The 55,728-nt window shown below is 71.4% G+C and carries 54 protein-coding genes (1 of these 54 only partly in view); 27 read left to right on the forward strand and 27 right to left on the reverse strand.

What is annotated here, in order from left to right; genetic code table 11:
• Window positions 1–209: 209 nt before the first annotated feature.
• Genes ACGFIO_RS41630 through ACGFIO_RS41640 form a run of 3 tightly spaced genes read right to left on the reverse strand, consistent with a single transcriptional unit; the run spans window position 210 to window position 3,345 of the window.
• Window positions 210–1,661 (reverse strand): flavin-containing monooxygenase, encoded by a 1,452-nt coding sequence (locus ACGFIO_RS41630; protein WP_392836138.1) that lies wholly within the window; start codon window positions 1,659–1,661, stop codon window positions 210–212.
• Window positions 1,658–2,554 carry a hypothetical protein gene (locus ACGFIO_RS41635; RefSeq protein ID WP_392836141.1) on the reverse strand — a complete coding sequence of 299 codons (897 nt, stop codon included), beginning with the start codon at window positions 2,552–2,554 and terminating at the stop codon, window positions 1,658–1,660. The genes ACGFIO_RS41630 and ACGFIO_RS41635 overlap by 4 nt, the downstream gene beginning before the upstream one ends.
• Window positions 2,555–2,565: 11 nt before the next feature.
• Window positions 2,566–3,345: an HpcH/HpaI aldolase/citrate lyase family protein gene (locus ACGFIO_RS41640; protein ID WP_392836144.1), complete on the reverse strand. Its 780-nt coding sequence runs from the start codon at window positions 3,343–3,345 to the stop codon at window positions 2,566–2,568.
• A gap of 131 nt (window positions 3,346–3,476) precedes the next feature.
• On the opposite strand from ACGFIO_RS41640, the gene ACGFIO_RS41645 reads away from it, so the two are divergent.
• The 4 genes from ACGFIO_RS41645 (at window position 3,477) to ACGFIO_RS41660 (ending at window position 7,544) form a co-directional block, all read left to right on the forward strand.
• Window positions 3,477–4,151: a GntR family transcriptional regulator gene (locus ACGFIO_RS41645; RefSeq protein WP_392836147.1), complete on the forward strand. Its 675-nt coding sequence runs from the start codon at window positions 3,477–3,479 to the stop codon at window positions 4,149–4,151.
• A 68-nt stretch (window positions 4,152–4,219) separates the two neighbouring features.
• Window positions 4,220–4,630, forward strand: a complete 411-nt coding sequence (locus ACGFIO_RS41650; protein ID WP_392836149.1) for a carboxymuconolactone decarboxylase family protein — start codon at window positions 4,220–4,222, stop codon at window positions 4,628–4,630.
• Window positions 4,627–6,297 (forward strand): thiamine pyrophosphate-binding protein, encoded by a 1,671-nt coding sequence (locus tag ACGFIO_RS41655; RefSeq protein ID WP_392836151.1) that lies wholly within the window; start codon window positions 4,627–4,629, stop codon window positions 6,295–6,297. Before ACGFIO_RS41650 ends, ACGFIO_RS41655 begins: the two co-directional genes overlap by 4 nt.
• Window positions 6,298–6,443: 146 nt before the next feature.
• Entirely contained in the window at window positions 6,444–7,544 is a 1,101-nt protein-coding gene (locus ACGFIO_RS41660; RefSeq protein ID WP_392836153.1) for a sugar ABC transporter substrate-binding protein, read from the forward strand.
• Window positions 7,545–7,694: 150 nt separating this feature from the next.
• On the opposite strand, the gene ACGFIO_RS41665 is transcribed toward ACGFIO_RS41660, so the two are convergent.
• Window positions 7,695–8,546 (reverse strand): SDR family NAD(P)-dependent oxidoreductase, encoded by an 852-nt coding sequence (locus ACGFIO_RS41665; protein ID WP_392836156.1) that lies wholly within the window; start codon window positions 8,544–8,546, stop codon window positions 7,695–7,697.
• Between the two features lie 202 nt (window positions 8,547–8,748).
• On the opposite strand from ACGFIO_RS41665, the gene ACGFIO_RS41670 reads away from it, so the two are divergent.
• The 5 genes from ACGFIO_RS41670 to ACGFIO_RS41690 are packed head-to-tail and all read left to right on the forward strand — an operon-like array spanning window position 8,749 to window position 14,319.
• Window positions 8,749–9,480: an IclR family transcriptional regulator gene (locus ACGFIO_RS41670; RefSeq protein ID WP_392836158.1), complete on the forward strand. Its 732-nt coding sequence runs from the start codon at window positions 8,749–8,751 to the stop codon at window positions 9,478–9,480.
• Between the two features lie 47 nt (window positions 9,481–9,527).
• A complete protein-coding gene (locus ACGFIO_RS41675; RefSeq protein WP_392836160.1) occupies window positions 9,528–10,583 on the forward strand; it encodes an extracellular solute-binding protein in 1,056 nt (351 codons plus the stop codon).
• A gap of 3 nt (window positions 10,584–10,586) precedes the next feature.
• Entirely contained in the window at window positions 10,587–12,266 is a 1,680-nt protein-coding gene (locus tag ACGFIO_RS41680; protein WP_392836162.1) for an ABC transporter permease subunit, read from the forward strand.
• Window positions 12,263–13,330, forward strand: a complete 1,068-nt coding sequence (locus tag ACGFIO_RS41685; protein ID WP_392836164.1) for an ABC transporter ATP-binding protein — start codon at window positions 12,263–12,265, stop codon at window positions 13,328–13,330. The genes ACGFIO_RS41680 and ACGFIO_RS41685 overlap by 4 nt, the downstream gene beginning before the upstream one ends.
• Window positions 13,331–13,377: 47 nt before the next feature.
• Window positions 13,378–14,319, forward strand: coding sequence for a DUF6282 family protein (locus ACGFIO_RS41690; protein WP_392836167.1), 942 nt, complete (start codon window positions 13,378–13,380; stop codon window positions 14,317–14,319).
• Here ACGFIO_RS41690 and ACGFIO_RS41695 read toward each other — a convergent pair whose 3' ends face one another.
• Entirely contained in the window at window positions 14,320–14,493 is a 174-nt protein-coding gene (locus tag ACGFIO_RS41695; RefSeq protein ID WP_392836169.1) for a hypothetical protein, read from the reverse strand. It lies immediately after the preceding gene.
• Between the two features lie 87 nt (window positions 14,494–14,580).
• Between ACGFIO_RS41695 and ACGFIO_RS41700 the strand changes: the two genes are divergently transcribed.
• Window positions 14,581–15,093 (forward strand): MarR family winged helix-turn-helix transcriptional regulator, encoded by a 513-nt coding sequence (locus ACGFIO_RS41700; protein ID WP_392836171.1) that lies wholly within the window; start codon window positions 14,581–14,583, stop codon window positions 15,091–15,093.
• 75 nt (window positions 15,094–15,168) lie between these two features.
• On the opposite strand, the gene ACGFIO_RS41705 is transcribed toward ACGFIO_RS41700, so the two are convergent.
• The gene (locus ACGFIO_RS41705; protein WP_392836173.1) at window positions 15,169–16,467 is read right to left on the reverse strand and encodes an FAD-dependent monooxygenase; all 1,299 of its coding nucleotides are present in this window, start codon (window positions 16,465–16,467) and stop codon (window positions 15,169–15,171) included.
• Between the two features lie 84 nt (window positions 16,468–16,551).
• Between ACGFIO_RS41705 and ACGFIO_RS41710 the strand changes: the two genes are divergently transcribed.
• A complete protein-coding gene (locus tag ACGFIO_RS41710) occupies window positions 16,552–17,172 on the forward strand; it encodes a helix-turn-helix transcriptional regulator (RefSeq protein WP_392836175.1) in 621 nt (206 codons plus the stop codon).
• On the opposite strand, the gene ACGFIO_RS41715 is transcribed toward ACGFIO_RS41710, so the two are convergent.
• Genes ACGFIO_RS41715 through ACGFIO_RS41735 form a run of 5 tightly spaced genes read right to left on the reverse strand, consistent with a single transcriptional unit; the run spans window position 17,114 to window position 20,784 of the window.
• Window positions 17,114–17,911 carry a carboxymuconolactone decarboxylase family protein gene (locus tag ACGFIO_RS41715; protein WP_392836178.1) on the reverse strand — a complete coding sequence of 266 codons (798 nt, stop codon included), beginning with the start codon at window positions 17,909–17,911 and terminating at the stop codon, window positions 17,114–17,116. The genes ACGFIO_RS41710 and ACGFIO_RS41715 overlap by 59 nt on opposite strands.
• A complete protein-coding gene (locus tag ACGFIO_RS41720; protein ID WP_392836180.1) occupies window positions 17,908–18,744 on the reverse strand; it encodes an NAD(P)-dependent oxidoreductase in 837 nt (278 codons plus the stop codon). The genes ACGFIO_RS41715 and ACGFIO_RS41720 overlap by 4 nt, the downstream gene beginning before the upstream one ends.
• Window positions 18,741–19,100 (reverse strand): cupin domain-containing protein, encoded by a 360-nt coding sequence (locus ACGFIO_RS41725; protein WP_392836182.1) that lies wholly within the window; start codon window positions 19,098–19,100, stop codon window positions 18,741–18,743. Before ACGFIO_RS41725 ends, ACGFIO_RS41720 begins: the two co-directional genes overlap by 4 nt.
• Window positions 19,097–19,996: an NAD(P)-dependent oxidoreductase gene (locus ACGFIO_RS41730; RefSeq protein WP_392836185.1), complete on the reverse strand. Its 900-nt coding sequence runs from the start codon at window positions 19,994–19,996 to the stop codon at window positions 19,097–19,099. The genes ACGFIO_RS41725 and ACGFIO_RS41730 overlap by 4 nt, the downstream gene beginning before the upstream one ends.
• A complete protein-coding gene (locus ACGFIO_RS41735; protein ID WP_392836188.1) occupies window positions 19,993–20,784 on the reverse strand; it encodes an N-acyl homoserine lactonase family protein in 792 nt (263 codons plus the stop codon). The genes ACGFIO_RS41730 and ACGFIO_RS41735 overlap by 4 nt, the downstream gene beginning before the upstream one ends.
• A 73-nt stretch (window positions 20,785–20,857) precedes the next feature.
• Between ACGFIO_RS41735 and ACGFIO_RS41740 the strand changes: the two genes are divergently transcribed.
• Complete coding sequence (locus ACGFIO_RS41740; RefSeq protein WP_392836190.1) at window positions 20,858–22,297, forward strand: GGDEF domain-containing protein; 1,440 nt, start codon at window positions 20,858–20,860, stop codon at window positions 22,295–22,297.
• Here the strand turns inward: ACGFIO_RS41740 and mshB are convergent.
• Complete coding sequence (gene mshB, locus ACGFIO_RS41745) at window positions 22,287–23,123, reverse strand: N-acetyl-1-D-myo-inositol-2-amino-2-deoxy-alpha-D-glucopyranoside deacetylase (protein WP_392836193.1); 837 nt, start codon at window positions 23,121–23,123, stop codon at window positions 22,287–22,289. The two genes, ACGFIO_RS41740 and mshB, sit on opposite strands and share 11 nt — an antisense overlap.
• A 265-nt stretch (window positions 23,124–23,388) precedes the next feature.
• Here mshB and ACGFIO_RS41750 point away from each other — a divergent pair, with 265 nt between their 5' ends.
• On the forward strand, window positions 23,389–24,327 hold the full coding sequence (locus tag ACGFIO_RS41750) for a helix-turn-helix domain-containing protein (RefSeq protein WP_392836196.1): 939 nt from the start codon (window positions 23,389–23,391) through the stop codon (window positions 24,325–24,327).
• An 8-nt stretch (window positions 24,328–24,335) separates the two neighbouring features.
• Here the strand turns inward: ACGFIO_RS41750 and ACGFIO_RS41755 are convergent, their stop codons facing one another.
• The 6 genes from ACGFIO_RS41755 to ACGFIO_RS41780 all read right to left on the reverse strand — a co-directional run bounded on the left by ACGFIO_RS41755 (window position 24,336) and on the right by ACGFIO_RS41780 (window position 29,456).
• Window positions 24,336–25,079 (reverse strand): SDR family NAD(P)-dependent oxidoreductase, encoded by a 744-nt coding sequence (locus tag ACGFIO_RS41755; RefSeq protein ID WP_392836199.1) that lies wholly within the window; start codon window positions 25,077–25,079, stop codon window positions 24,336–24,338.
• A 140-nt stretch (window positions 25,080–25,219) separates the two neighbouring features.
• On the reverse strand, window positions 25,220–26,371 hold the full coding sequence (locus tag ACGFIO_RS41760; RefSeq protein WP_392836201.1) for an NAD(P)/FAD-dependent oxidoreductase: 1,152 nt from the start codon (window positions 26,369–26,371) through the stop codon (window positions 25,220–25,222).
• A gap of 3 nt (window positions 26,372–26,374) precedes the next feature.
• Entirely contained in the window at window positions 26,375–26,572 is a 198-nt protein-coding gene (locus ACGFIO_RS41765; RefSeq protein ID WP_392836204.1) for a ferredoxin, read from the reverse strand.
• 17 nt (window positions 26,573–26,589) lie between these two features.
• On the reverse strand, window positions 26,590–27,777 hold the full coding sequence (locus tag ACGFIO_RS41770; RefSeq protein WP_392836207.1) for a cytochrome P450: 1,188 nt from the start codon (window positions 27,775–27,777) through the stop codon (window positions 26,590–26,592).
• A gap of 57 nt (window positions 27,778–27,834) precedes the next feature.
• Window positions 27,835–28,593 carry an ABC transporter permease gene (locus ACGFIO_RS41775; RefSeq protein ID WP_392836210.1) on the reverse strand — a complete coding sequence of 253 codons (759 nt, stop codon included), beginning with the start codon at window positions 28,591–28,593 and terminating at the stop codon, window positions 27,835–27,837.
• Window positions 28,590–29,456 (reverse strand): ATP-binding cassette domain-containing protein, encoded by an 867-nt coding sequence (locus ACGFIO_RS41780; RefSeq protein ID WP_392836212.1) that lies wholly within the window; start codon window positions 29,454–29,456, stop codon window positions 28,590–28,592. Before ACGFIO_RS41780 ends, ACGFIO_RS41775 begins: the two co-directional genes overlap by 4 nt.
• A 142-nt stretch (window positions 29,457–29,598) precedes the next feature.
• On the opposite strand from ACGFIO_RS41780, the gene ACGFIO_RS41785 reads away from it, so the two are divergent.
• A complete protein-coding gene (locus tag ACGFIO_RS41785; RefSeq protein WP_392836214.1) occupies window positions 29,599–30,231 on the forward strand; it encodes a TetR/AcrR family transcriptional regulator in 633 nt (210 codons plus the stop codon).
• A gap of 119 nt (window positions 30,232–30,350) precedes the next feature.
• Here the strand turns inward: ACGFIO_RS41785 and ACGFIO_RS41790 are convergent, their stop codons facing one another.
• On the reverse strand, window positions 30,351–33,317 hold the full coding sequence (locus ACGFIO_RS41790) for an EAL domain-containing protein (RefSeq protein WP_392836217.1): 2,967 nt from the start codon (window positions 33,315–33,317) through the stop codon (window positions 30,351–30,353).
• A 177-nt stretch (window positions 33,318–33,494) separates the two neighbouring features.
• Here ACGFIO_RS41790 and ACGFIO_RS41795 point away from each other — a divergent pair, with 177 nt between their 5' ends.
• Together ACGFIO_RS41795 and ACGFIO_RS41800 are read left to right on the forward strand one after the other, a co-directional pair.
• Entirely contained in the window at window positions 33,495–35,084 is a 1,590-nt protein-coding gene (locus ACGFIO_RS41795; RefSeq protein ID WP_392836220.1) for a chitinase, read from the forward strand.
• A gap of 23 nt (window positions 35,085–35,107) precedes the next feature.
• On the forward strand, window positions 35,108–36,208 hold the full coding sequence (locus ACGFIO_RS41800; RefSeq protein ID WP_392836223.1) for an acyl-CoA dehydrogenase family protein: 1,101 nt from the start codon (window positions 35,108–35,110) through the stop codon (window positions 36,206–36,208).
• A 63-nt stretch (window positions 36,209–36,271) separates the two neighbouring features.
• Here ACGFIO_RS41800 and ACGFIO_RS41805 read toward each other — a convergent pair whose 3' ends face one another.
• Window positions 36,272–37,060, reverse strand: coding sequence for an SDR family NAD(P)-dependent oxidoreductase (locus ACGFIO_RS41805; RefSeq protein WP_392836226.1), 789 nt, complete (start codon window positions 37,058–37,060; stop codon window positions 36,272–36,274).
• A 38-nt stretch (window positions 37,061–37,098) separates the two neighbouring features.
• Here ACGFIO_RS41805 and ACGFIO_RS41810 point away from each other — a divergent pair, with 38 nt between their 5' ends.
• From ACGFIO_RS41810 to ACGFIO_RS41825, 4 genes are all read left to right on the forward strand, one after another.
• Window positions 37,099–37,542: an SRPBCC family protein gene (locus tag ACGFIO_RS41810; RefSeq protein ID WP_392836228.1), complete on the forward strand. Its 444-nt coding sequence runs from the start codon at window positions 37,099–37,101 to the stop codon at window positions 37,540–37,542.
• A 110-nt stretch (window positions 37,543–37,652) separates the two neighbouring features.
• A complete protein-coding gene (locus tag ACGFIO_RS41815) occupies window positions 37,653–39,434 on the forward strand; it encodes a GDSL-type esterase/lipase family protein (protein ID WP_392836230.1) in 1,782 nt (593 codons plus the stop codon).
• On the forward strand, window positions 39,431–40,939 hold the full coding sequence (locus ACGFIO_RS41820; RefSeq protein ID WP_392836233.1) for a right-handed parallel beta-helix repeat-containing protein: 1,509 nt from the start codon (window positions 39,431–39,433) through the stop codon (window positions 40,937–40,939). Before ACGFIO_RS41815 ends, ACGFIO_RS41820 begins: the two co-directional genes overlap by 4 nt.
• Window positions 40,936–41,343, forward strand: a complete 408-nt coding sequence (locus ACGFIO_RS41825; protein WP_392836236.1) for a DUF3592 domain-containing protein — start codon at window positions 40,936–40,938, stop codon at window positions 41,341–41,343. The genes ACGFIO_RS41820 and ACGFIO_RS41825 overlap by 4 nt, the downstream gene beginning before the upstream one ends.
• A 95-nt stretch (window positions 41,344–41,438) precedes the next feature.
• Here ACGFIO_RS41825 and ACGFIO_RS41830 read toward each other — a convergent pair whose 3' ends face one another.
• Together ACGFIO_RS41830 and ACGFIO_RS41835 are read right to left on the reverse strand one after the other, a co-directional pair.
• On the reverse strand, window positions 41,439–42,518 hold the full coding sequence (locus tag ACGFIO_RS41830; RefSeq protein ID WP_392836239.1) for a hypothetical protein: 1,080 nt from the start codon (window positions 42,516–42,518) through the stop codon (window positions 41,439–41,441).
• A gap of 349 nt (window positions 42,519–42,867) precedes the next feature.
• Window positions 42,868–43,527 carry an ElyC/SanA/YdcF family protein gene (locus ACGFIO_RS41835; protein ID WP_392836241.1) on the reverse strand — a complete coding sequence of 220 codons (660 nt, stop codon included), beginning with the start codon at window positions 43,525–43,527 and terminating at the stop codon, window positions 42,868–42,870.
• On the opposite strand from ACGFIO_RS41835, the gene ACGFIO_RS41840 reads away from it, so the two are divergent.
• Window positions 43,509–43,664 (forward strand): hypothetical protein, encoded by a 156-nt coding sequence (locus tag ACGFIO_RS41840; RefSeq protein WP_392836244.1) that lies wholly within the window; start codon window positions 43,509–43,511, stop codon window positions 43,662–43,664. The genes ACGFIO_RS41835 and ACGFIO_RS41840 overlap by 19 nt on opposite strands.
• Here the strand turns inward: ACGFIO_RS41840 and ACGFIO_RS41845 are convergent.
• The 3 genes from ACGFIO_RS41845 to ACGFIO_RS41855 form a co-directional block, all read right to left on the reverse strand.
• On the reverse strand, window positions 43,661–44,368 hold the full coding sequence (locus ACGFIO_RS41845) for an ANTAR domain-containing protein (protein WP_392836246.1): 708 nt from the start codon (window positions 44,366–44,368) through the stop codon (window positions 43,661–43,663). The genes ACGFIO_RS41840 and ACGFIO_RS41845 overlap by 4 nt on opposite strands.
• A gap of 56 nt (window positions 44,369–44,424) precedes the next feature.
• Window positions 44,425–45,213 (reverse strand): SigB/SigF/SigG family RNA polymerase sigma factor, encoded by a 789-nt coding sequence (locus ACGFIO_RS41850; RefSeq protein WP_392836248.1) that lies wholly within the window; start codon window positions 45,211–45,213, stop codon window positions 44,425–44,427.
• Window positions 45,214–45,353: 140 nt separating this feature from the next.
• Window positions 45,354–46,067: a GAF and ANTAR domain-containing protein gene (locus ACGFIO_RS41855; protein ID WP_392836250.1), complete on the reverse strand. Its 714-nt coding sequence runs from the start codon at window positions 46,065–46,067 to the stop codon at window positions 45,354–45,356.
• A 327-nt stretch (window positions 46,068–46,394) separates the two neighbouring features.
• Here ACGFIO_RS41855 and ACGFIO_RS41860 point away from each other — a divergent pair, with 327 nt between their 5' ends.
• The 5 genes from ACGFIO_RS41860 (at window position 46,395) to ACGFIO_RS41880 (ending at window position 54,399) form a co-directional block, all read left to right on the forward strand.
• A complete protein-coding gene (locus tag ACGFIO_RS41860) occupies window positions 46,395–47,213 on the forward strand; it encodes a CPBP family intramembrane glutamic endopeptidase (protein WP_392836251.1) in 819 nt (272 codons plus the stop codon).
• Window positions 47,214–47,248: 35 nt separating this feature from the next.
• Entirely contained in the window at window positions 47,249–48,343 is a 1,095-nt protein-coding gene (locus ACGFIO_RS41865; RefSeq protein WP_392836303.1) for a sensor histidine kinase, read from the forward strand.
• The gene (locus tag ACGFIO_RS41870; RefSeq protein ID WP_392836253.1) at window positions 48,340–48,999 is read left to right on the forward strand and encodes a response regulator; all 660 of its coding nucleotides are present in this window, start codon (window positions 48,340–48,342) and stop codon (window positions 48,997–48,999) included. Before ACGFIO_RS41865 ends, ACGFIO_RS41870 begins: the two co-directional genes overlap by 4 nt.
• 178 nt (window positions 49,000–49,177) lie before the next feature.
• The gene (locus ACGFIO_RS41875) at window positions 49,178–53,086 is read left to right on the forward strand and encodes a Pls/PosA family non-ribosomal peptide synthetase (RefSeq protein ID WP_392836255.1); all 3,909 of its coding nucleotides are present in this window, start codon (window positions 49,178–49,180) and stop codon (window positions 53,084–53,086) included.
• On the forward strand, window positions 53,083–54,399 hold the full coding sequence (locus ACGFIO_RS41880) for a M1 family metallopeptidase (protein WP_392836257.1): 1,317 nt from the start codon (window positions 53,083–53,085) through the stop codon (window positions 54,397–54,399). The genes ACGFIO_RS41875 and ACGFIO_RS41880 overlap by 4 nt, the downstream gene beginning before the upstream one ends.
• A gap of 69 nt (window positions 54,400–54,468) precedes the next feature.
• Here ACGFIO_RS41880 and ACGFIO_RS41885 read toward each other — a convergent pair whose 3' ends face one another.
• A complete protein-coding gene (locus ACGFIO_RS41885) occupies window positions 54,469–55,071 on the reverse strand; it encodes a TetR/AcrR family transcriptional regulator (protein ID WP_392836259.1) in 603 nt (200 codons plus the stop codon).
• A 16-nt stretch (window positions 55,072–55,087) separates the two neighbouring features.
• A complete protein-coding gene (locus tag ACGFIO_RS41890; protein ID WP_392836260.1) occupies window positions 55,088–55,561 on the reverse strand; it encodes a nuclear transport factor 2 family protein in 474 nt (157 codons plus the stop codon).
• A 95-nt stretch (window positions 55,562–55,656) separates the two neighbouring features.
• On the opposite strand from ACGFIO_RS41890, the gene ACGFIO_RS41895 reads away from it, so the two are divergent.
• Window positions 55,657–55,728: the 5' end (the start) of a LamG-like jellyroll fold domain-containing protein gene (locus ACGFIO_RS41895; RefSeq protein WP_392836262.1), read on the forward strand. It continues 3,081 nt past the right edge of the window; 72 of the gene's 3,153 nt are visible here — the first part of the coding sequence; the start codon lies at window positions 55,657–55,659; its stop codon lies off the right edge, out of view.

Here is a 55,728-nt window from a genome sequence, read left to right on the forward strand (position 1 = left end):
CACCCCCCCCCCCCCCGCCGGGGGGGGCCCCCCCCCCCCCCCCCCCCCCGGGGGCGGGGGGGGGGGGGGGGTCGGCCCCCCCCCCCCCCCCCACCGACACCGCCCAGACCTACCACCAACCCAAGCGAACCGGCCCGGCACACCGGCAGGCGCAAGCCGGCGAACCCACCCGGCACACCGCCGAGCGCGAGCAACCGAAAAGGTGAGCGCTAGCTCGGTGAGCGCAGGCCGAAACGGGCGATCACCCGGGTGGCGAGGGCATAGGCGAGGTGACCGCCCGGCCACTGCGTCACGTTGTGGCCCGAGCCGTCGTGGTAGTAGTTGTGGCAGCCCGAGTTCATCGCCGAGGCGTTCGAGGCGAGGCGCCGGTCGACCCAGGCCGTGAAACGGCGAGCCGCCGCCGGTGAGGTGTCGATCGTGCGGCGATGAGTGCGGGCCAGCCTCCGCACCGCCCCCACGACCACCTCGGCCTGCCGCTCCAGCTGGGCGATCACCGATACGCCGCCGTTGGTGTTGGGCCCGTACAGGATGAAGAAGTTGGGGAAGCCCGGCACCGTGATGCCCATGAAGGCGGTGGCCCGCTCGCGCCACACGTCGTGGATGCCGCGGCCGTCGCGGCCCTTGACGTCGAGGCCGGCCAAGAACTTGGTCGGCTGGAAACCGGTGCTGAGGATCAGGACATCGATGTCGCGTACGGAGCCCGTCGCGTCCTCCACGCCACCGGGGAACACCCGGGTCACCGCGTGCGGGACCAGCGAAACGTTGTCCCGGTTGAGCGAACCGTAGAACGTGGACGACAGGATCGGCCGCTTGCAGCCCCACGGGTAGTCCGGCGTGACGGCCTGACGAACATCAGGGTCGGCGATCGTGGAGTCGATGAACCGCTCGCACGAGGAGCGCATCAGCCGCTGGCGGCGCGAGTTCACGTCGTACCCTTTGAAGCGCAGATTGCCCTTGTGGAAGATCCGCGCGCGGCTGATCCGCTGCGCCAGCGGCACACGCCTGTACATCCAGCGTTCGCGGGGCGTGAACTCGCGCTCGTTCTTGGGCTCGATCCAGCCGGGCTCGCGCTGATAGACGTACACATTGGCGGCGTCGGGGGCGATCGCGGGCACGATCTGCACCGCGGTCGAGCCGGTGCCGACGACCGCGACGTTCTTGCCGGCCAGGTCGTGCTCCTTCCAGCGGGAGGTGTGGAACACCGGGCCGGTGAACGTGTCGAGCCCGGGCCACTCGGGGTAGCGCGGGACGCTGAGCAGGCCGAGCGCCGAGATCACGACGTCGAAGGTGAGGCTGTCGCCGTGTTCGGTGGACAGCGTGTAGGTGCTCGACGTCTCTTCCCACACCAGGGCGGTCACCCGGGTGCTGAGCCGCAGGTGCGGGCGCAGGCCGAAGTGGTCGACGACGTGGTTGGCGTACGCGAGCAGTTCGGGCTGGGTGGCGTGGGTACGCGGCCAGTCGTACTTGAGGAACGAGAACGAGTACGCGTGCGAGTGCACGTCGACCTCGCAGCCCGGGTACCGGTTGTCGTACCAGGTCCCGCCGACCCCGGCCGACTGCTCGAAGACGGTGATCTCGGCGCTCGTGCTCTTCTTCAGTTTGACCGCGGCCGCGATGCCGCCCAGCCCGGCGCCGATGATGGCGACGCGTAACCGGCTCATGGTGCCGGGTATTCGTCGGCGTTGAACACCCAGCCCTCCATGGCCGAGAAGTCGAAGCGCGGCGGTGAGAACACGTCGATGAGGTGGTTGCGCTCCGGCGCGATGGCCTCGCTGGTGTGCAGCGACGGCGGCGGGATCACGGTCACCGACGGCGCTTGTACGCGGGTGTGCTCGTCCTCGCGCCAGTTGGCCTTGTTGGTGGTCCACGGCCAGCGGATGTGGTGCACGTACTCGCCCTCGAGGACGATCGAGCACTGCTCGAAGTCGTCGTGCTTGTGCGGTGACATCTTGGCCGGGTCGCGCGGGCCCTGCTTCGGGTCGATGAAGTTGACCATGAAGGTGGTGCACCGGAAGAGCCGGAACGGCGGGTTGGACAGCGGCGGGACGGTCAGGTCGTACGCGCGGATCTTGAACCCGTCGACCGGGTCGGGCCAGGGCTGCCAGGGCGCGATGTTCTCGTGCCGCTCGTCGTAGGAGCCGGCGTTGGCGGCCAGCTCGGCCACGTCCGGCGACCGGGTGGTGAGCAGGCGGACCACGCGCCCGCGTCCGGTGATCGTCACGGTGCTGTCGCCGGGCGGCAGGACCAGCATCGTCTTGCCGCTGACCTGTTCGGTGGCGGAACCGGCCGAGGCCGTCGCCGACAGGCCGTCGTCGGCCAGCAGCACCACGTACTCGTCGGGCTGATCCGGACGCGCGAAGGTCACCGAGCCGTCGAGGTCGGAGTAGCCGACGACGAAGTTCTGGCCGCGGGCGTACCAGGTGTTGACGCCGTCGCCCTTCTCCACCGGGGCGATGTCGCCGAACTGGACGTGCTCGGCGCCGGAGAAGCGCTCCGGGATCACCTCCTTGGTGGTGGGCAGCGTGGAGCGGAGGTCATTCGACTCGAACGGCATGACGGGCCTTTCTACGCGCGGAAGTCCGCGACGATCGACGTCGCCGCGGATCGGAGCAGGCTGGTGTCGTTGCTGACCATGACGTACCGGAAGCCGCGCTCGGCGGCCTCGCGGGCCTGCTGCGCGGTTCCGACGGCGGTGCCGACCGGGATGTTGCGTGCGTTCGCGGCGGCCAGCAGGAAGTCGGTCAGCTTCTGGATCTCGGGATCGTTCAGCGCCAGACCGGTGGACAGGGTCAGGTCGCCGGTGCCCAGGAAGACGCCGTTGAGGCCGTCGATGTCGAGGATGGCCTCGGCGTCCTCGACGGCGCCGCGGTCCTCCAGCTGCACGCCGCGCAGCACCTGCTCGTCGCCGAAGCGGAGGTACTCGTCGCGCGGGGTGCCGCCCCAGCGGCCGGCCCGGGAGGTGGTGCCGAGGCCCCGGTCGCCGCGGGGCGAGAAGAGCATCCCGCGGACGGCGGCGCTCGCCTCCTCGACCGAGGTCACCCGGGGCACCAGGATGCCGTCCACGCCGGCGTCGAGCAGACGCTGCAGGTGGCTGCCGCTGCGGTCGGGTACGCGGACCACGACGGAGAGGCCGGCGCCCTGCGCCACGACCGTCGCCTGGTACGCGAACTCGAAGGTCAGGGGCGCGTGCTCCTGGTCGATCACGATGTAGTCGAACCCGGCGTCGGCCAGGATCTCGATCGGCTCGAGCGCCGGGATCTTGACCCAGGTGCCGATCAGCGGGCGGTCGGCCGAAGCCAGCCGGGCCGCGAAGCCTGATGAGCGAGTGAAACCCGGCCGCGTCATGGTGCTCCTCACGAGGGGTTTTGGGTCCACGGATTGTAGCATCGTCATACGATTTGAAACAACGGTACGCCGGTCGGGGGGACGCTCGGTACGATGTCGCCAGGCGTCTTCGACGAGCTTGGAGGGCAGCGGTGACCCAGACCAACGCGCTGCGCGTGGAGCGCAACCCGGCCCTCATCCGATCGCAGGTGCTGGAGAACCTCCGCCAGGCGATCCTCGACCGGCGACTGGCACCCGGTCAACGGCTGATCGAGCGCGAGTTGGTCGAGCTGACCGGCGTCTCCCGCACCAGCGTTCGCGAGGCGCTGCGCGAGCTCGCGGCCGAGGGCCTGGTCACCGCCATCCCCAACAAGGGCACGGTCGTCACCAGCGTCAGCGCCGAGGAGGCACGCCAGCTCTACCAGGTCCGCTCGGCACTGGAGGCGCTGGCCGGGCGGCTGTTCGTCGAGAACGCGTCGGCCGCGCAGCGCAAGGCGCTGGCCCGCGCCCTGGAGAAGGTCGACCGGCTGGCGGCCAGGGACCAGCCGATTCTGGCCGCCAAGGACGCGTTCTACGACGTGCTGTTCGAGGGCGGCGGAAACATCGCGCTGCGCCAGGTGGTGGGCGGTCTGCACGCGCGGGTGAGCGTGCTGCGCTCGCTGTCGCTGTCGATTCCCGGCCGGCAGGAGCACAGCGTCAAGGAACTGCACGCGATCGTCGACGCGGTGCTGGCCAACGATGCCGACGCGGCCGGGGCGGCCTGTGCCCGGCACGTCGAGGAAGCCGGCCGGGCGGGCCTGATAGCCCTGGCTGAACAGGACGGATAAGGAGCCGAGGAGGAGAGATGGCGAAGGGCTATTCCCTCAGATTGTATGATCGTCGTACGCTCTAGCGCATGAGCGATGACGACAGCCGGCTCGCACGCGGCGACCAGGTCCGGCGTGAGGTACTCGGCGACGCCCATGTGGACCGGTCGCTGCGACAGGCCACCGACTTCACCCGTGTGGTGCAGGAATACGTGACGGCGAGTTGCTGGGGCGACGTCTGGTCGCGGACCGGGCTGGATCGGCGTACCCGCAGTCTGTTGAACCTCGCGATGCTCACCGCCCTGAACCGGCCGCACGAGTTCTCCGTGCACGTGCGCGGCGCCCTGCGTAACGGCGTGACGGTCGAGGAGATCCAGGAGACGCTGCTGCAGACCGCGGCGTACTGCGGCGCGCCGGCCGCCCTGGAGTCGTTCCGGCTGGCCGAGAAGGTGATCGAGGAGGTACGTCAGGAGACCGCGGTCGGGATCACCGCGGCATGACCGGCCGCACCGGCGCCCGCGTCCTCGCCGAGATGCTCGACGGCTACGGCGTGACCCATCTCTTCCACGTACCGGCGATCCTGCGGCGCACCATGGCCGAGCTGGAGCGGCACCACCCACACATCCAGCGGGTGGTCACCCACGGCGAGAAGGCGGCCGCGTACATGGCCGACGGCTACGCCCGGGTGTCGGGCCGGCCCGGTGTCGCGGCGGCGCAGATCATCGGGGCGTTGAACCTCGCCGCCGGCCTGCGCGAACCGTTCCTGGCCGGGTTCCCGGTGCTGGCGCTGACCGGCGGCCGCTCCCCCACGACCAAGTTCCGGCACGTCTACCAGGAGATCGACGACCTGCCGGCGTTCGACCCGGTGACCAAGTACAACGCCACCATCGACGACGCGGACCGCTTCCCGGACATGCTGCGGCACGCCTTCCGGGTGGCCACGACCGGGCGGCCCGGCCCGGTCCACCTGCAGATCCAGGGCAACGAGGGCCAGCTCGACCTGTCCGAGACCGCTGTCGAGCCGATCGTCGAGACGCGCTTCGCGCGGGTTCCCGCGGTACGCCCACAGCCCGCCGACGCCGACGTCGAACAGGTGCTAGGGGTGCTCGCCGCGGCCGAACGCCCGGTCATCGTGGCCGGCGGCGGGGTGCGCGCCTCCGATGCCGGGGCCGAGCTGATCGCGCTGGCCGAGCTGCTCGACATCCCGGTCGCCACCTCGGCCAACGGCAAGGACACCATCCCCGGCACCCACCCGCTCGCGGCCGGCGTGGTCGGCACCTACTCCCGCGAGTGCGCCAACCACATCGTCAACCGGGCCGACCTGGTCTGCTTCGTCGGCACCCAGACCGGCAGCATGACCACCCACTTCTGGGCCGTGCCACCGATCGGCACCCCGGCCGTCCAGATCGACCTGGAACCGGCCGAGCTCGGCCGCAACTATCCCCTGCGGGCGTCGGTGGTGGCCGATGCGCGGGAAGCCCTGACCCGGATGCTGGCGCTGGCCCAGCCGCGGCGACGGCCGGGCTGGACGGCCGAGTGCGAACGGTTGAAGGCGGCCTGGCGCGACCGCTATCGCGAGGTGCTGACCAGCGACGCCGTCCCGATCCGGCCGGAACGCATCGCGGCCGAGCTGACCGACGGCCTGCCGGCCGACGCGGTGCTGGTCGTCGACACCGGGCACGCCGGGATGTGGATGGCCCAGTTCCACGACGTCACCGCGCCGGGCCAGGACTACCTGCGAGCGGCCGGGCACCTGGGCTGGGCGTTCTCGGCCGGCATCGGGGCCAAGTGCGCGGCGCCGGAGCGGCCGGTGGTGGTGTTCACCGGCGATGCGGGCTTCTACTACCACCTGGCCGAGGTCGAGACGGCCGCGCGGCGGGGCATCAACGTCGTCACCGTGGTCAACAACAACGCCGGCGGCAACCAGAGCAAGAGAGGCTTCGATCGGGCGTACGGCGGGGAAGCGACCGCACGCTCACGGGAGATGTGGCAGTACCGGGACGTCGACTTCGCCCGGATCGGCGAGGAGATGGGAGCCCTCGGCCTGCGCGTGGACCGGCCCGGCGACCTGGCCAAGACGCTCGATCAGGCGCTGTCGGCGGGGCGTCCGGTCATTGTCGACGTCCATACGGACATCGAGGTGGTGGCGCCACCGGCCGTCTCCTAGGATCACGCTCGTCGGCGGCGCGTCAAGCCCGCCGAAGCCTACGAACCGGTTCTTTCGCACATTCGGGCGGAATCGGTGAACCGGGCAGCAACTGCGCACGTCTTCCGAAGCGACCGTTACCCGACGACGCTTCGAGGAGCTGCTTGATGCGCAAGGCGTTCGCCGTATTCGCTGTGCTGGGATCACTCGCCGCCGGTGGTCTGGCCGGCTGTTCCGATGACGACAACGCCGCCGCCGGCGCGTCCCGGACCGGCCCGGTCGGTACCGGCACGATCGGCGTGATCCTGCCCGACACGACCTCGTCGGTGCGCTGGGAGAAGCAGGACAAGAAATATCTCAAAGCCGCCTTCGACACGGCCGGGGTGCCGGTCGACATCCAGAACGCGCAGGGCGACCGGGCCCGGTTCGGGCAGATCGCCGACCAGATGATCGCCAGCGGCGTGAAGGTCCTGATGATCGCCAACCTGGACTCGGAGTCCGGCAAGGCCGTCCTGGACAAGGCCAAGGCGGCCGGCATCAAGACGATCGACTACGACCGGCTCACGCTCAACGGCGGCGCCGACTACTACGTCTCGTTCGACAACCGCAAGGTCGGCGAGTTGCAGGGGCAGCACCTGACCACCTGCCTGCGGGCCATGAAGTACCGCAACCCGGTGGTGGTCGAGCTCAACGGCTCACCCACCGACAACAACGCCTCCGACTTCAAGCGGGGGTACGACTCGGTCCTGCAGCCGCTGTACGACGCGGCCAGCTACACCAAGGGCCCGGACCAGTGGGTGCCGGACTGGTCGGAGAAGGACGCGGGCGTCATCTTCAAGCAGATGCTGGACCAGCAGCCGAAGACCAAGGGCGTGCTCGCCGCCAACGACGGCATCGCCAACGCGGTCATCGACGTGCTGCGGTCGAAGAACCTGAACGGCCGGGTCCCGGTCACCGGCCAGGACGCCACCGCGCAGGGCCTGCAGCACATCCTGGCCGGCGACCAGTGCATGACCGTGTTCAAGAACAGCAAGCCGCAGGCCGACAAGGCGGCCGCGCTGGCCATCGACCTCTACAAGGGCGACGTGCCCACGGTCGTCGACCAGATCAAGGATCCGGTGTCCGGCGTCTATCTGCCGTTCATCAAGCTCGACCCGGTCGGGATCACCAAAGAGAACATCAAGTCGGTCATCGAGCAGGGCGTCATCGACCGCGCCGAGGTCTGCACCGGCGTCTACCAGCGCCTCTGCACCGAAGCCGGCATCTAGACCCTCAGTGGTAGCCCTGGGCGCCGCCGCGCACCCGGACACCGCCCCGGCCGACCACCGCCAAACCCAGCGGTAGCCCAGGGCGGTGTCGCGCACCCGGACACCGCGCGGGGCTACCACTGCCAACCCCGGTGGTAGCCCCGGGCGGGGCTACCACCGGGTGGAGTAGAGGGCGCGGTCGTAGGACTCGAAGTCCCAGGCGCCGGCGCCACCGGACGGGCGGACCGTGCTGACGATGCTCGCGCCGCCGTCGACCGAGACGAGTTCGCCGGTCATGTACGCGGCGTCGTCGGAGAGCAGGAAGGCCACCACGCCGGCCACGTCCTCGGCGGTGCCGGCCCGGCGCAACGGGGTGCTGGCGGCCCGGCGGGACATGTCGTCCTTGCCGCCGGCCACAGGCCCGCCTCCCCGGACGGCATTCGCGGCGAACAGATCCGTAGGGACGATGCCGGGAGCGACGGCGTTGACGCGTACGCCCAGCGGGCCGCCGTACATGGCCGCGCCCCGCAGCAGGCCGACGACCGCGTGCTTGGACGTCTGGTACGCGAGCAGGTCGGCCGATCCGCGCAGGCTCCCGATCGAGCCGGTGATGACCACGTTCCCGGCACTCTTCTGGTCCGCGTACCGCCGGAACGCCGCCCGCAGCCCCAGGAACACGCCGCGCACGTTGACGGCCATCACCCGGTCGAAGTCCTCGACCGACAGCGACGGCAGGGTGGCGAACGAGCCCGGGATGCCGGCGTTGAGATGGTGCAGGTCGATGCGCCCGAAGCGGGCCACGGCCGCCTCGACGTAGGCGGCGACGTCGTCCTCGCGGGACACGTCGGCGCGGACACCTATCGCGTCGGACGGCAGGGACGCGGCGAGGTCGCGTACCCGGGCCTCGTCGAGATCGACCGCGACGACGCTCGCCCCTTCCTCGGCCAGCCGGCGTGCGGTCGCCGCGCCGATCCCACCGGCCGCACCCGTCACGACCGCGACCCGGCCCGCAAGTCCGCGCATGTTCTGCCTCCCGAACACTAGCCAAGGATTGTAGGGCAATCATACAATCACGTCACCCACCGCATTTAACAAGTGGGACTTACGGCGGAAATCTTCCCCGACCCTTGACAGGCGTCAGGAGAGATCACCTAGATTCCTCGAATACCGGATAGCTGGACAACCGCCCCGCAATGCGGGACAGAGACCATGATCGGAGGCACCGGTGGAGATCGCCAGTGGTGACCTTCAGGTCGTGGCCCGGGTCGTCCAGCTGCTTCGGCTGCTCGCCGGCAACGAGACCATCGATCTCGTGTCGGCCGCCGAGGAACTCGGGGTCGGCAAGTCCACCGCCCATCGCTATCTGGCGTCCATGGAGAACCACGGTCTCCTGCGACGTCGTGACCGCAACCGGTACGAGTTCGGGGTCCTCCTGGCCGAGCTGGGCACACTGGCCCTGTCCCGGCTGGGAGTCGTCGACCTGGCCGGTCCGGTGTTGGAGGACCTCGGTGCCCGGCTGCGGCACACGGTCGTCCTCAGCGTGTGGAACGGCACCTGCCCCGTGGTGGCGCGGGTGCGCGAGGACCGGAGCCGGACGGCACACGTCTCCATCGCGGTCGGCAGTCAGCTCGGCCCGAACGCGGCGCAGACGGTGGTCTTCTGGGCCTTCAAGGACCGGTCCTACTACCGGTTCGGCGAGGGCGTCACCCCGACCCGGGCATCCGAGGCCGAGCTGGCCGAGGTGCGCGAGACCGGCGTCTCGGTCCGGCCGAGCGCCAAGGACGGCATCAGCGCCGTCGCGGTACCGGTCCGTGACCCCGCCGGCCAGGTCGTCGCGACCATGGCCGTCGTCGACATCACTCAGTTCGTACCCGAGGGGACCGATTCTCCGGTGGCCCGGGCCCTGCTGGCCGGCGCCGAGACGATCAGCCGGCGCATGGCACGGCCCCTCAGTTAACTCTGCCCCTCGACTGACAAACCCCGGCCCAATCAAAGGCGATGCAGATGACGACATATCGAATCGTGGCGGTGCTGGCCGCCGCCTCCCTGGTGATATCGGCGTGCGGTGTGGGCGGCGACTCCGGCAGCGGAGGGTCCGGCGACAACAAGCTGACCTGGGCCAGCACCGGCGGCCAGTTCCAGGACGACGAGAAGAAGGCCCTCCAGGAACCGTTCACAGCCAAGAACGGCACCACGTTCACCAACATCAGCCCGGCCGAGCAGGCCCAGGTCCGCACCATGGTCACGTCCGGCAAGACGATCTGGGACCTGGCCAACATGAGCTGGATCTACGCGGGCGCCTACTGTGGTGAGCTGTTCGAGAAGCTGGACGACCCGGCGCTCGACCGCAAGAAGTTCCCCGAGGGTACGACCGGCGACTGCTTCGTGCCGACCTACCGGTACGCCAACATCTTCAGCTACAACGCCGACATGTACCCCGGCGCCAAGCCGACCACGATCAAGGACTTCTTCGACGTGAAGAAGTTCCCGGGCAAGCGGGTCGTCTACGACTACCCGAAGGCCGGCCTGCTCGAGGCCGCGCTGGTCGCCGACGGCGTACCCCCGGCTCAGGTTTATCCCCTCGATGTCGAGCGCGCGCTGAAGAAGATCGACACCATCAAGAGCTCGATGGTGTTCGCCGCCAGCTACGGCGCGATCCAGCAGATGATGGTCGACAAACAGGCCAGCATGACCCTCACGGTCACCGCCCGCACCATCGTGTCCAAGCAGAGCGGCGCCAACCTGGTGCCGGTGTGGGACTTCAACACCACCGACATCGGCGTGCTGGTCATCCCCAAGGGCGCCCCGCACAAGGCCCTGGCCCAGCAGATGCTGGCCTTCGTCACCGAGCCGGAGCAGGCCAAGGCGTACGCCAAGCGGACCGGCACCGCACCCGCCCGCGCCGACGTCGACCTGAACTCGGTCGGCTACACCGACGAGCAGAAGAAGTTCAACGCCTTCCTGCCCGATCGCGGCACCACGGTCGAGCAGGACAAGAAGTGGTGGATCGAGAACACCGACGCGCTGGTCAAGCGCTGGACCGCCTGGAAGGTTGGCTGACGGATGTCCGTCCCGACAGTTGCGGCCAGGGCGCCCTGGCTCGCCCGGATGAGGGGCAGCGGCTGGCTGCTGCTCCTCCCGGCCCTGGTCGCCCTGGTCGTGCTGTTCGTGGTGCCGCTGGTGAACGTGGTCGCGGACAGCTTCACCGAGCCGTCGCCCGGGCTGAGCAACTACGCGTCGCTGTTCACCGACGGCTACACGCTACGCGTGCTGGGCCGGACGCTGCTGGTGGCGCTGGTCGTCGCCGTGGTCGGCGTGCTGCTGGCCTATCCGTACGCGTACGCCATGACCCTGTCCGGACCCACCATGCGCGCCGTGCTGGTGACCGTCGTGCTCATCCCGTTCTGGACGTCCATGCTGGCCCGCAACTTCGCCTGGATGGTCCTGATGCAGGACGGCGGCGTGATCCAGAAGTTCCTGGGGCTGTTCGGGCTGGGCCAGGTCACGTTGCTCGGCACCACGGCCGCCGTCGGCATCTCGATGACCCAGGTGCTGCTGCCATTCCTGGTGCTGCCCATGTACAGCGCGATGGAGCAGATCGACGGGCGGCTGGTGGCGGCCGGGCAGAGCCTCGGCGCGCCGCGGGCCCGCGCGTTCCGCCGGGTCTACCTGCCGCTGTCGACGCCGGGCGTGGTGGCCGGCATGTCGCTGGTGTTCGTGCTGGCGCTCGGCTTCTACGTCACGCCGGCCCTGCTCGGCTCGTCCCGCACGGCGATGATCGCGCAGGTCATCAACATCCGGACCAAGGAGCTGCTGGACTTCGGCGGGGCCGGCGCGATGGGCATGTTCCTGCTCGTGGTCACCCTCGCGGTGCTGGGGCTGAGCCGCAAGCTGGCCGGGGCCAACCTGACCGCGGCGGCGGCCGGGGCCACCCCCAACCGGGCCGCCGGTTCCCGGGGGGAGATCCGGCCCTGGCTGCGCGTCCACACCACGGTCGTGGCTCTGATCCTGGCCGTGCCCACACTGGTCGTCATCCCGATGAGTTTCTCCTCGGCCCAGACCTTCCAGTTCCCGCCGCAGGGCTGGTCGCTGCGCTGGTACCAGGAGCTGTTCACCTCACCGGAGTGGGTCGCGGCGATCCTGAACACGCTGCAGACCGGCATCTACACCGCGATCTTCGCGACCGTGCTGGGCACCCTGGCCGCCTTCGGGCTGGCCCGGCTCAAGCCGCGGATCCGCGGCGTAGCCAACGGGTTCCTGCTGTCGCCGATGATCGTCCCGCACATCCTGGTCGCCCTGGTCGTCTTCTCGGCGTTCCTGCGGCTCGGGCTGAACGGCACGCTGATCGGCATCATCCTGGCCCACACCGCCCTGGCCATCCCGTTCGTCGTGATCGCGGTGACCGCCCGCCTGCAGGGCATGGACGCGCGGCTGCCGCACGTGGCGGCCGTGCTCGGCGCCAGCCCGTCCTCGGCGTTCCGGCGGGTGACGCTGCCGCTGGTGCTGCCCGGCATCCTGTCCGGCGCGGTGCTGGCCTTCGTCACCTCGCTCGACGAGGTCGTCATCGCGCTGTTCCTGCAGGCACCGGGCGCGATCACGCTGCCAGTGCAGATGTTCAACAGCGTCACCGTGCAGATCGACCCGACCATCTCGGCCGCGTCCAGCCTGATGGTGGTCCTGGTCAGCGTGCCCATCCTGTTCGCGCAGCTCCGCGGGCCGGCCCAGAAGCGAGGTAGGAAATGAGCTCACCGATCAGCGCCGCCGGTGGCCGGGTCGAGTTGACCGGCCTGGTCAAGCAGTACGGCGGCGGCACTCCCGCGGTGGACCACATCGGCCTGGACATCCAGCCGGGCGAGTTCATCACGCTGCTCGGCCCGAGCGGCTCGGGCAAGACGACCACGCTCAACATGATCGTGGGGTTCACCGAGCCCACCGCCGGCCGGGTGTCGCTGAACGGCACCGACATCACCCGTACGCCGCCGCACAAGCGCAACTTCGGCATGGTGTTCCAGAACTACGCGCTGTTCCCGCACCTGACGGTGGCTCAGAATGTGGCCTTCCCGCTGCGCGAACGCAAGGTGCCCCAGGCCGAGGCCAACCGGCTCGTCGGCGAGGCCCTGGAGCTGGTCGACCTGGGCGGCATGGAGAACCGCCGCCCGCACGAGCTCTCCGGCGGCCAGCAGCAGCGGGTCGCGCTGGCCCGAGCGGTGGTCTTCTCTCCCAGCGTGCTGCTGCTCGACGAGCCGCTGAGCGCGCTCGACCGCAAGCTGCGGCAGTCGTTGCAGCGCGAGATCAAGCGGTTGCACGACGAACTCGGGCTGACCTTCGTCTTCGTCACGCACGACCAGGACGAGGCGATGACACTGTCCGACCGGATCGCCATCTTCAACCACGGGAAGATCGTGGCGGTGGGTACGCCGGCCGACCTCTACCACCGGCCCACCACCGAGTTCGTGGCCAAGTTCCTGGGCGAGTCCAACGTGTTCACCGCGGCCGACGAGAAACTGATCGTCCGGCCCGAGCGCATGCACGTCTCGCTCTCCCCCGACCTGGTGCCGGCCGGCCACACCACCACCAAGGCCACCGTCACCGACGTCTCGTTCTATGGCACCTACTACCGCATCGAGCTCGCCTACGGCGACGACTCGGTCGGCTGTGCGGTGCTGCCGGTCGGCGCACCCGCCACCGTCGACCCCGGCGCCGAGGTAGTCGCCCACTGGCGCCCCGAGGACCAGGTCCTCATCCAAAAGGCGAGCAATGACGCGCTCACGACCGGCGACCGCACCACCGCCAAAGGCGAGCAATGACGCGCTCACGACCGGCGATCGCACCACCGCCAACTGAAGGGACCCCCATGACCGACGTCGACTACCCGTTCAACCTGGACGCCGACGAGGACCGCAAGGTCGCCGACCCGGAGGCCGACGCGCTGCTGAACGGCGCGGTGGACCTGCACCAGCACCCCGGGCCGAGCCCGTTCCCGCGCCGGATGAGCATCCTCGACGCCGCCCGCGACGCGGCGTCGGTGGGCTTCAAGGCGATCGTGGCCAAGTCGCACCACCACAGCATGGTCACCGACATCCTCGCCCTGCAGACCGCGGGCCTGCGGAAGATCTCGACCGAGGTGTACGGCGGGGTCGCGCTCAACCGCACGGTCGGTGGCCTGAACCCGTACGCGGTCGAGCTGGCGCTGCGCATGGGCGGCCGCATGGTCTGGTTCCCGACGCTGTCGTCGGCCGCGCACATCTCGCACCACGAGCACCACGACACCGGCTTCCCCACGCCCGAGGTGGACCTGCGGCCCAACGAGGTCATCACCATCCTCGGCGACGACGGTGAGGTTCGGCCCGAGGTACGCGACATCCTCGACGTGATCGCGGCCGAACACGCCGTTCTCACGTGCGGGCATCTCGGCGTACCCGAGGCTCAGAAGTTGATCGACGCCGCCGTCGCCGCCGGAGTGGACCGCATCCTGGTCAACCACCCGATCTTCGTCGTCGGCGCCGACGTGGCGCAGGCCGTGGCCTGGGCCCGGCAGGGCGTGACCATCGAGCACGAGGTCATCATGTACTTCGGCAAGCCCGAACGCCGCCGCGACCTGAACGAGCTGCTCACGTTCATCAGGGAGGTGGGCGTCGAGCGGACCATCCTGTGCTCGGACTCCGGGCAGAAGACCAATCCCCTGCCCGTGACCCTCTACCGTCGAGCCGTGCGCGCCCTGCTCGACGCCGGCATCCCGGAGTCCGACATCCGCCGCCTGGTCGGCACCACCGCCGGCCAGCTGCTCTACAAGTAACTAGCGTTTGCCCAGCTCGACCGCGCCCGGGAAGCCGAAGCCGCGGAACTGGTCGTGGGTCGGCGGCCGGTACGCCACCGGTTCGCCGGCCACCACGCTCAGGTCGGCGGCCACGACCCCGCCGCCCTGGGTTCCGGTCGCGCCCACCACGGTGATCAGTTTCTTGTCGGACATCGAGCTTCTCCTATCACCATCTGCTTCGAACTCGAAGCATAGGGCGAAGGTAGCACGCTTCGAATTCAAAGCAAGTAGAGTGGAGGTGTGAGTAGACGGACACCGCGAGGCCTGAACGACGAACAGCTGGCCGCCTTCTTCACCCTGATGGAGGTGAGCAGCGTTCTCCAGTACGCCATCAACGAGCATCTACGCACCGACGGCGAACTGAGCTACGTGCAGTTCCAGATCCTCGCCCGCCTGCTCGACGCCCCCGACGGCCGGCGCCGCATGACCGACCTGGCCGACGGCGTCATGTACAGCCGCAGTGGCCTGACCTACCAGGCCGGCCTGCTCGAACAGCGCGGCCTGATCACCCGGGCACCGTCCCCCGACGACGAGCGCAGCATCATGGTGACCATCACCAAGGCCGGCGGCGACCTGGTCAACGCCCTGTTCCCCGGCCACGTGGACCGGGTCCGGCGGATGCTGATCGACCCTCTGAGCGAGCCCGATCTGGCTGCCCTCAACGACATCCTCGGCCGGGTCCGCGACCACGTCCGCGCGGCCACCCCGCCCCGATCGGCCAAGCCCCGCGCCGGCCGGAACAAAACCGACTGAGTCGGCGGCAAATCGGGCATCCGCGTCGGCGATGCCCGATTTGCCAACCACTCACATGTTGCCTGCCCGCTGCGGTCACCAGCTGACGCGTGGCTCGGGAGTGTCGCCCGCCTTGCTCCAGACGTAGCCGTCCGGGCGGACCAGCACCGGACCGAGGCCCGGGAGGTCGAGGTGGCCGGGGCGGCCGTCCGGCAGGGAGATCTCGGCCACCCGGGTGCCGACCAGCGGATCGGTGCCGTAGCGCACGTCCAGGCCGGCCAGCCGGCGGGCCCACCGCAGCGACAGCTCGGGCACGGTGGCGATCGCGTCGGCCAACAGCCGGCGCAGGGCCTGGCCGGTCGGGGCGGTCGCGGTGATCAGGGCGGTCTGGGCCATGGTGTGCTCGCCGACGTCGTGGCCCCACGGGTGCCGTTCGTCGTGGTAGGTGTCCAGCAGGCCGGCGTCGGCGCGGCCCTGTGCGACGGCGGCCAGTTTCCAGCCGAGGTTCATGGCGTCCTGCAGACCCAGGTTGAGGCCGACCCCGCCGGCCGGGGCGTGCATGTGGGCGGCGTCGCCGGCCAGCAGGACACGACCGCGGCGGTACGCCTCGGCCACCCGGGTGGCGTTGCCGAACCGGCTCAGCCAGGCCGGGTCGTGCAGGCCGAAGTCCTGGCCGGAGATGCGGGCGACGGTCTCCCGCAACTCGTCCAGCGTCAGGTCGGATCCGGCGCGGTCGGGGCCGGCCGGGTCGTAGCCGGCGAAGCGGAACAGGCCGCCGGACAGCTGCGCGACGATCAGGGCGCCGCGCTCGTTCTGCACGCCGTAGCCGGGCCGGGGCGGTGTGGTCGCCCGCACGTCACCCACGAACGAGGAGATGTCGGCGTCGGTGCCGGGGAAGCCGATGCCGGCCAGCTTGCGCACCGCGCTCCCGGGCCCGTCGGCCCCCACCACCCAGCCGGCGTCGAAGGTGTCGCCGGTCTGGGCGGTCACCCGGACACCGTCGGCCGAGACGTGCAGGCCGGTCACCCGGACGCCACGGCGGATGTCCACGCCCAGCTCGATCGCGCGGTCCTGCAGCACGGCCTCGGTGCGGTGCTGCGGGAAGGCCAGCATGTACGGGTACGGGCTGTCCAGCCGGCTCAGGTCGAGCCGCTGCTCCAGGAAGCCGAAGTGCCAGGCCGGCACCGGCACGCCGCCCTCCAGGAAGGGACCGGTCAGCTCACGCATGGCGAGTTGTTCCAGCGTACGGGCGTGCAGGCCGCCCGCCTTGGTGTAGGGGGACGGCTCGGCCAGCTGCTCCAGGACGAGCGTGCGGACGCCGGCCAGCCGGAGCTCGGCCGCCAGGAGCAGCCCGACCGGTCCGGCACCGACGATGATCACCTCAGTGTCGTTCACCGGGGCGACGCTAGGCCCGGTGACGGCCGATGTCCTTGATCGAGGACGACAGGATGTTCCTCACGGCGGCGTACCCTCGGCCGGGTGTCGAACGTCGCCGAGGAACTGACCGCGCGGTGCGGGCCGCTTTTCTCCATCGTCGATGATCCGGAGGGGGCGCGCCGTATCGTCGGGTTGCGCCTGCGCGGCGGCACCGGATCGGCGGCGGGCACGCTGCTGCGTTTGCACCACGAGTTGCGTGGGCTGGCCGGCGACTACGGGTTGCGTTCGGTGCACCTGCCCGCCGGCAGTCCGCGGAGCTACGACCAGGCGTTCGGCGTACGGGTGCGGTTCGGCCGGGACGCCGGACTGCTGCGGTTGCCGGCCGGCCTGCTGTCGGGCATCCCGGCCCGCTCGGACTTCGCCTGGCGGGTCCGGCAGGCGCTGACCGATCGGCTCGGTTCCCGGTCGACGGGGCTGGCCGACGTCGCCCGGGTGCTGGCCGTGCACCCGCGCACCTTGCAGCGCACGCTGGCCGACGAGGGTCTGACGTACGCCGAGATCCTCGATTGTGTCCGCCGCAACCGTGCCCGCGACCTCCTGCGCGACAGTGACCTGCCGGCCGCCGTGATCAGCGTCCGGTTGGGGTTCGCCGATCCGGCCGTGTTCAGCCGTTCGTGCCGTCGCTGGTTCGGCCGCCCGCCCGCATCTCTTCGAGCCGGCTGAGCTCGTCCAAGAGCAGGGGCGCCGCCGCGGTGACCCCGTGGATGCCGAGAACGGCGGCGATCTCCATCACCTCGAGGATCTCCTGCGGCGTGGCGCCGTAGCCGATCGCGTTCTCGATGTGCAGCTTGAGGCCCTTGGTGTAGAGATGGGTGGCCGCGGTGTCGAAGGCGATGTAGACGAACTCCTTGACCTTCGGTTCGAGGGTGCCGGTGCGCCACGGCACCGAGGAGAACTCGGTGTACGCCTCGAACATCTCCGGGTCCAGTTCCAGCATCTCGTCCCAGAACGCGTGCCAGTACCCGCGCGTCTTGGTGAACTCGGACTTCAGCTGCTCCTGGTGGTCGGTCAGTGGCGCCGGCCCGGTCCGCAACCCCTTCTCGCGCAACACCTCGACCAGGATGGGTACGCCGATGTTCATGGCGTGGATGCCGAGCGTGGCCGACAGCTCCAGCACCTCCATGATCTCCTGCGGCGTGGCGCCGAGCTTGAGCGCCGCCCTGATGTGCTGGCGGACGCCGGGCAGGTACATGTGCGTGGCGTTCGCGTCGATGGCGATGTAGATGAACTCCTTGACCTTGTCGTCGAGGTGGTTCTTGCGCCACGGCACGGCCGAGAAGTTCAGGTACGCGGCGAGGAACTCCGGATCCAGTTCCAGCACCGCGTCCCAGGTCGCGCTCCACGCTCCGCGTACCCGGATGAACTCGGCCTTGATCTCCTCCTGCCGTGCGGTCAGCGTCACCGGGACTCGTCCTTTCGCAGCCAGTTCACGATTTCGGTGTGGTCGGCGCCCGGGTCCAGTGCCTCGGCCGCCCGCGCCCACAGGTCGACCGCGGCCTGACCGAGCGGATCGGGTACGCCCACCTGGTCGGCCAGCCCGGTGGCGATGCGCATGTCCTTGAGCATCAGCCGCAGCCCGAAGCCGGAGTCGAAGGTGCCGGGCAGCACGAAGTTGGGCCACTTGTTCTCGGTCGAACCGCTGCGGCCGCTGGAGCTGTTGAAGATGTCCAGCATCACCGACGGGTCGAGGCCGAACTTCTCGCCGGCCAGGATCGCCTCGCTGGTGACCAGCAGGTGGGTGGCGGAGAGGAGGTTGTTGAGCGCCTTGACGGCGTGGCCGCTGCCGACGTCGCCGGCCCGGGTGACGGTGCCCAGTTGCTCCAGGACCGGCCGGACGCGTTCGATGTCCCCGGCCGCTCCCCCGGCCATGATGGTCAGCTTGCCGTTGCGGGCGCCCTTGACCCCGCCGGAGACCGGGGCGTCGATCAGCGTGTTCTTCAGCCGGGCGGCCAGCGCCCGGGTCCGCATCGGCTCGGAGGAGCTCATGTCGACGACCACGGCCTCCGGGCGGAGGGTGGCCTCGTCCAGGACGGCCTCGACGACGTCGGAGTTCGGGAGCATCAGGATGACGACGTCGGCCGGGGTCACGGCCTCGGCCAGGCGGGTCGCCGGAACGCCGTCGAAGGTCGCGAACGCCTGCGGTGAAACGTCGTACCCGCGTACCTCGTAACCGGCCGCGACCAGGCGCGAGGACATCGGGCCGCCCATGTTGCCCAGCCCCACGAAGCCGATCACGCGACCTCCTCGGCCCAGCGGGTCTCGCCCAGCGAGATGGCGGTGTGCGACATGAACGATTCGGGGGCGGCGCCGTGCCAGTGCCGCTCGCCCGGTGGCACCCACACCGTGTCACCGGCCTGGATGGTCCGCGGCTCCTCGCCGGCCGTGCAGATCAGGCCCCGCCCGGACAGCACCTGCAGGATCTGCCCGTTCTCGTGGCTGTGCCAGAAGGTACGGGCGCCGGGCGCGAAGAACACCGTGGCGATGGTGGTCCCGTCGGTCGCCGGCAGCACCTGGTCGAACCACGCCTCCCCGGTGACCGTGGCGCGCTGCTCGGACCGGCTGCCTTCGGCCCGGCCGTGGACGATTCTCATGCTCCGGGTTCCTCTCGCGAATGCAGCCGCACGCCGCCGGAGAGGTCCCCGATGGCGTCAACGACGGTGTTGCTGATCTCGTCGGCGTAGCCGAGGGCACGGGCCATGCCGAAGCTGGCCACCGGCCCGGCCGCGTTCAGGCTGGCCACGCCGAGCTTGGCGACCAGTTCGACGTACAGGTTGACGTCCTTGAGCATCAGGCTGTTGGTGAGCCCGCCCTTGAGGTAGTCGCCGTTGATGATCTTCGGGAACCGGTTGAGCGTGGCGAAGTTGACCCCCGAGCCGGCGTTGAGCACGGCCAGCAGGGTCTCCAGGTCGAGGCCGGCCTTCTTGCCCGCCACCATGACCTCGGCCGTGGCCGACAGGGCGATCGCGTTGAGAAAGTTGTTGAGCAGCTTGACCGTGTGCCCGGACCCGCTCGGTCCACAGTGGAAGACCTTGCTGGCGAACAGATCCAGCACCGGACGGGCCCGGGTCAGCGGGTCCTCGTCACCACCGACCATGAGGGTCAGCGTGCCCTTCTCGGCCGCGGCGGCCCCGCCGGAGATGCCGGCGTCGAGATAGGCGGCGCCGCGTTCGGCCAGCAGGGCGTTGATGCGTACGGTGGAATCCGGTGCGGCCGTGGAGAGGTCCACGACGATCTGCCCCGGGCGGGCGTGGGCCAGCACCCCGTCGTCGCCCAGCACCACCGCCTCGACCACGGTGCTGTCCGGCAGCGAGAGCAGCAGGATGTCGCTGTTCGCGGTCACCTCGGCGACCGAGGCGGCCACGCTCGCGCCGGCCGCGGTGACGTTCTCCTCGCGTACGTCGTAGCCGAGCACCTCCTGGCCGGCCTTGACCACGCAGGTGGCCATCCGGCCGCCCATGTTGCCGAGCCCGGCGAAGCCGATCCTCATGATTCCTCCCCGATCGTGGCGTGCCAGTCGTCGACCCGGTGGAAGCGGTCGAGGGTGTCCGGGTCGTGGCCGGAGACCAGGTGCCGGACCTCGCCCGAGTCCACCATGCCGCGGATGCGCTCGAACGCGGCGTACATGTCGATCAGGTTGGCCACCTGGGTGAAGGGCATGCTGCGTTCGTACTCCTCGTAGTAGTGCACGGCGTCGGAGGCCAGCAGGACCGGGCCGGCGGTGGTCTCGGCCAGCACGACGGTCTGGCCGGGCGTGTGGCCGCCGACCCGGATCAGGCGTACGCCGGGGGCCAGTTCGGCCTCGTCGGCGAAGGTCCGGAGCCGGCCCTGCGCCCGCACCGAGGCCAGGTGGTCGATCTCGGCGTCCTCCACGGAGTGGTGCACGAGCGTGCGGTGGGCGTACGGGCCGGTCCAGAAGTCGTACTCAGCCGCGGCGATGTGCACCTCGGAGGACGGGAAGAGGTCCACGTTACCGATGTGGTCGTAATGGGCGTGGGTGACCACGACCGGCGGCCCGGCGGCCCGGTCGACGCCGAGCGCGTCGAGGGCAGCGGCCGGTTCGATCAGCGTGGTGCGCTTGCGGTTGGCCCCGCCGACGGCCGAGAACCCGGTGTCGACCACGATCGTGCTCGCCCGGTTGCGCAGGACCCAGAAGAAGTAGTCCATGCCGATCGGCCCGTCGGGCTCGCCGTACAGGTGATGATTGAGGTAGACGTCGCTGCGCACGGTCTGTCGCGTGCCGTACCTGACGATCGTCACCTGCCACCGCTCGACCACCGCAGGATTATATGATCGTCCGACAATCTGACGCAACGGCTCAAGATCCTGGACAGCTGCCGAACAGGTAGACGTGACGTCCAACAGCAGGCGTGCGCTCTGGCTCGGCTGGCTCGCCCTCACCGCCGCCCTGACCGCCGCACGCGCATTCGTACCGGCCGGATCGTTCGCCGTGACCCTGGTCATCAGCGGCACCTCGGTGCTCACCTGCCTCGCCATCCTCACCGGCGTCCTGGTGAACCGGCCGGAACGGCTGCTCCCGTACGTGCTGCTGGCCGCGGCCACCCTGGCCGACCTGGCCGGCAACATCGTCCTGGCCTGGAACATCAGTCAGGGCTCGGTGCCGTACCCGTCGGTGTCCGACGCCTTCTGGCTGCTCAAGTACCCGCTGCTGTTCGGCGGCCTGATGATGCTCATCCGAGGCCTGTCCTGGCGGCAGGACCGGCCCGGCATCCTCGACACCCTGATCGTCACCGTCGGCTTCGGCCTCGGCCTGTGGCTGCTGTTCCTGCAGGACCTGGTGCACGTGCCCGGGATGCCGGTGGTCACCCGGCTGGTCACCGTCGCCTATCCGCTGGCCGATCTGATGATCCTGGCCGCGTTCATCCGGATCTTCACCTCGGCGGCCCGGCGCAACGCCGCGTTCTGGCAGCTGGCCGGCGCGCTGCTCACCCTGGCGGCCGCCCACATCCTGTACGTGTGGCAGAACAGCCGCGGCATCTACGACGACAGCACCGCGCCGCTGTTCGTGCTGGCCACCCTGCTCATCGGCGGCGCCGCGCTGTGCCCGTTCTCGTTGCGCGAGGAGACATCGTCGGGCGAGGTCACGCGGACCCGGGTGCTGCTGATCGGGTCCGGCTGCCTGATCAGCCCGGTGCTGCTGATCGTCGACGGCGTGGTCGGCGGCCAGGGCGACTGGATGGCCGCCTCGATCTGCTGCATCGTGGTGTTCGGGCTGGTCATCGCCCGGATGGTCGAGCTCGTGCGCACCGTGCAGGACCAGGCGGTCCAGCTCGAGGCCATGGCCTACGTCGACGCGCTGACCGGCGTACCCAACCGCCGCGCCTGGGACATCGAACTGAACCGGCGGCTGAACGGCGCCCGCCGCCAGGGCCGCACCCTGCTGGTCGGGCTGATCGACCTCGACCACTTCAAGAAGTTCAACGACACCAACGGCCACCAGGCCGGCGACCAGCTGCTGCGCGGCGCCGCGGTCGCCTGGCGCGGGCAGCTACGCTCCGACGACCTGGTCGCCCGGTACGGCGGCGAGGAATTCGGGCTGATCCTCGGCTGCCGGCTCAGCGACGTCGACAGCATCATGCGCCGGCTGCGCTCCGTCATGCCCGACGGCCAGCGCTTCTCGGCCGGCATCGCCCAGTGGACCGGCACCGAGACCGCCGACCAGCTGGTGGCTCGGGCCGACGCCGCGCTCTACACCGCCAAACGCGACGGCCGCGACCGCACCACGGTCAGCCCCGACCCGCACCTGGCCGACGTCAGCTTCAGCTCCTGAACAGGTCGTCGGCCCAGCCGTCCCAGGTCTTGGCGCCGTGGGCCAGGACGAAATGCTCGGCGGCGAGCCAGTCACCCGCCTCCGAGGCGACGAACGGCGAGTTGGGCGGGATCTGCGTGGGGTACGCCGCCAGGGCGGCCCGCTTGCGCGCGACGTAGGTGGTGCCGGCGATGTGTACGTCGATCTTGTCGTCGGGCAGGCCGAACGGCAGGTCCTCGGCCCGCTCGATGCCCTCGAAGGCGTTGCCCGGCGAGCCGCGGAACTCCTCCAGGGTGCGCTGCAGGTAGGAGTGGGACATCGCGGTCCAGTAGATCCGCTCCGGCCCGAAGCCCTCCTCGCCGGCCAGTTCGGCGGCGCGCATCGCGACCCGGTGGGCCTGGATGTGGTCCGGGTGACCGTACAGCCCGTTGTCGTCGTAGGTGACCAGCACCTGCGGGCGGACCTCACGCATCACCTCGAGGCACAGCTGGGCCGCCTCCTCCAGGTCGGCCTGCCAGAACGCCCGCGGGTGCTTGTTGCTCTCCTCGCCCATCATCCCGGAGTCGCGGTAGTGGCCGGCGCCGCCGAGGAACCGCCGGTCGGTCAGGCCGAGCTCGGCGCAGGCCCGCTCCCACTCGCCCAGGCGTACGCCGCCGAGCTGGTCGGCCTGGCCGGCGGCCAGTTGCGCGAGGGCGGGCACGTGGATCTCGCCCTCCTCCCCCAGCGTGCAGGTGACCAGCGTGACCTGGGCGCCCTCGGCCACATAGCGGGCCAGCGTGGCCCCGGTCGAACTCGACTCGTCGTCCGGGTGGGCGTGCACCATCATCAGGCGGCGTTCGGCGGTCATGACTTCCCTTCGTCCGGCGTCGGAAGATCCGATCTTAAAGTTCACCGCCCGGATCCAGATCACCGCACCTCGTACTTGCGGCGTACCCAGGAGGGCCACCGTCGTCCACGGCGCCGTCGACAGAATCGAAGGACCGCGGCCGGCCGGGCAGCGGCAGCCGTTTGATCCGGCCGATCAGCCGGTGCGTCACCAGGAGCAGCTCCCGGACCGTGTCCTCGGCGTCGTCGTCAGCGCCGCCTGGTTCCCGGTCGAATACTGTACTGACATGTATCGCTGGAACGAGCCCGGTCTGACACCGACGCCCGACGCCTGGCGGGAAGCGTTCATCGACCTGCACGGGGCGAGCCGGGTCACCCTGACCGATGCCGGCCCGTGGGCGGGGCGGCTGGAGTGGCAGCGGTCACAGACGTACGGCATCGCACTCTGCGGCAACGTCCGCGAGGAGTTCGTGCGGGAGCGGCGGCACATCCGCACCGACCCGCGCGGCGTGTTCGAGCTCCTGGTGCCGACCGCCGGCAGCGCCCAGGTGGAGCAGGCCGCGTCCGCGGGCGAGATCCGGCCCGGCACTCTCGCGCTGTGCGACGTGGACCGCCCGCTGACCTTCACCCACGGCGAGAATTTCCAGTCGGTCGCGCTGCTGGTCCCCGGCGAGGCGGTCCACCGCCGCCTTCCCTCCGCGGCCCGGGATCCGCAGGTCTTCGACGGCACCGCGGGGCTCGGCCGGCTGATCCGGCAGACGGTGCTCACCCTCCAGCAGGAGCGGGAACATCTGTCCGAGGCGACCTTCGACCTCGCCTGCGACCAGTTGCTCGACCTGCTCTGCCTGGCCGGCGACGGCGCCGGCGACTCGGCCCCGGCGGCCCAGCGAAGAGAGGTCGGGGAGCAGGTGAGGCGGTACGTCCGCCGTCACGCCGCCGACCCCGGCCTCTCCATCGCCGGCATCGCCCGGGCTCTGGGCTGGTCGGTGCGATATCTGCAGGACGTGCTGCGGGACACCGGCACCACCTCCCGTGACCTGATCCGTTCGGAGCGGCTGCGGCTGGCCCGGACCCGGTTGGCCAGTCCGGCCTGGGACAACCGATCGATCGCGCAAATCGCGCACGCCTCCGGGTTCGCCAGCCACGCGTCGTTCGCCACCGCCTACCGCCGCGAGTTCGGTGTCACCCCGCGTGACACCCGCGGCGACGGCCGCGGTGGGTCCTGAGCCAAAGCTCAGGCGAGCGCGCCGCCGTCGACGCGAAGGGTGCTGCCGGTGATGTACGCGGCGTCCGGCCCGGACAGGAACGCCACGGCACCGGCGACCTCGTCGGCCTCGGCGTACCGGTGCATCGGGATGACCGCCTGAAGCATGAACTGGCCGCCCTCGGAATCCTTGGCCATGGCCATGTCGGTGTCGATGATGCCGCACTCGATCACGTTCACGTTGATCCCGCGGGCGGCGAAGTCCTGGGCCCACCCGCGGGTGTACGCCGTGACCGCGGCCTTGGTCGCCGCGTAGTCGGACATGCCGGCGGCAAAGGTCTTGCTGGCCAGGCCGGACGAGAGGTTCACGATCCGGCCGCCCTCGGGCATGTGCCGCACGGCCCGGTAGGTCGTGTCGGCGACACCGGTCAGGTTGATCGCGAGCTGCTCGTCCCGCGCTTCGTCGGTGATCGCCCCGGGCCGGAAGACACCGGCGCTGTTGACCAGGATGTCGATCCGGCCGAACTGCTCAGCGACCGCGTCCACCATGGCCGTCACCTGGGCGCGGTCGGCCTGGTCGGCCTGGATGCCCTCGGCGCGTACGCCCCGCGACCGCAGGTCCTCGACCAGCGTCTTCGCCATCTCGGCCTGCGCGACATAGGTGATGACCACGTCCGCGCCCAGCGTGGCCAGCCGCCGGGCCGTCGCCGCGCCGATCCCCCGGCTGCCTCCGGTCACCAGCGCCACCTTGCCCGACAGAATCTTCTCGCTCACGAGCCACTCACTCCTTGTGAAATCCGCGCCTGTCCGTGCCCGTCAACTCTCGCGGCCGGGGCGCACGCGGTCTTTCGCTGCGGCGCACAGCGCTTGCGCCCCGGCGCAGAGAGCTCGTGGGGCCGAGGAGCGGCCGGCGGTCACTCGAGCAGCTTGCGCAGGGTGCGGACCTCCCGGGGTGCGTTCCAGCCGAGTACGCCGACGACCCGGCCGCCCGACTCGTAGGTGGCGGTGAACCGGTCGCTCCCGGCCGCCCCGTCGCCGAGCCGCAGCCGGGCGTCGGCCGGCCACGTTCCGTAGGCCTGGATGCGTACCCCGAACTGCTCGGACCAGAAGTACGGCACCGGGCGGAACGGCCGGGTCGAGCCGAGCAGCGTACGGGCCGCGGCCATGCCCTGCTCGGTGGCGTTGCTGCGGTGCTCGACGCGGATCCGGCGCCCGGTCGCCGGGTCGGGCCGGCTGGCCACGTCGCCGGCGGCCACTATCGCGTCGCCGGCGCGGCAGGTCTCGTCGCAGTCGACGCCGTCGGTCAGCGACAGGCCGCTGCCGGCGAGCCAGGCGGTGGCGGGGCGGGCGCCGATGGCCACCAGGACGACGTCGGCCGGGGTGACGGTCCCGTCGGTGAGGTGTACGCCGGTGACGTGCCCGTCGGCTCCGGCCAGCGCTGTCACCGAGGTACGCATGCGGAGCCGGACGCCGTACTCGCGGTGCATCCGTGCCACGATGGCGCCGATCGCCGGGCCGAACTGGTGTTGCATGGGCTGGGCGACCGGGTCGACCAGCGTCACCTCCCGGCCCATCGTCCGGGCGACCGCGGCCGCCTCCGCGCCGAGCAGGCCCGCGCCGATGACGACGACCCGCCGCGCCACGCGCAGATCGTCGCGCAGCGCCAGGGCGTCGGCCAGGGTACGCAGCACATGCACCCCGGCCAGTTCGTGCCCGAACGGCAACCGCCGCGCGGTCACCCCGGTGGCGATGACCAGCCCGTCGTAGCCCAGCGGCTGGTCCCGGTCGCTCAGCCGCACCTGCCGCGCCCGCGGGTCGAGGGCGACCGCCCGGACGCCGTCCAGCAGCCGGGCGTCCAGGTCGGCCAGCTGCTGGTCGGACCGCAGCCGCAGCCGTTCCGGCTCCCAATCGCCGGCCAGCAGCTGCTTGGACAGCGGCGGACGGTCGTACGGCGGGCCCGCCTCGTCCCCGACCAGCGTCAGCCGGCCGTCGAAGCCCTCGCGGCGCAGGGTCTCGGCGGCCGCGAGACCGGCCGCCGAGGCCCCGACGACAACCACGTGCCGCATCCGTCAGTCCTTCTGGATCCGGATGGCCTGGGCCGGGCACAGTTGCGCCGCGGTCTCGACCTCGTCCTGCTTGGCCGGATCGGGGTGGTCGTCGAGCAGCACGGCGATGCCGTCCTCGTCGCGCTGGTCGAACACGTCCTCGGCGGCCAGCACGCACTGGCCGGCGCCCACGCACTTCTCCTCGTCGAGCAGAACCCTCATGGTGTTTCCCTTCACTGTCAGGCGTCCCAGGTGACCGGGAGCCGGTGGATGCCGTAGATGGTGGCGTCGCTCTTGAACGGGAGCTCGCCGGCCGGCACGGCCAGGCGCAGCGTGGGCACGCGGCGGAACAGCGTGGTGAACACGATGTCCAGCTCGGCCCGGGCGAGGTTCTGGCCCAGGCACTGGTGCGGGCCGAACCCGAAGGCCAGGTGGTGGCGGGCACCCCGATCCAGCCGGAGCTCGTCCGCGCCGGAGAAGACTTCGGGGTCGTGGTCGGCCGTGTTGCTCAGCGAGACGACGCCCTCGCCGGCCCGGATCAGCACACCGCCGAGCTCGACGTCGGCCGTGGCGACGCGCGAGTTCCCGTACTCGACGATGGTGAAGTAGCGCAGCAGTTCCTCGACGGCGACCGGCATCCGGGCCGGGTCGGCCACCAGCTCGGCCAGTTGTCGCGGGCGTTCCAGCAGGCTCAGCACACCGAGCGAGATCATGTTGGCCGTGGTCTCGTGCCCGGCGACCAGCAGCAGGAACGCCAGCGCGACGACGTCGGCCGGTTCGGCGCCCCGGGCCAGCTGGCGGCTGAGCACGTCGTCGCCGGGTTCGCGGGCCTTGCTGCCGACCAGGTCGGTCAGATAGTCGCGCAGCGCCGCGTGGGTCGCCCGTCGCTCCTGCGCTGGCGTGTCCCGCCGGAGGATGGCCGCCGTGCGGGTCTGGAAGAAATCGTGGTCGGTGTACGGAACGCCGAGCAGCTCGCAGATGACCAGCGACGGCACCGCCAGGGACAGGGCCGGCACCAGGTCGACCGGCCGCGGACCGGCCAGCATCGCGTCGACGCGCTCGTCGACGATCTGCTGGATGCGGGGCTTGAGGCCGGCCACCCGCCGGATGGTGAACTCGCTGATCACGCCGCGGCGGACCGGGCCGTGCTCGGGTGGGTCGAGCTGGATCATCATCTTGCGGAAGCCGCCGGAGGGCGGTGCGCCCGGTTCCGGGGACAGCGACGGGTAGCCGGGGTTGTCGCGGTCGGAGCTGAAGCGCGGGTCGGACAGCATGGTGCGGATGAGGTCGAGGCGGCTCACCGCCCAGGCCTCCCGTCCGCTGGGCAGTTGGACGCGGGTGATGCCGGCGCTCTCGCGCATCTCGACGTGCTGGGCCGGTGGGGCGTACGGGCAGCTGCGCGCGACCTGCAAGGCCGGAGCGGTCATGGTTGTACCTCCAATGTGGACCTTCGAGTGAGCAGGACGGTGGGCGGCGTCGTCGCCTCAGACATCGCGCAGGCGGAAGACCATGTGGCCGGCCACGCCGACCACGGCGGTGGCCAGGGCGAGGATGACCAGGCCGGTCGCCGGGCTGACCGTGCCGTCGACCGGTACGACGGCGAACGACGACTGCCCGGCGGTGATCGGCCAGAGCCGGCCGAACAGGTCGCCGAGCACGCCGGGCAGGCTCGGGCCGAGCGCCGGGACCAGCAGCAGGGCGCCGACCAGCACGGCCAGCGTGCTGGTGGTCGACCGGACCAGCGCACCGACCGCGAGCCCGATCAGGGCGACCAGGGCCAGGTAGAGCACACCGCCGGCCAGGGCGCCGGCCACGCCGGGATCGGAGAGGGCGGCCGCGGACAGACCGGCGCCGCCGAGCATCAGCTGGACCACGGTGAAGCTGAGGACGGTCGTGACCAGGCCGACGGCGAGCCCGAGGCCGGCCACCACGACCGCCTTGGCCGCCAGCAGGCGTGGCCGCGATGGGACGAAGACCAGGCTGGTGCCGATCATCCCGGTGCCGAACTCGGGCGTCACGCTGAACGCGCCCAGCATGCCGATGATGAGCTGGGCGAAGAGGAAACCCTTGAGGCTGGCCGCGGTCGGATCCCACCCGGCCGGCAGGTCGGCGGCCGGCGTGCCGAGCAGGTCCGAGGCGCCGAGCACGCTCAGTGCCACCCCGGCCACCACGGCACTCAGGGCCGCGATCCAGGTGCTGCGTACGCTTCTCAGCTTGGTCCATTCCGAGCGGATCGCGTTCATGCCGCGTGTCCTCCGTATTCCGTGACGTCGTGGGTGAGCCGCAGGAAGACGTCCTCGAGGGATTCGCGGAGCGGGGCCAGTTCCTCGAGGGCGATGCTTTCCGCCGCGGCGATCTTGCCGATGGTGGCGGTGTCGGTGCCGGTGACCAGGAAGGACGAGCCGGGGTGGCCGGTGAAGACGACCCCGGCCTCGGCCAGCGCCCGGGCCAGGGCCTCCGGCGCCGCCGCCCGTACCGTGACGGCCTGGGTGGTGTTGTCGGCCACGAACCGGGCCAGCGTGGTCTCGGCGATGAGCCGGCCCTGCCCGACCACGATCACGTCGTCGGCGGTGAGTTCCAGTTCCGACATGAGGTGGCTGGAGAACAGGATCGTGCGGCCCTGGCCCGCGAGATCACGCATCAGGGTGCGCATCCACCGGATGCCCTCCGGGTCGAGACCGTTGAGCGGCTCGTCCAGCACCAGCACGCCCGGGTCGCCGAGCAGGGCGGTCGCGATGCCGAGCCGTTGCTGCATGCCCAGCGAGAACTCGCCGGCCCGGCGTCCGGCCGCGCCGGACAGCCCGACCAGGTCGAGCACCTCGGCCACGCGGCCGCGGCCCAGACCGGCGGCCTGGGCGTAGGCGAGCAGGTGATCGGCCGCGGTGCGGTGCGGATGGACCGCGCGGGCATCGAGCAGGGCGCCGATCGTACGCGCGGGATCCTCGATCTCCTCGATCCGCCGGCCGCCGATGGTGATCGTGCCCGCGGTCGGCCGGGCCAGCCCGAACAGCATCCGCATCGTCGTGCTCTTGCCCGCCCCGTTGGGGCCGAGGAAGCCGGTGACCACTCCGGCCCGGGCGGTGAACGACAGATCGTCGACCGCCACTTTCGTGCCGTATTTCTTCGTAAGTCCTCTGGCCTGGACGTCGCAACCCGACCCTGACACGTGCCCGCCTCCAAAAGTAGACCGCTCCGTGTACTTTAGCGCCGCCCTCGAAGCGGCGCCAACCGGGACGTAGCCTTACGGGATGTCCCGGATAATCGCGGAGGTGCAGACTCCCGGCCGCCGCCGGCGGTCGGAGGGAAAGAAGACGGCCATCCTCGACGCGGCCGAGAACCTGTTCGTCACCGAGGGATACGAGCGGACCAGCGTGGACGCGATCACGGCGCTGGCCCAGGTCTCGAAGCGGACCCTCTACAACCACTTCGGGGACAAGGAGACGATCTTTCTCCAGGTACTCAGCCGGGCCAACGACGCTCTGCTGAGCAGCGTCCGCGCCGCCATCGACGAGGAGATAACCACCGGGCGCGACCTGCACGAGGCCCTGAGCGCCTTCGCGCATCGCGTCATCGACCGCGCCCTGGGCTCGTCGGACTACCTGACCTTCCGCCGGCTGATCACGCAGTCGCAGTCGGTGCCACGGCTGCCCGAGGCCATCCGCGAACATCCACTGGGCATGCTCGAGCAGCGGTTCGCCGAGCTGGCCGACCAGGGCGAACTCCGCACATCGCGTCCCCGGACCGCGGCCGGGCACTTCACCGCGCTGACCATCAGCCTGGCCCAGGAGTCCATACTGGACGGATTGCGGGACCAGTCGTCCCGCGACATCGACGCCATCATCGCGGAGGGGGTGGACGCGTTCCTGCGCGCGTACCGATGACAACGACCCGGCTCGTTCTCCGGCGGCTGCGTCATGTCGCGGTGCCTACCCGGCCCGATCCGCCCGCAACCGGTTGTCTCCCCGTCCGCTGTCGCGCGGACGGGGAGAACACACCTCGGTCAGCGGGCCGTCGCGTCGGCCAGGGCCCGCTCGATCGGGACCGGGCGGCCCAGATAGAAGCCCTGGCCCAGCGGGACACCGCACGCGGCCAGGGCGTCGCGCTGCGACTGTGACTCGATGCCCTCGGCGATGACCGTGCAGTCGTGCTCACGGGCGAACTCGACCAGCGACCGGATCGACGCCCGGCGGGCGCCCTCCTTCTCCACGCCGGCCAGCGCGGCCCGGTTGAGCTTGAGGAACGCCGGCTTCAGGTCCTCCATCCGGGCCAGGCTGTCGTAGCCGGCGCCGGCATCGTCGACCGCGATGCGTACGCCGTCAGGCAGCTCGGCCAAGTCGTCCTGGTCGGCCTCGGCCACCTCCAGGACCAGCGGACGGGAACTCGCGGCCAGCAGGGGGGCCAGTTCGCGCGGGCGGCGCAGCAGGTCGCCGGAGATGTTGACCGACAGCCACACCCCCTCGGGCAGGGCGTCGGCGCTGGCCAGGGCGGCCCGGACCAGCGCGGCGTCGAGGTCGATGCCGTGGCCGGCCAGTTGCGCCGCCTCCAGCCCGCGTTCGGGGCTGCTGCCGTCGGCGAAGCGGGTCAGTGCCTCGTACCCGACGATGTCACCGGTGGCGAGGTCGGAGATCGGCTGGAACACGGTGAAGAAGTTGAACTCCTCGAACGAGCTGGAACGCGAGGCCGGGGCCGGGGTGCTCCGGCGCTGCCCGGAACGGACGGCGACCTGGCCGGCCGAACCGCGGTCACCGCGGTAGTGCAGCACCGACGCCCAGTCGCCGATCGCGCCGTTGGGCGCGCTGGTGCGGGCCTCGACCAGCGGCACCGGCTTGCGGGCCGCGCGCCGTGACGGGCGGGCCGGGCGGTAGAGCCAGGACCGCAGGTGGGTCAGCAGGTCGACGATGGTGTTGCCGACGCCGACGAACGCCACCATCGCGTACGTGGACAGCAGCAGGTTGAGGCCGGCGAAGACCAGGTTGTCCCACTGGTGCAGCTGCACGTCGCGGACGACCGTGTAGGCGCACAGGGCGACCAGGGCCAGCGGGGCGAGCAGGTAGGTGGTCGCGGCCGTCGTGCGGTTGCGGACCTTGGGCGTACGTTTGAACGCGCTCTTCTCCCCGGTCAGCAGTTGCAGGATGGACGCGAAGCTGCCACTGAGGTTGACCGGCAACAGGATCAGGTTGAAACCGTAGATGCGCAGCACGTCGGTCCGCTTGTACCCGCCGGCCTTCAGGTCGGCGCTCATCATCAGGAAGTACGGCACCGACACCAGCAGCAGGATCGGGTTGAGCAGGTCGGCGTTGAACGGGTAGGCCAGCATGACGACCAGGCACACGGAACTCCAGAAGATGGAGGCCATGTAGTTGACCCGCAGGAACAGCTCGCCGAAGCGCACCTTCGAGTGGGTACGCAACTGGTCGCGCAGGCGAGAGAGGATCAGCAGGCCGCCGTTGGCCCAGCGCTGCCGCTGGATGGCCAGCGAGCCGAAGTCCGGCGGGGTGGCACTGTAGGCCAGCCGCTCCGGGTAGTTGTGCAGGGTCCAGCCGTTGACCCGCAGATCGATGGTCGACTCGGTGTCCTCGATGACGGTGCGGTCCTGGATGTAGCGGCGGATCTCCCAGTCGCCCTCGTACGCGACCTCGCAGATGTCGTCGAGCGCCTTCTTGCGGATGACCGCGTTGGCGCCGACCCAGAACGTGGCGTCGTAGTGCGTCATGCCCTGGTGCACGATGTGCTGGATGTCGGTGGTGGCACCGGAGATGCGCTCGATGCGGGTGGCCGAGCCGGGGAACGCGCTGTACGGTGTCTGCGCCACCGCCACCTTCTCGTGCGCGCCCTGCTCGAGCAGGTGCACCAGGCGCAGCGCGTACTCGGGCATCAGCACACTGTCCGCGTCCAGGGTGAGCACGTAGTCGGGGTCGGGCACGGTCAGCTCGGCCCGCCCCGGAGCGGCCGGCACCAGCGCCACGCCGAGCGGGGTGGCCACCTCCTGGTAGCTGCCGCCCATCAGGCCGATGTAGCTGTTCAGGTTCATCGCCTTGTTCGGCTCACCGGACAGCGACACGTAGCGCTTGCGCTCGAAGCTCGTCACTGTCGCGTCGAAGGTGGCCAGCAGCCGCTTGTAGAGCTGCTGCAGCCGCTCGACCGGCAGCGCGGTCCGGTCGTCGGCCCCGTCCTCGAGGGCCTCGGCGATCCGGCCCAGGTCCTCGGCCAGCGCGTTGACGATGTGGTCGACGAAGAACGCGTCGGTGTGGTCGACCATCTCCTGGCGGCGGCCCAGCCCGAACAGCCAGCCGGCGGCGAACCGGTACTCGTCGGCCAGCCCGCGCATGTCCTCGACGGTGCTGACCCGCTCGTCGCGTTCGCCCAGGGACAGTTCGAATTTCTCGTACGCGCCCTGCACGCGCCCGAACGGCACGGCCAGCTCGGCCTCGATCGCCGCCGGCAGCGCCCGCGCCTGGACCAGCAGATCCCGGGCGGCCCGGGTCTTCGGCTGCTGCGGGTCGTCGATCAGCAGGGTCACCCGCAGGCCCGGGTACTCCTGCAACGCCGCGGTCAGCAGCGTGGTCCGGATGATCCGCTCGTCCTCCTGGTACGAGGGCACCAGCACGGTCATCGACGGCGTGTCGCCGGCCAGGAAGTTGTCCAGCATGATGCGTGGCGCCCGGTGGTGCGAGCGGCTGCGGTAGAAGAAGCCGATCCGGGTGATGAGGTACGCCGTGGCCGACGCGGCCAGCCCGGTGACCACGACCATGTACACGATCGCCTCGATGACCAGCCGCGCGCTGTTGGCGTGGCCGGCGATGAACTGCTGAATGATCGTGTTGATGATGTAGCCGGCCCAGACCGCGATGGTCAGGACGATCGCGAGGCGGCCCCGGGCGATGCGCCCCTCGGTGACCGGTGGCGGCACGAGCGGGTGCGGGGCCGAACGTTTGTCGGCGCCCCATTGGCGCGGGTTGCGCGGCATGATCGTCCTTCGTCGCGGGGGGAGGTCGCCTTCCCATCGGCCGCGTACGCACAGCTCTTGAAGGTTTTGCCCCTCGAAGATCCTTCAGATCCCCCGGCGGCTGCCGATCCTTCTGCCCAGGTCGTGTCCCGGTCGATCCACGGGACACGACCTGACCCAGCGCCCTTAAGGAGAGCCATGCCGACCACCGGCGCCACCCTGCCGTCGACGCGCCCGGACCCGCTGGACGACCCCGGCTGGCAGGAGCCCGAGGCCCCGGCCGAGCGGTTGTCCTGGCTGCGGCTCTCCTTCCTGATCCTGATCGTGGCCGCGCTGGGCGGCGGCGGCACGCTGGCCGTCCTGCACGTCCGGGACACGGCCGGCCCGACCGCCAAGTCCTGGGCCGTCCCGTACGTGGACGTCACGCTGACGCCGACCTTCGAGTTCCAGGACCCGGACGTCAACCCGGCTCAGGACGTGGCGCTCGCCTTCGTCGTCGCCGACCCCAAGGACGGCTGCGCGCCCAGCTGGGGCGGCGCCTACACGCCGGACGAGGCGGCGGCGTCGCTGGAGCTGGACCGCCGGATCAGCCAGCTGCGGGCCGGTGGCGGCGACATCATCCTCAGCCTCGGCGGGCAGACCAACACCGAGCTGGCCGTGGCCTGCAGCGACCAGGCCAAGCTGACCAACGCCTACCGGCAGCTGGTCACCCGGTACAGTCTGGACACCCTGGACCTGGACATCGAGGGCACCGCGGTGGCCGACCAGGCGTCGATCGTGCGCCGGGCCAAGGCTCTGGCCGAGCTGCAGGCCACGCTGGGCAAGCCCCTCACGGTGTGGCTGACCCTGCCGGTCACCCCCGAGGGCCTGACCGCGGACGGGCTCAACGTGGTGCGTACGACCCTGGCCAACGGCGTGGCACTGCGCGGCGTGAACGTGATGACCATGGACTACGGCTCGACCAAGGCCGTGAACATGCTCGAGGCGGGCACCAGCGCCCTGGAGGCCACCCACAAGCAGCTGAGCGACCTCTACCTGCGCCTCGGCGTACAGCTGACCTCGCCGCAGGTGTGGTCGCGGATCGGCGCCACCCCGATGATCGGCCAGAACGACGTCGACGCCGAGCGGTTCACCGTGGCCGACGCCGAGGGCCTGGCCACCTTCGCCGTCGACAACGGCCTCGGCCGGGTGTCGATGTGGTCGCTGAACCGGGACGCCAAGTGCCGCGGCACGTTCACCAACGTGGTCGTGCACTCGAACACCTGCAGCGGTGTCGACCAGGACGCGCTGGCCTTCTCCCGGGTGTTCGCCGGCCTGCCCGGCAGCGCGGTCGGCACCTCGGGCCGCGACGCCGTGCAGATCCCCGACGCCGAGCCGGTGGCCGACGACCCGAAGACCAGCCCGTACCCCATCTGGCGCCTCACCGCCCAGTACGTCAACGGCTACAAGGTGGTCTGGCACGGCGTCGTCTACGAGGCCAAGTGGACCAACCAGGGCAGCGACCCATCCGAGTCCGGCGACGCCACCACCCCCAACCCGTGGACCGTGATCGGCCCGGTCAGCCCGACCGAGAAGGCCCCGGTGCCGACCCCGACGGTCACCGGCGTGACCGAGACCTGGGACCCCGAGCAGGTGTACGCCCACGGCGACCGCGTCCTGGTCGACGGTCTGCCCTACCAGGCCCGCTGGTCGACCAAGGGCGACGCCCCGTCGACCGAGTTCCCGACCAACCCCGACGACCCGTGGCTGCCCCTGTTCGACGTGCCCGGGGAGCCGTCCACCCGGTAGCCGGTCCATGGTACCCAGTAGACGTGACTCTTCTGGGTACCACCCTGCTCGACCGTATCCGAACCTTCAGCCCCGAGATCCGCGAGGCCGGCCCGCGGATCGACGCCGACGGCGCCGTGCCGGCGGAGATCATCGACCGGCTGCGGGAGCTGGGCGTCTTCCGGCTCGCGGTGCCGGCCGGCCTCGGCGGGACCGAGGCCGAGCCGCGACAGCAGGTCGAGATCTTCGAGGAGCTGGGGCGGGCCGACGGGTCGGTGGGCTGGTGCGCCATGATCGGCGCGGTCACCGGCATCGCCCTGGCCTGGATCCCGTCCGGGACGGCGGCGGCGATGCTCGGCGACCCGCGGTTCCTGATCGCCGGCGTGGCGGCGCCGATGGGCCGGGCCACGCCCGACGGTGACGGTTTCCGGCTCACCGGCCGGTGGTCGTTCGCCAGCGCCGGCCGGCACGCTTCGTGGCTGGTCGCCGGGGCGCTGACCCCGGCCGGGGTACGCATGTTCATCCTCGGTGCCGACCAGGTGACCATCCACGACACGTGGCACACCGCCGGCCTCAAGGGCACCGGCAGCCACGACTTCACCGTCGACGACGTGCTGGTGCCGGCCGAGCGGGTCTTCGACCTGGGCCGGCCGCCCGTGGCGCCGGGCCCGCTGTACGGCTACGCGTCCACAGTTCTGCTGTCCCTGGGCCTGGCCGCGGTCGCCCTCGGCATCGCCCGCGCCGCCATCGAGGACTTCACCGAGCTGGCCCAGGCCAAACGCAACCCGGCGAGCGGGACGGCCATCGCGGCCAAGTCCTCGGTGCGGGCGGCCGTCGCCGAGGCCACCGCTCTGCACCGGTCCAGCCTGACCTACCTGCTCGACGAACTCGCCACCCCCGGCACCGACGACCTGCGCCGGGCCGGGCAGCGGCTGGCTATCGTCACCGCCGGCCGGAACGCGGCCCGCGCCGTCGACCTGCTCTACCACGCGGCCGGCGGTTCGGCGGTGTACCTGACCAGCCCGCTGCAACGGCACTTCCGCGACGTCCACACGGCCACCCAGCACGCCATGCTGTCCGGTGACGTCGTCGAGACGGCCGGGGCGGTCCTGCTCGGCCAGGACGTCGACACCCGGCGGTTGTAGGGCCGGTCAGTAGTCGTCCGCCACGGTGGAGAAGTCGGTCCTGAGCGCGTGGGCCGGGCCCGGTCAGTAGTGGATCGGGCCCGGCGCCCCGCCGCCGGCCACGACAGGGTCGCCGTTCATGGCCACCGCGCGCGGCGAGGCCAGGAAGGTGATCACCCACGCGACCTCCTCGGCCGTCACGGTGCGGCCGATCGACGACCCGGCCGCCAGGCGGGCCCGGACCTGCTCCACGGTCTGCCCGGTCTCGGCGGCCATCCGGGCGACAGTGCCCGGCGTACGCTCCGTCTCGGTCATGCCCGGATGCACCACCGTGACGTTGACGCCGTGCGGGCCCAGCTCGTCGGCCAGGTTCTTGCTCAGCGCGGCCACGCCCACGTTGCGCGTGGTGGCCACGAAGTCACCGGCCGAGCGGGCGGCCAGGCCGGAGACGTTGATGATCCGGCCCCAGCCCTGGGCGACCATGCCGGGCGCCACCGCGCGGGCGGTACGCAGGTAGCCGACCGTCTTCACGTTGACCGCGGCCCAGAACTGCTCGTCGGTGGTCCGCGACGGGATGATCCGGCCCGCCGACCCGTTCGGCTCGGCCGCGCAGTTGACCAGGATGTCGATGCCGCCGAGGAGGGACCGCACCCGGTCGACGGCGGACCGCACCCGCTCGTCGTCACCGGTGTCGACCTCGGCGGTGACCACGTCGTCACCGAGCCGCGCGGCCGCCGCCGCCAGCCGTTCCGGGTCGCGGGCGGCCAGCGCCACCCGTACCCCCTCGCTCCGCAGTGACCGCGCCACCTGGAACCCGATCCCACGGCTCCCGCCGGTGATCAGCGCCCGCTTCCCGTTCAGCTGTAGGTCCATGCAGGCATGATCACCCCGTTCGCGGGTACGACACCATCGTGTCGATCACCACGCGCACGATCAACGCGAGCCCCGAGCGGGTCTTCGCGGTGCTGGCCGACGGCTGGACCTACAGCGACTGGGTGGTGGGGACCGCACACATCCGCGAGGTCGACGCCGCCTGGCCGCAACCGGGGTCCCAGCTGCACCACAAGGCCGGCCCGTGGCCGCTGTCGCTGCACGACTCGTCGACGGTGACCGAGCTCGTCCCCCAGTCGCATCTGACCCTGCGCGCCGGGCTGTGGCCCCTCGGCGAGGCCGAGGTGCGGCTCACGCTGGAGCCGTTGAGCCCGCACCGGACCCGGGTGGTGATGCGCGAGGAGTTCCAGGCCGGCCCGCTGCGCGCCATGCGTAACAAGCTCAATGACATCTTCCTGCACCGCCGCAACGTCGAGGCCCTGCGCCGGCTGGCCGACATCGCCGAGCGCCGCGACCGGAGCTGACCGCGATCCCCGTTCCGTGCGGTATACCGCACGCGGCGATCTTCGGGGCAGACCGCCGCCGACGGATTGACTAACGTGCTCCTCGCTGGTCCGCGCGACGGGGGGTTCGGATGGGCGTGGGTGTGTCGCCGACGGAGTTCGGCGCCAAGGGGGACGGGGTCACCGACGACACGGTCGCGGTGCAGGCGTGCCTGGACGCGGCCCGGGTGGTCGACCTGGGCCGGGCGCCGGTGGCGTATGTGGTCGGCGAGTTGCGGGTGCGGCAGGCGGTACCGCAGAAGCTGATCGGGGGCCGGCTCCGGGCCGGAACGCTGCGCCTGGTCACCGGCGGGCACTCGGTGACCGGGGTGCTGTTCGACGGTGCCGCGGTCAGCGTCGAGGCGCCGGACGGCACGGTCCGCGCCTGCACCTTCGTCGATGGTCCGGGGGTGGCGGTCACCGCGGCGGCGTCCCGGGCACGGGTGTCGCGCTGCCTATTCGACCACAGTGGAGCGTTGAGCGTGTTGGGCGCCGAATACTGCGCCGTACGCGGAAATCATCTGCTGGGCACGGGCATCACGATGACCAACGGCCGGGCCGGGCGGATCCAGGACAACACCGTCACCGGGTTCGCCGGCAACGCCATCGACTGCCGGGGCGGCAGCAACGTCGGGATCTCCGGCAACAGCACCGGCGGCGGGCTGGCCGGCGTGTACGTCGGTGACGCCGCCAGCAGCATCGTCATCACCGGCAACACCCTGCGCGGGCCCCGGCGCGGCGTGCACGTGGCCGGCGGCGGCGCCCCGGTCAACGGCGTGCTCGTCACCGGCAACAACGTCTCCGGGCCGGCCGAGGTGGGCGTACTCGTGGAAAAGGCCGGCAGCGGGCAGGTCCAGGGCATCACGATCGCCGGAAACGACCTGAGCGTGGCCGGGGCCGGCGCGTACGGGGTACGGATCGCCGGCGCCGAGGCCGTCCGGGTCGCCGCCAACCGGATCAGCCGGCCCACGTCGCACGGCATCCGGCTGGAGAACGTGGTCATCGCCGACGTCGGCGCCAACACCGTCCAGGACGCGAGCTACGGGCAGAGCGGCACGGCCGACGCGATCAGTTCCTCGGCGTCCAACCAGGTGCTGATCCGCGACAACATCGCGTACGGCGGAGCGCGTTACCTGGCCCAGGTCACGGACGGCAACGAGGTCACGGTCAACGGCAACCGCTGGCGCGGCACCCGGTACGGCGTCGACAACCGTGCGGTCCGTCCCCTGCACTACGACAACGTCAACTTCACCGACCCGGCCGCGGTGCGCATCCTGCCGCTGGGCGACTCGATCACCTACGGCACCGGCGGCGGCGCCCCGGGCGGCTACCGGGCCGGCCTGTGGCAGAAGCTGACCGCCGGCGGCTACACCACGGACCTGGTCGGCTCGCAGACCGACGGGGCGACCCAGCCGTTCGACGCCGACCACGAGGGCCACTCCGGTTACACCATCGACCAGATCGACGAGCAGCTCCCGCTCTGGCTGCCGTCCGCCCGCCCGGACGTCGTCCTGCTGCACATCGGCACCAACGACGTCACGGTGCGGTTCCCCGGCATCGCCGGGCGGCTGTCCCGGCTGATCGACGACATCCGGGCCGGCGCGCCCGGCGCCCACCTGCTCGTGGCCACGATCACCCCGTCGTCCAACGCCGACCGCGACAAGGTCACCCGCGACTACAACGCCCTGGTCCGCGACCTGGTCGACGACAAACCGAGCACCGTGCACCTGGTCGAGATGTACGGCGCTCTCAACAAGGACACCGACCTCGCCGATCCCCTGCACCCCAACGCGCAGGGCTACGCCAAGATGGCGACGGTCTGGTACGACGCACTTCGATCGACGGCGCTACTCAACGGGGGAGTCAAGAGATGAGTGTCCGGAATCCGGGACGGCGCGCGTTCCTCTACGGTGCGCCGGCCGTGGCCGCCGGCGCGGTCCTGCTCGGCGGGGGAACGGGCGCGGAGGCCGCCGTCACGGTGACCGGTGCCGCCTCGCCCAAGGACTACGGGGCCAAGGGCGACGGTGTCACCGACGACACCGGGGCAGTCACCGCCTGCCTGCGCGCCAACCGGGTGATCGACTTCGGCGGCCCGGAGAACACGTACCTGATCACCAGCCCGGTCCCGGTCGACCGGGCCGACCCTCAGCTCCTGTTCGGTTCCGGCGCCGTGCTCAAGGCCGGGTCGACGGCCGGCCTGATGGGCGTCGCCCGCGCCGGGCACACCATCAGCGGCCTCGTCTTCGACGGCGGCGGCCAGCAGTTCGGCGTCGCCGTCCGGGTCCTGGGCGACGCCGTGGGTGTGTCCATCGACGGCTGCACGTTCAACGCCATCGGCGCATCGGGTGTCTCGGTCGACCGCGGCGCCGACCGCGCCCGGATCACCGAGTGCTCGTTCCGCCGCTGCGGGCACGGCACCGCCTTCCCGCCCGGCAACGACAACAAGCGCAACTCCGTGCTGATCGCCGCCGACTTCGGCACGGTCGCCGACAACGAGATCCTCGAATGCAACTGGGGCGTGTACTTCCGGGCCGACGACGACGATGCCGAAGGGGTCAGCTTCTACACCTGCCAGGGCAACACGATCACGGCCCTGAACAACAGCATCGACGGCGCGCAGGGTATCTCCAACAACCGGGGCCGCAGCGGGCGGATCCAGGACAACATCATCGTCGGCTTCAACGACAACTCGATCGACTGCTGGGGCTGCTCGAACCTGACGATCAGCGGCAACACCACCGGCGGCGGCAACACCGGCGTCTTCATCGGCGACGCCAGCAGCGGCAGCATCACGATCACCGGCAACGTCTTCCGCGGCCCGGTGGTGGGTGTCCGGGTGGCGACCGACGGCCAGAAGACCGGCAACCTCGTGTCCGGCGTGACGATCAGCGGGAACACGGTCTCGGGCGCGTCCCTGTACGGCATCCTGGTCAACGAGACCGCGGGCAACACGCTCACCGGGGTCACCATCGCCGACAACGACCTGAACATCGGCGACGCCGGCGACTACGGCATCCGGATCGAGGCCGCCGAGTGCTGCCGCGTCACCGGCAACCGCATCCACCGGCCCCGCAAGCACGGCATCTCACTCAGCGGCACCGACATCGTCGACGTCAGCGGGAACCTGATCCAGGACGCCAGCCGGGCCAACGCGATCGCCGACCCGCCGGTCGCGGCCCAGTACGACGCCATCAACGTGGACGGCGCCCAACGCGCGGTGATCCGCGACAACACGGTCTACGGCGGCGCCCGTTACGCCGTCACGGTGACCGGCGGCACCGGCATGACGATCGCGGGCAACCGCTGGCGGTCGAGCGGCGGCCTCAACATCGCGGCCGCCACGGTCAGCCCGATCCAGTCCGATAACGTGCAGATGTGAGGTCCGGCATTCGTGGTGGCGTCATCCTGACCCTGTTCGGGCTGCTCTTCGTGGCCCTGGCGGTGGGCGGGCACATGGAGTTCTTCGGTTACCCCGGCGAGGCCACCGGCGGCGCGAAGGTGGTCGCCGTCGATCCGGCCGGGCGTGGCACGACGTACACGCTGCGGTTCACCACCCGGGACGGCCGGGAGGTCACGGCCGACGCGCGGCAGCGCCGGGGTGGCGGTGGGGTGGTCGGTGACACGGTCGGGATCGCCTACGACACGGGCGATCCCGACGACGTGCGGGTGCGGAGCAACCTGCTGATCTACGCCTATCTGGCCGGCGGCGTCGGCCTCTTTCTGATGGCGAACGGTGTCGCCGCGGTCGTCCGCCGCCGGCCAGTAGGTGATTCAAGAGCTTGATGTCGTAGGTCGGTGGGTGGTGCTGACCGTCGCTCCCGCCGAGGGTCGCTTCGCTCCACCTGCGTGAGTGGTCACCCTCCGAAAACCACGGCGGGTCAGGTGGCTACGGGCTCGAGTTCGGAGTCGGTGTCTCGCTCGGCGGCGTCGGGGCGGCGGGCCAGGACCGCGGCGAGCGCCACTACGGCCAGGCCGATCAGCAGGGTGCGCACGCCGGGCCAGACCGAGTCCGGGAAGACCGACGTGTCCCGCAGCGGCCACGGCATCCAGGCGAGCGCGTCGTGGGCCAGCGCCCCCACCCCGTACCCGTCGTCGGTCCGCAGGTAGAGCACCAGCCCGTGGTAGGCCCGCACCACCGGCGCGACCATGATCGCCGCGCCGACGGCGGCCACGACCATGGACGGGAAGCGGTGCCGGGAAGCGGCCAGCCGGTGGGCCAGCGCGGCGCCGGTCAGCCAGCCGCCGAGCAGCCCGGCCAGCAGTCCGCCGAGCAGCAGCGGCAGATACGCGGCGGGCCGCATCGGATACCCCATCACCTGCACGAACGGCTCGGCCGAGGCGAGGGTGGAGACGGAGACCTTCAGATCGCCCGACCGGGCCCAGAAGCTCCACTGGTCGAGCCCGCGGTAACGCTGGACGGCGGTCACCTCCCACCCGTCGGCGGCCAGTCGTTGGTGGATTCCGCGTACCTCACGCTCCATCGCCGCGGCCGCCGCGGGAGACATGACGGGCGCCGGACGACCGTTCGCCCCGGACGGGTCAGCCGGAGGGGACGTCTCCGCACCTGTCGCCTCGCCGGAGATCGGATGCGTGGTGAACGAGAGCTCGAACCGGGAACGTTCGAGCTTTTCGGGCCGGTCGTCCGGGCCCAGGATCCGCGCGGCGAGCGGAGCCACCGCCGGCATCGACGGGTGCGCCTGCTCCCCCGCCCACGAGCCCGCGACCAGCCCGGCCGCGCCACCGACGAGCATGGCCAGGACGGCCGTCAGTATCCCCAGCGGCCAGCGCACCGGGGGCCGGAACCGCGCCGCCAGCCCGTCGGCGAGCAGGCGCACCCGGTCGGTGCGGGAGGGCCGCCCGTCCGTCATCTCGTTGAGCGTGATCATCAGCTCGGTGCCGTGACGGCGGCGGAGGCGGGGCGGATAGGCGGTCAACAGGAATCGATCGACAAGATTCACGCCGGACACAGTACGGGCACCGGAATATAACGTCAAACGTACTATCGAAGTGGCGTGCGCCGGACCAGCGAGCCGATGACCCGGGCGGAGTCGCTGATCCGACCGAAGTTCGACCCCGCGTTGCCGTCCATGCCGGCTCCCTACCCGTTCCGCCCCGCCGTCTCACCTGCCCCACCACATCGAGCGACCCCCTCCCCCGGTCTCTCGCGGATGGGTGCCCAGGATCGGGCCGCCGTCCCCGCGGCCGAGCGACCGTGGCGCACGAGACGGAGGCTCACCCCGTGGGTCGATCTGCCGCCTTCATCGACGCGTTCGACGCGCCCGGCAACGACGCCACGTGCGGCCGGGGTCAGGTTCGCCGGTGGGCACGGGCGCGGCGGACCTGTCGGGCCAGGCGGGACAGCGCCACCATCCGGCGTTCACGGCGCAGCAGAGTGGAGCCGCGCCGGGCGCCGAGGAAACTCAGGCGCGCCGCGAGCAGCAGGCGCCGGTCGTCGCGGTCCTCCTCCCCGGCGGCCGGGATGTCGGTCAGGGCCGGCCCGCGCAGGCCGAGCACCTTCCCGACCAGGAACCGGACGCGCGGCAGATGCCAGGTATGAGAGACCAGACCCAGCGGGTACGCCGGCCCGAACGTGAGCCCGGCCAGCAGCCCATCATCGACCGTGTGCAGCAGGTTCTCCAGCGTGCTGCGGGAGCGGGTCTCGGCGTACAGGTCGGCGAGGTCACCCAGGCCGGTGCCGGCGGCGGCGCGCAGCATCAGGTCACCTTCGCGCGCTCCGGCCGGCGGTGGTGCCCCGCCCCTGCTCGCCTCCGGCCAGCCGCCGGTGAAGATGACGCGTGGCCGCACGGTCTGACCGGGAGCGTGCACTGCGACATACCGCACCGCGGCGGCGACACGGTCGAGGCTGCTCGGCGTCAGCTCCCAGGCGTCACCGGCCCGGACGACGCCGCGGCCGAAGACCAGCAGGGTCGCCGCACTGGATCCAGCCGATGACCGATGCGGCGCCACGGGATCAGAATACGGCCGACGCCGGCCGGATCCGCGCGGCCGTCGAACGGATCCGCGTGCATCGCGACGTCACCGCACCGTTCCCGGACGCGCTGGTGGCCGAGGCCGGGCGGCGGAGGGCAGCGGCTGGTGACTAGGGACGGCTGGCGTGGTCGACCAGGGCGGCGGCCACGTCGCGCAGTTTGCGGTTGCTGTCCTGCGAGAGCTTGCTCAGCGTGGTGAACGCCTCGTCGGCGGTGCACCGGCGCTGGGCCATCAGGATGCCCTTGGCCTGCTCGATGACGGCCCGGCTCTCCATCGCCTCGCGCATCTGCCGGGCCAGGGTGGCGGTGGCGTCGTAGGACCGGGCGTTGGCCAGCGCCACCGCCGCGTACCCGGCGAAGGTCTGCGCGATCGAGATCGTCTCGTCGTCGAAGGCGCCGGGACTGACCGCGTAGAGGTTGAGCGCCCCGGTCACCGCCTCCTGGACGGGCAGCCCGATCGCCAGGGAGCTCCCGACCCCGGCGTCGCGGGCCCGCTGGGCGAACTCGGGCCAGCGGTCCTCGGCCTCGGTGTCGGCCATGACGAAGGTGGCGGTCGAGGCGGACGCGTCCAGGCACGGCCCGCGCTCGCCCCGGTATTGGAACTCGTCGAGGGCGGTGGCCAGGTCGCCGGTGGACGTCGCGGTGTGCGCGTCGTCCCCGGCGACCAACGTCACGGACACCTCGGCGGCCGCCGGGATCGAGCGTTTGGCCAGTTCGGCGACGCGGCCGAGGACACCTGCGACATCCGTCTCGCTGAGCCGGATGCGGCCCAGCTCGGCGAAGGCGTGCTGAGGATCGATGAAGCTCCCGGCGGTCATGCGCACCGCCTTCCGGCCGGCCGTCGTTGGTTGGAACGATACCCCCGGCCGGATCGTCAGGCGTCGGCCAGTTCGGACCGCAACCGCTTGAGGGCCCGCGACAGCAGCCGGGACACGTGCATCTGGGAAATGCCCAGCTGCTCGGCGATGACGGCCTGGGTCTGGTTGCCGTAGAAGTACGACACCACGATGTGCCGTTCCCGGTCGGTCAGCGTGGCCAGCGCGGGCGGCAGGGTGACGTTGAGCTCGGCCAGCGCGTACCCGCGCTCCTCGAAGCCCAGGGTGTCGCTGATCGCGGAGTCGTCGCCCTCACCCATCGGCGCCGACAGCGAGACCGCCCGGTACGCGTGCCCGGCCTCCATCGCCTCCAGGATCTCCTCCTCGGAGGCGCCCACGTGCTCGGCCACGTCGGCCACCGTGGGTGCCCGCTGCAGGTCGTGGGCCAGGTCGGACTGGGCCGCGGCGATGGCCAGGCGCAGCTCCTGGAGGCGGCGCGGGATGCGCAGCGTCCAGGCCTTGTCCCGGAAGTAGCGCTTGACCTCGCCCAGGATGGTCGGGATGGCGTAGCCGACGAAGTCGGTGCCGCGGCCGGCGTCGAAGCCGTCGACCGCCTTGATCAGGCCGACCGCCGCCGTCTGCAGCAGGTCGTCGAAGTTCTCGCCGCGGTTGGCGTAGCGACGTGTGAGTCGCTTCGCCATGGGCATCCACGCCTCGATGGCCTTACGCCGCAGGACCGGACGGTCGGGGTGACCCTCCGGAAGCGCGGCCATCGCGGTGACGAGATCGGTGGCACGGGCGTCGGCCGCGGCTGACGCGTCGTGGGCACGGTGCGTGGCGATGGACAAGATGTTCCTCCCGAACACTGCGCAGCGCGCGGTCCGGGGAAACCTGGTTCGTACGGGCGCCGGACCGCGACCGCGATGTACGCATGTCGCTCGGCGCTTTCTTGACCGATGAGACCGTCACTACCCTAGGGATCGGGCGCCTAATCATCAGCCGTTCGGGAAACTCCGGCGACCAGCGCGGCCGCCACGTCCCTCAGCTTGCGGTTGTTGTCCTGCGACACCTTGGTCAGGAAGGCGAAGGCCTCGTCGGCGGCGCACCGTCGCTGGGCCATCACGATGCCCTTGGCCTGCTCGATCACCGCCCGGCTGTCCATCGCCGCCTGCAGGTGCCGGGCCAGGGCCACGGCGCTGTAGAACTGGTGGGCGTTGGCCAACGCGACGGCGGCGTACCCGGCGAAGGTCCCGGCCAGGGTGGTGGCGTCGGCGTCGAACGCCTCGCGGCGCCGGCCGTAGAGATTGAGCGCCCCGCTGATGTCGTCCATGATCGGCAGACCCACCGACAACGCGCTGCCGAAGCCGCTGTCCGCGGTCCCGGGCGCCCAGGGGCCCCAGCGGCGGTCGGCCGCGGTGTCGGGCACCTCGACCACGGTCTGCCCGGCCGCGGCACGCAGGCACGGCCCGTCGCCGGCCTCGTACTGCCGCTCGTCGAGCCGCAGGGCGAGGTCACCGGTGTGGGCGGCGGTGTGCGGACCCTTTTCGGTGATCAGCGTGATGGAGACCTCGTCGGCGCCGGGCACCGTGCGGGCGGCGAGCCGGGCGACCCGGGCGAGGACCTGGTCGAGGCTGCTGTCGCGGAGCTTGATGTTGCTGAGTTCCGCGAACGCGACCAGTGGGTCTATCGGGTGGTGCGTCATGGATGTCAGGCAACCCTTGCAGCGCGTCGGGCGGATGGGAGCACCGTGAGTCCAGTCGGACTCCGGATCCGCGCCGCTGCTTGACGCCGGCCGGTCGGCTCCTCCACGGAGGACCCGAACCACGTGGACAGAATATTACCTACCCTCAGTGCGTGCGCCGCCGCCCACAGGCAGACGCCCGCGTCGCGTGTCGTGGCCGGCGCACTTGTCCCCCGCGAGAGCTACCCGCAGGTGTCCACCGCGAGGTGACGTTTCGCGGCGCATCGATCAATAGCGTTCCTTTCACCGCCGCGGCACACCGGTCGCGGCGCTGGCAAAGGAGTGATCATGCGGTTCGTCGTTCAGCTCGTCACCGTCGTCGCGGTGTCCTTCGCCGGTGGGCAGGCCGTCACCGCCGTGTCCGGCAACCCCGCGCTGTCGCTGGCCACCGGGCTGCTGACCGCGGTCCTGGCCGTCCTGCTGTACGGCTGGGTGGTCCGCCGGACCGAGAAGCGCGAGGTCACCGAGGTGGCCGCGGACCGGGCGGCGGGCGGCCTGGCCCGGGGCGTCCTGATCGGGGTGGCGATGTTCGCCGCGGTCATCCTGAACATCTGGTTCCTCGGTGACTTCACGGTCAACGGCATGGGCTCGGTGAGCGGGGCGATCGGGATCTTCGGCTTCATGGCCGCCGCCGCGACCACCGAGGAACTGCTGTTCCGGGGTGTGCTGTTCCGCTGGCTGGAGAAGCTGACCGGCACCTGGCTGGCCCTGCTGGTCACCGGCGTGCTGTTCGGCGCCGCCCACCTGGCCAACCCGGAAGGCAGCCTGTGGGGGGCCACCGCGATCGCCGTCGAGGCCGGGTTCATGCTGGCCGCCTGCTACGCCGCCACCCGCAGCCTGTGGGTCACGATCGGCCTGCACTTCGGCTGGAACTTCGCGCTCGGCGGCCTGTTCAGCGCCACGGTGTCCGGCAACGGCGACTCCAAGGGCCTGTTCGACACCACGCTGTCCGGCTCCGACCTGGTCACCGGCGGGGCGTTCGGGCCCGAGGGCAGCGTCTACACGGTCGGCGCCGGGGTGGTCCTGACGGTGGTCTTCCTGGTCCTGGCGGCCCGCCGCGGCACCGTCGTCGCCCCGCGCCGGCGCGCCGCTAAGGTGTCCGCGTGAGGGATCTCCCGGACCGGTGGCGTCGCCTCGACGTCATGGTCCGGGATCTCCCGTTGGGCCTGGCGCTGGTCGTCGCGTCGCTGATCCCGGCGCTGAAGAACCGCGGCACCCAGCTCGGTGAGCTGCCCGGCCGCCCGTTCGACCTGCTGACCGTCCTGGTGCTGGCGCTCGAGGGGCTTCCTCTGGCCGTACGCCGCAAATGGCCGTTGATCTGCCTCATCCTGGTCTCGGCGGGGTTCGTCGTCGACCAGTTGCACGCCTACCACCTGGTCGCCGGCTCGGCGCTGCCGGTGGCGCTGCTCAGTGCCGGCGCCTACCTGGAGCGGGGCCGGTGGGCCACGGCCGGTGTCCTGACCGTGGCCTACGCCGGGCTGGCGGTGGCGCTGGCCCGGCAGGGCGCGGCCGAGGGCCTGGTCGGGTTCATCACGTTCTACCTGGCCTGCGCGTTCGCCTGGGGCATCGGGGCGTGGCTGCGGCAGACCCGCGCGGTCGAGGAGGAGCGCCGCCGCAACGTCGCCGAGACCACCCGGACCGCCGAGCGCACCCGGATCGCCCGCGAGCTGCACGACGTGGTCACCCACCACGTGACCGCGATGGTGGTGCAGGTCGAGGCGGCCCGCTATCTGACCGCGGCACCGGACCGGCTGGACCAGACGCTGGGCAACGTCGCCGGCACCGGCCGCCGGGCCATCACCGACCTGCGGCACCTGCTCGACCTGCTCAACCCCGACCACGGCCCGGTCGCCACGGGTGCGCTGAGCACGCTGGTCGACCAGACCCGGCAGGCCGGGCAGCCGGTGGAGTTCGTCGAGGACGGCCGCCCGCAGGAGTCGCCGGGCAGCGCCGAGGCCATCGCCCACCGGGTGGTTCAGGAAGCTTTGACCAACGCACTCAAATACGACCACGGCGGCCAGACCTCGGTCCGGGTGCGGCACGGGGCGAGGGACATCATGGTGGAGATCAAGACCGATGGCACGGGTACGGCCGCGGCGTCACCCGGCGGCAGCGGCCGCGGCCTGTCCGGTCTGCGGGAACGCGTCGACGTGGTCGGCGGTGAGTTCCGGGCCGGCCCCGATCCGGCCGGCGGTTTCGTGGTGACCGCGCGCATCCCGGCCGGGAGCGGCTCGTGAGCGCCGCCACCCGCGTGCTGGTCTGCGACGACCAGGCGCTGATCCGCACCGGCTTCGCCACCATCATCGACGCCCAGCCCGACATGGAGATCGTCGGCGAGTGCGGCGACGGGCAGGCCGCCGTCGACCTGGCCCGCCGGCTCGACCCGGACGTGGTGGTGATGGACGTCCGGATGCCCGTGCTGGACGGCATCCAGGCCACCCGCCGGCTCGCCGGCGCCGGGGTCCAGCATCCGGTCAAGGTACTGGTGGTGACCACGTTCAACCTCGACGAGTACGTGTACGAGGCACTGCGCGCCGGCGCCAGCGGATTCCTGCTCAAGGACGCGCCGCCAGCCCAGCTGCTGCACGGCATCCGGACGGTGGCCACCGGCGCCGCCCTGCTCGCCCCCGAGGTGACCCGGCAGCTGGTCGGCCGGTACGCGGCCCGGATCCGCCCGACCGGCGGTGGCCCGGACGACCTGCCGCTGGCCCCGCGCGAGCTGGAGGTGCTCAAACTGATCGCCACCGGCCTGTCCAACAGCGAGATCGCCGCCGAGCTGGTGATCAGCCAGGAGACGGTGAAGACCTACGTCTCCCGGATCCTCACCAAGCTCGACCTGCGCGATCGGGTCCAGGCGGTCGTCTACGCGTACAGAAACGGCATTGTCGCCTGAGACACGTCGCAAATTCGCATTCGGGGCACTTCATCCGGGACTGAATTTGAGACATGTCCTAGATCTCCCTGTGTCGGCCGACACGAATCCGCTACTGTGCCGTCATTTTGCGTTCACCTCGACTAATGTTGATCGCTGCCCTGACCCCGACCCGTGAGGTGAAGATGGAGCGCGCCCGGTGACCGTGACGACTGATCCGCGTCTGATCGAGCTTCCCGAGATCGCCGCCGCCCCAACCGACCCGGCCGTGTTCCGGTCCTCGTCGGCACCCTTCCGCCGCACCCTGGTCGACATCTTCGACGCCACCGTGCGCGATCACGGCGGCGCCCGGGCGATCGACACCCCGGCCGCCGAGCTGACCTACCGCGAACTGGCCGACGAGGTCGACGCGGTGCGCAAGATGCTCGCCGGGCACGGCGTCGGCCTCGGCGACCGGGTCGGCATCCGGATCTCCTCCGGCACGGCCGAGCTGTACACCGCCATCCTCGGAGTGCTGGCCGCCGGCGCGGCGTACGTGCCGGTCGACGCCGACGACCCCGAGGAGCGGGCCGAGCTGGTCTTCGGCGAGGCCGGCGTGTGCGTCGTCCTGGGCGACGACCTGCAGCTGTCGCCGCGCGCCACTCCCCTGGGCTGGCCCGGCCGCCCCGGCCCGGAGGACGACGCCTGGATCATCTTCACCTCCGGCTCCACCGGCACCCCCAAGGGTGTCGCGGTCACCCACGCCGCGGCAGCCGCGTTCGTCGACGCCGAGGCGCAGCTGTTCCTGGCCGACGACGCCGCGCCGCTCGGGTCGGACGACCGGGTGCTGGCCGGGCTGTCGGTGGCGTTCGACGCCTCCTGCGAGGAGATGTGGCTGGCCTGGCGGCACGGCGCGTGCCTGGTGCCGGCGGCGCGGTCGCTGGTGCGCAGCGGTGTCGACCTCGGCCCGTGGCTGGCCGACCGGCGCGTCACCGTCGTCTCGACCGTCCCGACGCTGGCCGCGCTGTGGCCGGCCGAGGCCCTCGAGGACGTGCGGCTGCTGATCTTCGGAGGCGAGGCGTGCCCGCCCGAGCTGGCCGAACGGCTGGCCGTCGAGGGGCGCGAGGTGTGGAACACGTACGGGCCGACCGAGGCGACGGTGGTGGCCTGCGCGGCCCGGCTGACCGGCCAGGGCCCGGTGCGGATCGGGCTGCCGCTGGCCGGCTGGGAACTGGCCGTGGTCGACGCCGACGGCCGCCCGGTCGAGTTCGGTGGCACCGGCGAGCTGGTCATCGGCGGGGTCGGCCTGGCCCGCTATCTCGACGCGGAGAAGGACGCGACCAAGTTCGCGGCGCTGCCCGCGCTGGGCTGGCAGCGGGCCTACCGCAGCGGCGACGTCGTCCGGGCCGAGCCCGAGGGGCTGCTGTTCCTGGGGCGTGGCGACGAGCAGGTCAAGCTGGGCGGGCGCCGGATCGAGCTCGGCGAGGTCGACGCGGCCCTGCAGGCGCTGCCCGGTGTCGCCGGCGCGGCCGCCGCGATCAAGAAGACCGCCGCCGGCAACCAGCTGCTGGTCGGCTACCTGGTCCCGCATGAGGGCGCCGGCTTCGACGCCGAGGCGGCCACGCTGCGGATCCGCGAACAGCTCCCGGCCGCGCTGGTGCCGCTGCTGGCGGTGGTCGAGGCGCTGCCCACGCGTACCTCGGGCAAGGTCGACCGCGCCGCCCTGCCCTGGCCGCTGCCCACCGCCGGCACGCCGGCCGCGGCCCTCAGCGCGACCGAGGAGTGGCTGGCCGGCGGCTGGGAGTCGATTCTCGGGGTACGCCCGGCCGAGCCCGGCGCCGACTTCTTCACCAACGGCGGCAGCAGCCTCGGCGCGGCGCAACTGGTGGCCTGGATCCGGCACCGCTACCCGCGGGTGTCGGTGGCCGACATCTACCAGAACACCAGGCTGGCGCAGCTGGCGGCCGTGCTCGACGGGCTCGAGGACACCACCGCGGTGCGCCGTGAGGTCCGGCCGACGCCGCGCCGGGCCGGCTTCGTCCAGGCTCCGCTGACCGTGCCGATGCTGGCCCTGGCCGGGCTGCGCTGGCTGGTCGTGCTGGCCGCCCTGGGCAACCTGCTGGCCGCCTCCGACGACCTGCTCGCCCTGACCGATCCGGCGCCGTGGGCCCACCCGGTGTCGTGGTGGTGGATCGCGGCCGGCTGGCTGCTGCTGTTCAGCCCGGCCGGCCGGATAGCGGTGGCCGCCGGCGGGGCCCGGCTGCTGCTGCGCGGGGTGCGCCCGGGCGACTACCCGCGCGGCGGGAGCGTGCACCTGCGGTTGTGGGCGGCCGAACGGCTGGCCGAGGTCTCCGGCGTGACCGGCGTGGCCGGGGCGTCGTGGATGATCACGTACGCCCGGGCGCTGGGCGCGCAGATCGGCCCGGACGTCGACCTGCACTCGGCGCCGCCGGTGACCGGCCTGCTCAAGGTGGGCCGGGGGGCCGCTATCGAGCCCGAGGCCGACCTGTCCGGTTACTGGGTGGACGGCGACGTGGTGCACGTCGGCCGGGTCCGCGTCGGCGCCGGGGCCCGGGTCGGCTCGCGCAGCACGCTGATGCCGGGCGCGCGCATCGGCAAGGGCGCCCGGATCGCCGCCGGTTCGACAGTCACCGGTCCGGTGCCGGCCGGGCAGCGCTGGGCCGGATCCCCCGCGGTCAAGGTCGGCGGCGACGCGGTCCCGTGGCCGGGCAAGCGGCCGCCGCGGTCGCGGTTCTGGGTCGGCGCGTACGCTCTGACCGCGCACCTTTTGGGCCTGGTCCCGGTCGTCGCCGCGCTGCCCGCGCTGGCGTTGCTGGGCTGGACGCTGGCCCACCGGCCGAGTGTGGGCGCGGCGCTGGCCGTCGTGCCGGTGGCCGCGCTGACCTATCCGCTGGCGTACGCGAGCCTGATCCTGATCTTCGTCCGGCTGCTCAGCGTGGGCCTGACGGCCGGCTACCACCCGGTCCACGGCCGCGTGGCCTGGCAGGTGTGGACGACCGAGCGGCTGATGGGCATGGCCCGGGTCGCGCTCTTCCCGATGTACGCGAGCCTGTTCACGCCGGTCTGGCTGCGGCTGCTGGGCGCCAAGGTGGGTCGCGGCGTGGAGGCGTCGACGGTGCTCGCGCTGCCGGCGATGACCACTGTCGACGACGGCGCGTTCCTGGCCGACGACACCATGGTCGCCACCTACGAACTGAACAACGGCTGGCTGCGCGTCGCACCGGCCCGCATCGGCAAGCAGGCCTTCCTGGGCAACTCGGGGATGGCCGCGCCGGGCCGCAACGTGCCCAAACGGGGTCTGGTCGGGGTGCTGTCGTCGGCGCCGCGCAAGGCCAAGAAGGGCACCTCCTGGCTCGGCGCCCCGCCGATGCCGCTGCGCCGGATCGCCGAGCAGGCCGACAGCAGCCGCACCTTCGAGCCCCCGGCTCGTCTCAAACTGGCCCGCGCGGCGATCGAACTGTGCCGCCTCATCCCGGTGATGTTCGCCGCCGCGCTGGCCTTCATCGTCCTCGCCACCCTGGTGGTGATCTGGCAGGGCGCCGGCGTCGCGATCGCCGCGCTGGCCGCCGGCCCGGTCCTGTTCGCCGCCGCGGTCGTGGCCGCGCTCACCGCCACCGCGGCCAAGTGGCTGCTGGTCGGCCGGTTCCGGGTCGCCGACAAGGCGCTGTGGACGTCGTTCGTGTGGCGCAACGAGCTCGCCGACACGTTCGTCGAGGTGCTCGCGGTGCCGTGGCTGATCCGGTTCGCCACCGGGACCCCGCTGCTCGCCGCCTGGCTGCGTACGCTCGGCGCGCGGATCGGCCGCGGCGTCTGGCTGGAGACCTACTGGCTGCCCGAGTACGACCTCGTCCGGCTGGGCGACGGCGTGACCGTCAACCGGGGCTGTGTCGTGCAGACGCACCTGTTCCATGATCGGATCATGAGCATGGACGAGGTGAGGTTGGACGCGGGCGCGACGCTCGGCCCGCACGGCATCGTGCTGCCCGGCGCCAGCATCGGCGCGCGCACCACGGTGGGCCCGGGCTCGCTGGTGACCCGCGGCGACGCCGTCCCGCCGGACACCAGCTGGCTGGGCAACCCGATCGCGACGTGGCCGGCCCGGGCATGACCCCCCGGCCGGGCGCCGAGCGCTCGACCGACTCGTACCTCCCCGCGCACGGCAACGGCGGTTACCGGGTCGTGCACTACGACCTGGAACTGGACTACCGGATCGTGTCCAACCGGCTCGGCGGGCGGGCGGTGGTGACGGCGGTCGCCGACGAGCCGCTGTCGCGGTTCACCCTCGACATGGGCCGGTTGCGGGTGTCCGACGTGCGCGTCGGCGGCCGGCCGGCCCGGTTCAGCCAGCGGCCCGGCAAGCTGCGGATCACGCCGGCCCAGCCGGTCGCCGGGCACTTCGTCGCCGAGATCCGTTACGCCGGCAAGCCGGTGCCGATCCCGGGCCGGTGGGGCGACATCGGCTGGGACGAGCTGACCGACGGGGTACTGGTCGCCAGCCAGCCGATCGGCGCCCCGTCCTGGTTCCCGTGCGACGACCGGCCGGCGGCCAAGGCGGCGTTCCGGGTGACGATCACCGCGCCGACGCCGTACACCGTCGTGGTCACCGGCGACCTGGTCGGCCGCCGCCGCGGCGCCGGCACCACCACCTGGATGTACGAGCGCGCCGAACCGACGTCGCCCTACCTGATGAGCGTGCAGATCGGCCGGTACGAGCTGATCGACCTGGTCCCCGGCGGCGCCGTCCGCCAGCGGGCCGCGGTCCCGCCCCGGCTGCGCCGCCGGTTCGCGCACGACTTCGGCCGGCACGGCGAGATCATGACCGCGCTGGAAGGTTTCTTCGGCCCCTACCCGTTCCGTGAGTACGTCGTGGTGGTCGCCGACGATGACCTCGACGACCCGGTCGAGGCCCAGGGCATGGCCGTGTTCGGCAAGAATCACGTCGACGGCCGGCGCACCCACGAGCGGCTGGTCGCGCACGAGCTGGCCCACCAGTGGTTCGGCAACAGCCTGACCGTCGCCGACTGGCGGCACATCTGGCTCAACGAGGGCTTCGCGACCTATGCCGAGTGGCTGTGGTCCGGGGTGCGCGGCGGCCTGTCGGCGGCCACCCAGGCGGCGCAGTGGCATGCCCGGCTGGCGATCCGCCCGTCGGCCATCCGGGTGGCTGACCCGGGTGTGGACAACATGTTCGACCCGATGGTCTACAAGCGCGGGGCGCTGACCCTGCACGCGCTGCGGGTGGAGATCGGCGACGAGCTGTTCTTCCGGATGGTCCGCGGCTGGGTCGCCGACCATCAGCACGCGACGGTGACCGGTGAGCAGTTCCGGGCGTACGCCCAGTCGTACACCCCGAAGCCCCTCGGCGCCCTCTTCACCGCCTGGCTGGATCGTCCTGCCCTGCCCCCGCTCCCCCGCCGGTGAACGCTCCCGGCCGCCGTCCCCGGTGGGGGTCGGGCGCGGCCGGGAGCAGACACCCCGCGAGAGGCGCATCTAGCGGCGGAGCGACGCCAGGATGACGGCGCGCGCGGCGGTGACAGTGGCGCTGAAGGCGTCCGGGTCGCGACCGATGCGTTCGGCGCCCGCGCGCATGGCTCCGGCGAGCAGCTCGACAGTGAGCGGCACGTCGCCGAGGTCGCGGAACTCACCGCGGGCGATGCCGTCCCGGACGACGCTCTCGACCGCGGTCACCAGTGCGTGGAACGGGCCCTCCGGTCCTTTGGGCATCTGGTCGACCAGCGGGCCGGAGCCCGGCCGGAACATCGGCTGCAGAGCCTGGTCGGTGGATGCCTCGAGGACCGCCCCGACGATCTCGGCCATCCGCCCGGGGGCGGGTTCGCCGGAGCGGGCGGCGATCGCGGCCACCCGCTCGATCATCGGCTGCGCGGCCCGGTGGGTCAGCGCCAGGACGAGGGCGCTCTTGTCGCCGGCGTAGTTGTAGAGGGTGTTGCGGGCCAGCCCGGCGCGGGCTGCGATGTGGCCCATGGTGATCGACTCGTAGTCGCGTTCGAGGAGCAGCTGCCGCATCGCCTCGGCGAGGTCGGCCCACACCATCTCGTGGTGTTCGGTGATGCTGGTTCCCCGGATCCGCGGCATCCGGCCATTCTCCCGGTCAGGTCGGCTGTCCGGCGGCCAGGGCCACGCCGGACAGGTGCTCGTTCTCCTGGTAGGCCGATGTCAGTTTGACGCGGGTCAGCCGCCAGCCGTCCGGGGTGCGGACCGCCTCGTTGTCGTAGAAGCCGATCACCAGCCAGCGGTTGGGCCCGCCGGCGGCGATCTCGGCCGGGACCCAGTGCTCGGCGCGGACGTGGGCGTGCACGGTGGCGTGGTCGCCGTCGATCTCCACGACGTGTCCGCTGATGGTGTGGTGGGTGGCCAGGTAGGGCGCGAACGAGCCCCGGAGGATCTCGACGTAGTCGCCGAGTGGGGTGGTCATCGGCGGGATGTCGGCCACGGAGGAGAAGTCGAGGGTGAGCGGGTCGGTGAAGACCCGGCCGGGCAGGTCGGTGAACTGCTTCTGGTCGGCGATGTCGGCGTAGTGCCCGAGCAGTTGGACGATCTGTTCGCGATCGGTGAGGTCAGCCATGATCGCAAGTTTACGACATCTTGTCGCGAAAAACGAATGTTCGTTGATGTTGCGTTCTGTTGACACCGCACATGTACGGCGGTCAATGTATGCGGATGCGACTGCTGATGTCCGTGCTCCTCGCCCTGTCCGCTCTGGTCGCCCCGGCCACCCCCGTGAGCGCCGCG

Source organism: Actinoplanes sp. NPDC049265, assembly GCF_043197135.1.
In the GTDB taxonomy this organism is placed as follows: domain Bacteria; phylum Actinomycetota; class Actinomycetes; order Mycobacteriales; family Micromonosporaceae; genus Actinoplanes.

Coding starts and splice junctions, on each gene's coding strand:
- ACGFIO_RS41630 (WP_392836138.1), bottom strand. CDS start 1,661: ATGAGCCGGTTACGCGTCGCCATCATCGGCGCCGGGCTGGGCGGCATC.
- ACGFIO_RS41635 (WP_392836141.1), bottom strand. CDS start 2,554: ATGCCGTTCGAGTCGAATGACCTCCGCTCCACGCTGCCCACCACCAAG.
- ACGFIO_RS41640 (WP_392836144.1), bottom strand. CDS start 3,345: ATGACGCGGCCGGGTTTCACTCGCTCATCAGGCTTCGCGGCCCGGCTG.
- ACGFIO_RS41650 (WP_392836149.1), top strand. CDS start 4,220: ATGAGCGATGACGACAGCCGGCTCGCACGCGGCGACCAGGTCCGGCGT.
- ACGFIO_RS41655 (WP_392836151.1), top strand. CDS start 4,627: ATGACCGGCCGCACCGGCGCCCGCGTCCTCGCCGAGATGCTCGACGGC.
- ACGFIO_RS41660 (WP_392836153.1), top strand. CDS start 6,444: ATGCGCAAGGCGTTCGCCGTATTCGCTGTGCTGGGATCACTCGCCGCC.
- ACGFIO_RS41665 (WP_392836156.1), bottom strand. CDS start 8,546: ATGCGCGGACTTGCGGGCCGGGTCGCGGTCGTGACGGGTGCGGCCGGT.
- ACGFIO_RS41675 (WP_392836160.1), top strand. CDS start 9,528: ATGACGACATATCGAATCGTGGCGGTGCTGGCCGCCGCCTCCCTGGTG.
- ACGFIO_RS41680 (WP_392836162.1), top strand. CDS start 10,587: ATGTCCGTCCCGACAGTTGCGGCCAGGGCGCCCTGGCTCGCCCGGATG.
- ACGFIO_RS41685 (WP_392836164.1), top strand. CDS start 12,263: ATGAGCTCACCGATCAGCGCCGCCGGTGGCCGGGTCGAGTTGACCGGC.
- ACGFIO_RS41690 (WP_392836167.1), top strand. CDS start 13,378: ATGACCGACGTCGACTACCCGTTCAACCTGGACGCCGACGAGGACCGC.
- ACGFIO_RS41695 (WP_392836169.1), bottom strand. CDS start 14,493: ATGTCCGACAAGAAACTGATCACCGTGGTGGGCGCGACCGGAACCCAG.
- ACGFIO_RS41725 (WP_392836182.1), bottom strand. CDS start 19,100: ATGAGAATCGTCCACGGCCGGGCCGAAGGCAGCCGGTCCGAGCAGCGC.
- ACGFIO_RS41730 (WP_392836185.1), bottom strand. CDS start 19,996: ATGAGGATCGGCTTCGCCGGGCTCGGCAACATGGGCGGCCGGATGGCC.
- mshB (WP_392836193.1), bottom strand. CDS start 23,123: ATGACCGCCGAACGCCGCCTGATGATGGTGCACGCCCACCCGGACGAC.
- ACGFIO_RS41750 (WP_392836196.1), top strand. CDS start 23,389: ATGTATCGCTGGAACGAGCCCGGTCTGACACCGACGCCCGACGCCTGG.
- ACGFIO_RS41760 (WP_392836201.1), bottom strand. CDS start 26,371: ATGCGGCACGTGGTTGTCGTCGGGGCCTCGGCGGCCGGTCTCGCGGCC.
- ACGFIO_RS41765 (WP_392836204.1), bottom strand. CDS start 26,572: ATGAGGGTTCTGCTCGACGAGGAGAAGTGCGTGGGCGCCGGCCAGTGC.
- ACGFIO_RS41770 (WP_392836207.1), bottom strand. CDS start 27,777: ATGACCGCTCCGGCCTTGCAGGTCGCGCGCAGCTGCCCGTACGCCCCA.
- ACGFIO_RS41775 (WP_392836210.1), bottom strand. CDS start 28,593: ATGAACGCGATCCGCTCGGAATGGACCAAGCTGAGAAGCGTACGCAGC.
- ACGFIO_RS41785 (WP_392836214.1), top strand. CDS start 29,599: ATGTCCCGGATAATCGCGGAGGTGCAGACTCCCGGCCGCCGCCGGCGG.
- ACGFIO_RS41790 (WP_392836217.1), bottom strand. CDS start 33,317: ATGCCGCGCAACCCGCGCCAATGGGGCGCCGACAAACGTTCGGCCCCG.
- ACGFIO_RS41795 (WP_392836220.1), top strand. CDS start 33,495: ATGCCGACCACCGGCGCCACCCTGCCGTCGACGCGCCCGGACCCGCTG.
- ACGFIO_RS41805 (WP_392836226.1), bottom strand. CDS start 37,060: ATGGACCTACAGCTGAACGGGAAGCGGGCGCTGATCACCGGCGGGAGC.
- ACGFIO_RS41815 (WP_392836230.1), top strand. CDS start 37,653: ATGGGCGTGGGTGTGTCGCCGACGGAGTTCGGCGCCAAGGGGGACGGG.
- ACGFIO_RS41820 (WP_392836233.1), top strand. CDS start 39,431: ATGAGTGTCCGGAATCCGGGACGGCGCGCGTTCCTCTACGGTGCGCCG.
- ACGFIO_RS41840 (WP_392836244.1), top strand. CDS start 43,509: ATGACCGATGCGGCGCCACGGGATCAGAATACGGCCGACGCCGGCCGG.
- ACGFIO_RS41845 (WP_392836246.1), bottom strand. CDS start 44,368: ATGACCGCCGGGAGCTTCATCGATCCTCAGCACGCCTTCGCCGAGCTG.
- ACGFIO_RS41855 (WP_392836250.1), bottom strand. CDS start 46,067: ATGACGCACCACCCGATAGACCCACTGGTCGCGTTCGCGGAACTCAGC.
- ACGFIO_RS41860 (WP_392836251.1), top strand. CDS start 46,395: ATGCGGTTCGTCGTTCAGCTCGTCACCGTCGTCGCGGTGTCCTTCGCC.
- ACGFIO_RS41865 (WP_392836303.1), top strand. CDS start 47,249: ATGGTCCGGGATCTCCCGTTGGGCCTGGCGCTGGTCGTCGCGTCGCTG.
- ACGFIO_RS41880 (WP_392836257.1), top strand. CDS start 53,083: ATGACCCCCCGGCCGGGCGCCGAGCGCTCGACCGACTCGTACCTCCCC.
- ACGFIO_RS41885 (WP_392836259.1), bottom strand. CDS start 55,071: ATGCCGCGGATCCGGGGAACCAGCATCACCGAACACCACGAGATGGTG.
- ACGFIO_RS41890 (WP_392836260.1), bottom strand. CDS start 55,561: ATGGCTGACCTCACCGATCGCGAACAGATCGTCCAACTGCTCGGGCAC.